The organism is Stenotrophomonas sp. CFBP 13718 (assembly GCF_014842145.1).
GTDB lineage: Bacteria > Pseudomonadota > Gammaproteobacteria > Xanthomonadales > Xanthomonadaceae > Stenotrophomonas.
Map to the genome: position 1 here is coordinate 1 of NZ_JACYVC010000013.1, position 57,084 is coordinate 57,084.

Consider the following 57,084-nt stretch of genomic DNA (forward strand, 5'->3'; position numbering starts at 1 on the left):
GGATGGCGCGAAACGAGGCACGCAGGAGCGGCTTTTGCCGTCCCCCGACCCGCCCCACCGCCCGGCCCCCCCCGATGCAGCAGCAGGCAACCAGTCGCGAGGGTCTCACCCGCTCGACCAGTCCCCCCGCACAGTCAGCACAATCAAGACGCCAGCTCACGCGACATTCGCCCGCCAGTAACCCAGGCAGGCAGAAGGTGGGCCTGCGCCGACCAAGGCGCCATCCCTCAAGTGAGCGCCATCATGGGTACGCAGAACAAAGACGATAAGTCGCAGGACAAATCGCAGCAGGGTCGTCAGCCGCAGCAGCAGCAACAACAGGCGGATGCGCAGAAAACCAAGCAGCCGCAGGACAAGCCGCAGCAGGGATCCAAGCAGCAACGCTGACGCCACACCGTGAAAGCGAGGAAAGGGTGCCGGCCAAGGGCCGGCACTGCCGCATCCAGTCAATCAGGAATCGGCAGGCTCCACGTCTCCTTGACCTCTTCCATCACGATGTAGCTCTTTGATTCGCGCACATGGGGCAGGGTCAGCAAGGTGCTGCCAAGCAGCTTGCGGTACGACGCCATCTCGCTGATGCGTGCCTTCAGCAGATAGTCGAAATCCCCCGACACCAGATGGCATTCCAACACGTTGGGCAGCTTCAGGGCCGCGCGGCGGAACTCCTCGAAGATGTCGCCGGACTTGTACGCCAAGCTGATTTCCACGAAGACCAGCAGGCTTGCCTTCACCGCCGCGGGGTCCAGATGGGCGTGGTACCCGGTGATGACCGCCTCGCGTTCCAGCCTGCGCACCCGGTCCGTACACGGCGTCGTCGACAGTCCGACGCGTTCGCCCAGTTCAGTGAAGGAAATACGGCCCTCCGCCTGCAGGATGCGCAGTATTTTTCGGTCAATTTTGTCGAGGTCGCGGATACGCGTGGCCATCGGGTCACCTGCGGAGTATGGATTTCAGGTGAATATCCTGATCTGCTTTCAAAAAACGCGCAAATTCACTGGTTTGTGCTGACTATACTTCTCCGAATAGGGTCCCAGCGTGCCTGTGCGCAGGGAATGATCGGGTTGGAGAAGTTTCATGCGCGTTCTCATCCTTGGCAGCGGCGTCATCGGCACCACCAGTGCCTGGTACCTGCGCCAGGCCGGTTTCGACGTCACCGTGCTCGACCGTCAGCCGGGGCCGGCGCTGGAGACCAGCTTCGCCAATGCCGGCCAGCTCTCGTTCGGCTACACCTCACCGTGGGCGGCGCCGGGTGTGCCGCGCAAGGCGATCGGTTGGCTGTTTGAAAAACACGCGCCGTTGGCGATCCGCCCCGGCATGGACTTGGCCCAGTACCGCTGGTTGTGGCAGATGCTGCGCAACTGCACGCACGAGCGCTACGCGATCAACAAAGCGCGCATGGTGCGCATGTCCGAGTACAGCCGCGACTGCTTGAACCAGTTGCGCGCGGAAACCGGCATCGACTACGAAGGGCGCGAGCTGGGCACCACGCAGCTGTTCCGCACCCAGCAGCAGCTGGACGCGTCCGCGCAGGACATCGAGGTGTTGGCGCAGTACGGCGTGCCGTATGAGGTGCTGGACCGTGCCGGCATCATCGCGGCCGAGCCCGCGCTGGCGCACGTGGATGGGCTGGTGGGGGCGCTGCGGCTGCCGCGCGACCAGACCGGTGACTGCCAGCTGTTCACCCGTCGGCTGGCGGCAATGGCCGCCGAGGCGGGCGTGGAGTTCCGCTACGACGTGGATATCGCCGGCGTGCAGCACGACGGCGACCGCATCACCGGCGTGCGCGTGGACGGCAAACTGGAAACCGCCGATCACTACGTGGTGGCGCTGGGCAGCTACTCGCCGGCCTTGGTCGCCCCCCTCGGGCTGGACCTGCCGGTGTACCCGTTGAAGGGCTACTCGCTGACCCTGCCGATCACCGACCCGGCCATGGCGCCGACGTCGACGATCCTGGATGAGAGCTACAAGGTGGCGGTCACCCGCTTCGACAACCGCATCCGCGTAGGCGGCATGGCCGAGGTCGCGGGTTTCGACCTGTCCCTGTCGCCGCGCCGCCGCGAGACGCTGGAGTTGGTGGTGCGCGATCTGTATCCCAAGGGCGGTGACCTGTCGCGCGCCGAGTTCTGGACCGGGCTGCGCCCGGCCACGCCGGATGGCACGCCGGTGGTGGGCGCCACGCCGTTCCGCAATCTGTTCCTCAACACCGGCCATGGCACGTTGGGCTGGACGATGGCTTGCGGCTCGGGACGCTACCTGGCTGACCTGATGAGCGCGCGCCAGCCGCAGATCAGCACGGAAGGGTTGGATATTTTCCGCTACGGCAGCAAGGCCGTTCCGGCATCGCACAGGGAGAGCCTGCAATGCGCCCCGCACGTGCGTTGATCGACCTGGAAGCGCTGCGCAGCAACTATCGGCTGGCGCGGGAGCTGGGCGGTGGCAAGGCGTTGGCCGTGGTGAAGGCCGATGCCTACGGCCACGGTGCGGTGCGCTGCGCGCAGGCACTGGAAAGCGAGGCCGATGGCTTTGCGGTCGCCACCATCGAAGAAGCGCTGGAGCTGCGCGGGGCAGGTATCCGCGCGCCCATCCTGCTGCTGGAAGGGTTCTTCGAGGCCAGCGAGCTGCTGTTGATCGCCGAGCATGGCCTGTGGACGGCCGTGGGCGCGCCCTGGCAGGTGGAGGCGCTGGCTGCGTTCGCATCGCCGGTACCGTTGACAGTGTGGTTGAAGCTGGACAGCGGTATGCACCGCCTCGGCCTGGACGTACCGACGTTCCGCGCCGCGCACGCGCGTCTGTCCGCATTGCCGCAGGTGGGCGAGATCGTGCTGATGACGCACTTGGCGCGCGCCGACGAACTCGACAGTGAACGCACGCATGAGCAGGCGGCGCTGTTCGCCGCGGCGATCGACGGCTTGGCGGGCAGGACCAGCGTGTGCAATTCGCCGGCCTTGCTGGGCTGGCCGGATGTGCGCAGTGACTGGGTACGGCCGGGCCTCATGCTGTACGGCGCCAATCCCCTTGCCGTCGGTTCGGACGTCACCGCACGGCTGCGGCCGGTGATGACCATGTGCTCGAAGGTGATCGCCGAGCGGTGGATCGAGGCTGGCGAGCCGGTGGGCTACGGGGCGCGCTTCGTTGCCCCCCAGCGCACCCGGGTCGGGGTGGTGGCGATGGGATACGCCGACGGCTATCCCCAGTTCGCTCCGAATGGCACGCCGGTGGTGATCGACGGGCAGCCCGGTGAAGTCATCGGCCGGGTATCGATGGACATGTTGACCGTGGACCTGACCCGGCACGCAGCGGCGGGCGTGGGTAGCGAGGTGCAGCTGTGGGGTGGGCAGGCGTTGTCACTGTCCGAGCTGGCGCCGCGGTGCGGGGTGAGCGCGTACCAGCTGCCGTGTGCGGTCAAGCGGGTAAGGCGCGAGTACTGCTGAGCCGCGATGGGCTCGGCTCCTTCCACGCCTGGCGTGGAAGGCCCGGGCCCCGGGATCCGCTCAGTTGGCGGCGATCCGCTTGGCCAGGTCGCGGCGCACCCAATCGTCGATGAGCTTCTTTTCGTAGCGCAACGGGTCGCTGCTGCTGTGCAGGCCCACGCTGCCGTGCAGGTAGCCGCTGTCACGCAGCGCGGCTTCGCCCTGGTCGATCACGGTGCCGTCCGCCCCCTTCAGGGTGTAAGCCAGGGTGATCCGGGGTGGATAGATGTCACGCATGATGCGGATGTCGCTGGCCCGCGGCCCCTGCCACGGCTCGAAATCACCGGCACGCTTGATGTCCACGAAGGTGACATCCAGCAGCTGGCCGGGCTGCAGGCTCTTGCTGGCGGTCTTGCGCGTGTACTCGGCCAGTTGCTGTACCCAGTTGCCGCGCTCGGCCTCGAACCGGTTGGTGCTGTTGCGCAGTTCGGTGAATCCGCTGGGGTCGTTCCACTTCACGCTGACCGGGCCGTCGGCTTCCAGTGCGCGCGGCGCCTGGGGATCGGTAACGGTACGCGGCGCCGCCGTGGCGGTGATCGCCGCAGTAGCAAGCAAGGTGGCCAGCAGCAGCCGGGGTGTCGAGAGGCGGGTCATGACCTGGCTCCAGCGCCGCAGGCGGCGCAGTGGGTGTGCGATCCAGTGTGGGCCTGTCGTCGGGGCCGGACAAGGGCCCGGCGGTCGCAGGCGGTCCGCGCTCATGGGCAATTCATCGCCTGATACGTGACCGTTGGCGCTTGACGCTGCGAATACGCAGTCTGGACCATGCTGTGCTGACTGTTCCCAGGCTGACCATGCCCTTGTCCTCTCTCGATACGACCGTGGAAACCCCGTCCCGCCCGGCTGTGCCCAGTGCTGCGGACCACCACCGGCATGTGCTGGAACGCATGTATGCGGGGTTCTGCGTGATCAAGGTGCTGTTCGAGAACGAGCGGCCTGTGGATTACCTGTTCCTTGAAGTGAACGATTCCTTCGCCCGCCATACCGGTCTTATCGATCCGGTGGGCAAGCGCATGTCCGAGCTGGAGCCTGGCCATGAAGCGGACTGGTTCCGCATCTACGGCCGTGTCGCCCGCACGGGCCAGCCCGCCCAGTTCGAGATGGAGGCGCGGGCGCTGGGCCGCTCGTACTCGGTCGATGCGGTGCAGGTCGGGGCAGCGGGGGATGATACGGTCGCGGTGTTGTTCTTCGACGTCAGCGCACGCAAGCAGATCGAGGGCGAGCTGGGCGAGAGCGAAGCGCGCTTCAGTGCACTGGCGGATGGATTGCCGATGCCGGTGTGGGTGCTGGACGAGCTCGGCCATTCGCGGTTCGTCAATAGTGCGTTCACCGAGTTCTTCGGCGGCGACGAAAGCCGCCTGCCGGAAGACGTGTGGCGGGGGCTGGTGCATCCCGACGATGCGTCGGTGTTTGAGTACGAACTGCGCGAAGCGCTGTCGGCGCAGCGCTCGATGCAGACGCTGGTACGGGCGCGCCGCGCCGATGGCGAATGGCGCTGGCTGGAGATGAACGCACGTCCGCGGTTCTCCCGTCAGGGTCACTTCGTCGGCCTCGCGGGCAGCAGCCCGGATGTCACTGAACGCCGGGAGATCGAACTGGCGCGCGAAGAGCTGCTGCAGTCCGAGCGCGCAGCACGCAGCGCGGCAGAGAACACGGCGCGGCTGAAGGACGAGTTCCTGGCCACGTTGTCGCACGAGCTGCGTACGCCGTTGACCACCATCCTGGGCTGGAGCGAGCTGTTGCTGCAGCGGGTCGAGGCGGACAGTCCGCTGCGCAAGGGCCTGGGCGTGATCGCCAGCAGTGCCAATGCGCAGAAGCGCCTGATCTCGGACATGCTGGACCTGAGCAGCATGCTGCTGGGCAAGGTGCAGCTGGAAGTGGAAGTGCTGGATCTGCGCGACCAGCTGAACGAGGCGCTGGGTGCGCAGGAACTGGTGGCAGAGGGCAAGGCGCTGGACGTCAGCATCGAGCTGCCCGATGGTCCCTGCCTGGTGCTGGGCGATGCGACACGCATGCAGCAGGTGTTGTGGAACCTGCTGTCGAACGCGATCAAGTTCACCCCGGCCGAGGGCTTCCTGAAGCTGCGGCTGGAAGACCTGCCCGACGGCTGGCAGGTGACCGTGCAGGACAGCGGCGATGGCATCGCACCGGAATTCATCGGCCATCTGTTCGGACGCTTCCGCCAAGCCGACGGAACCACCACGCGACGCCATGGTGGACTTGGCCTCGGCCTGGCCATCGTGCAGCAGCTGGTGGAGCTGCATGGCGGCACGGTGTCCGCTGCCAGCGAAGGCCACGGCCATGGCGCGACCTTTACCGTGCGGCTGCCGCGCTATGTGCAGGACCAGGGCTCGCGCCCGCTGCGCGAGGTGATCAGCGGCGGCCCCATCATCGAGCGCGTGGTGGAGCCCTATCCACTGCGCGGCCTGCACGTGCTGGCCGTGGAAGATCAGGTGGAAGTGCTGGAATACCTGCGCCGCATGCTGGAAGAGCAGGGTGCAGCGGTAACCGCTGCGGCGTCCGCCGGCGAGGCGCTGGCATTGCTGGACGAGAACCGCCACGAACGCTTTGATGTATTACTGACCGATATCGGCATGCCAGGGATGGACGGCTACGGCTTGATCCGTACGCTGCGCGAGGACATGGCCGTGGACGCGGCGGCGTTGCCGGCCGTGGCAGTGACCGCACTGGCACGCGCGGATGATCGTCGCCGTGCGTTGGCGTCCGGGTTCCAGGAGCATGTCGCAAAGCCGTATTCGGTGGCGCAGTTGGTGGCCGCCGTGCGGCACGTGCAGCTTCCCGCCACGCAGGCCGCGTTGCACTGAGTTTTCACGACCCATGAGCGACGCTGCAGGCAGGAGGTACCTACCCATGTCCAGAACCGCCCCGCGTATCCATACCGACCCGGCGCGCATTGCTGCGCTGGAAGCCTTGATTCCCCGCCTCGATGGCGACTCACGTGTGCAGCTGATGCTCGATGACGGCCGCCGTGTGCTGGGTACCGTCGCGGTACGCCCGACGATCCAGCAGTATCGCGATGAAGCCGGCGATGAAGGCAGCAACGGCCAGCTGCGGCTGGATGATCTCGATACGCCCGCCCAGCAGCACAACGTGTGGTTGGATGAGATCGTCGAGATCCGCGACCTGCCCCCGGTGACGGGGCGCTAGCGCAACCACACAGGGACGGGCCGTTGGACGGCCCGCTCCCGCTGGGGATCAGTGTTCGAACGGTGTTGCGGTTGCTTCGAAGCGGCGCTCGTAGGCGCGCTCGTCTGCGACGCGGCTGATCTCCTCATCGGCCAGGTCCGGTGCCCCATAAACCGCATAGGCAACGCTGCCATCGCCGGTCTTGCCGACCTGATGCAGGCGGTAGCGGGCATGTCCACCGCCGGTATCTTCCGGATAGTGCACGGGCGGCTGACTGCCCTCCAGGTCCATCTCACTGTTGTCGACCACGCCACCGACGAACAAGGCACGCATGCGGTATCTCCAAGGATTGCGGGGGTGCCCCTACCCTGACCGCTGGGGTGTTCGCGTTGCATCAAGGGGATGTTGGGTTTTCGCAAAGCGGGCGGTCAGCAAGCCGGTGGCGCGGAGCCGCTACAATGGTCGCCCCCTGAAGATTCCAAGGCTTACGTGCCCGATGGCCGCCCGCGACGACGCCCCGCTGCAGACCTTGTTCCTGCCCTTGTCCCAAGGCCTGCTGCGCTGGCCGCAGGGGCCGGCGGCCTTCCTGCGCGCGCGCGATGGCTGGCCATTGCGCGAGCAGGCGCAGGGTCGGGAGGTCATCTGCGAGCAGAGCTTCGCCCCCTTCGCACAGGCCCTGGAGGCCGGTGGCTTCGAGGTTGCCGCCGAACTGGGTGCCGAGCAGGCGGGCCGCTATGCGTTGGTGCTGGTCCTGCCGCCGCGCCAGCGCGACGAAGCGCGCGCGCTGTTTGCCCGTGCGCTGACCCTGCTGGCACCAGGCGGGGTGATTGTCGCCTGCCAGCACAACGATGAAGGCGCACGCTCGGGCGAGGGCGACTTCAAGCAGTTGACCGGGCTGGGCGGCAGCCTGACCAAGCACCATTGCCGCGTGTACTGGAGCGCCCCTGCAGCGGGACAGCACGACGAGGCGCTGGCCAAGCGCTGGGCGGCACTGGATACCCCGCGCCCGATCCTGGGCGGGCGCTTCATCAGCCGCCCCGGGGTGTTCGCATGGGACCGTACGGACCCTGCGTCGGTGCTGCTGGCCGAGCATCTGCCCGCCGATCTGGCCGGGCGTGCGGCCGACCTGGGCGCCGGCTACGGCTACCTGTCGCGCGAACTGCTGGAGCGCTGCCCCGCCATCAGTGCGTTGGACCTCTATGAAGCGGAAGGACGCGCGCTGGACCTGGCGCGGTTCAACCTGGCCGAGCCGCCGCGCGCGCTGCCGGTGCAGTTCCTGTGGCGCGACGTCACCGCCGGCATCGAGCCGGGCTACGACGTGATCATCAGCAATCCGCCCTTCCACACGCCCTCGCGCGAGAACCGGCCGGACATCGGCCAGCGGTTCATCGCCGTGGCCGCGCAGGCGTTGAAGCGGGGTGGCCGGTTGTTCGTGGTCGCCAACCGTCACCTGCCCTACGAAAACGTGCTCAACGACAGCTTCGGCACCGTGCGGGTCGTGGCCGAGCGTGATGGGTTCAAGCTGATCGAGGCGGTGCGCGGAGGCAGCCGGTGAAGCTGGTCAAGCTGATTGCAAACCTGGGCTACGGGAGCCGCAAGCAGGTGCAGTGGCTGTTTCGCGAGGGCCGCGTCACCGATGCGGAGGGCGAGGTCCTGTACGCCGACGATCAAGTGGCGCACGAGGCCATCCGCGTGGACGGCGAGCCGCTGGACGCCCCGGTCGGGTTGACCATCGCCCTGCACAAGCCGCGCGGTGTCACCTGTTCGACCAAGGACAAGGGGCGGCTGGTGTATGACCTGCTGCCGCCGCGCTACCGCGATCGTGACCCGGTGTTGTCCACGGTGGGTCGACTGGACCGCGATACCAGTGGCCTGCTGCTGCTGACCGACGACGGTGGGCTGCTGCACCGGATCATCTCGCCGAAGGCCAAGCTGCCGAAGGTGTATGAGGTGGAGCTGGCTGAGGACCTGCGCGGTGACGAGGCAGGACAGTTCGCCAGCGGCGCGCTGATGCTGGAAGCGGAGAAGACCCCGCTGCTGCCGGCCGAGCTGACCGTGCATGGCCCGCGCAGCGCGACGCTGGTGCTGCATGAGGGCCGCTACCACCAGGTGCGGCGGATGTTCGCTGCGGTCGGCAACCACGTCGACGCGCTGCACCGCAGCCGTGTGGGTGGGCTGGGACTGCAAGGGCTGGAAGAGGGGCAGTGGCGTCCGTTGGATGCGACCGATCTGGACACCCTGTTCGCGCCGTGAGCGAGATTGCCGCTTTGCCGTGCCGCCCCGACGCCGTCATCTTCGACATGGACGGTCTGATGATCGACAGCGAGCGGGTGTCGATTGCCTGCTGGAGCGAGGCATCGGCGGCAATGGGCATCGCGCTGCCCGATGGATTCTTCCTGCAGATGGTGGGGCTGGGTGATCGTGACTGCGAGCGGCTTCTGCTGCAGCACGTCGACGAGGCGCGGATCGCCTCCCTGTTTTCGAACTGCCATGACCTGTACGAGGCGCGCACCCAGGCCGGCCTGCCGCTGCGCCCGGGCATCCTGGAACTGCTCGATCTGCTGAAGACGCACGGCGTGCCGCGTGCGGTGGCGACCTCTACCCGGCAACCCCGCGCCAACCGCAAGCTGGGGGCCAGTGGCCTTCTGCCGTACTTCGACGCGGTGGTGACCAGCAGCGATGTGCAACACCCCAAGCCGGCGCCGGATATCTACCTGTTGGCCGCGCAGCGGCTGGGCAAGGACCCGGCGCGCTGCCTGGCGCTGGAGGATTCGCCCGCCGGCACGCGGGCCGCCGTGGCCGCGGGCATGACCGCCATCCAGGTGCCCGATCTGGTGCATCCGGATGACAGCCTGCGTGCGCTGGGCCACCGCATCGTGGACTCACTGCATGACGTGCGGGCCCTGCTGGTGCCCTGGTTGGCGGCTGCACGCTGAGGCACCCTCGCGCGGTGTGGGGTGACGCCGAGCCTGGCTCGGCGCTACCTGGCGCTCCCGTCACGACCGTTATCCGGCTGCGCCCAGCGGATCGGCTCAGACCCGGCCGAACACCAACGCGGCGTTGGTGCCGCCGAAGCCGAAGCTGTTGGACATCACCGTATCCAGCTGCTGCTCGCGGCTCTCGCGCACGATCGGGAATCCTTCCACCTTCGGATCAAGCTCGGTGATGTTCGCCGAACCGGCAATGAACCCATCGCGCATCATCAGCAGGCAGTAGATCGCCTCGTGCACGCTTGCCGCACCCAGCGAATGGCCCGACAGCGCCTTCGTCGACGACAGCGGCGGAATGGCCTCGCCGAATACTTCGCGGATCGCACCCAGCTCGGTGACGTCGCCCAGCGGCGTGGACGTGCCGTGCGTATTGAGGTAATCCAGCGGACGGTCCACGTGTTCCATGGCCATCTTCATGCAGCGCACCGCACCTTCGCCGGACGGAGCGACCATGTCGGCGCCATCGGAGGTCACGCCATAGCCGATCAGCTCGGCATGGATGGTGGCACCGCGCGCAATGGCGTGGTCGTAGTCTTCCAGCACCAGCATGCCACCGCCGCCGGCGATGACGAAGCCGTCGCGGTCCTTGTCATACGGGCGCGAGGCCGTGGCCGGGGTCTCGTTGAAGCCGGTGGACAGCGCGCCCATCGCATCGAACATCACGCTCATCGACCAGTGCAGGTCTTCACCGCCACCGGCGAGCATGATGTCCTGCGCGCCGTGGCGGATCAGGTCGGCGGCCGCGCCGATGCAGTGTGCCGAGGTGGCGCAGGCGGCCGACAACGAATAACTGAGGCCCTTGATCTGGAACGCGGTGGCCAGGCAGGCCGACACCGTGCTGCACATCGTGCGCGGCACCATGTACGGGCCGACCTTGCGCACGCCGCGGCTGCGCAGGATATCGGCCGCTTCCACCTGCCACTCGCTGGAGCCACCGCCGGAACCGGCGATCAGGCCGGTACGCGGGTTGCTCACCTGTTCGGTGGTCAGGCCGGCATCGGCGATGGCATCGCGTGCGGCGATGTAGGCGAACGCCGAGGCATCGCTCATGAAGCGCTTGAGCTTGCGGTCGATCAACGCATCCAGGTCCAGGTCCACGCGACCACCGACCTGGCTGCGCAGGCCGGCTTCGGCATGGTCAGGCAGGGCGGTGATGCCGGGGCGGCTGGCACGCAGGTTCGCCGATACGGTGTCCAGGTCGTTGCCCAGGCACGAGGTGATGCCCATTCCAGTAATGACGACGCGACGCATCAGAAGTTCTCGGTGGAAGTGAAGAGGCCCACGCGCAGATCCTTGGCGACGTAGATTTCGCGGCCATCCACCAGCATGCGGGCGTCGGCCTGGGCCATCACCAGCTTGCGGTTGATGACCCGGGTGATGTCGACTTCATAGCTGACCAGCTTGGCGTCGGGCAGGACCTGGCCGGTGAACTTCACGTCGCCACAGCCAAGCGCACGGCCCCGGCCGGGGGCGCCGAGCCAGGTCAGGAAGAAGCCGGTGAGCTGCCACATGGCATCCAACCCCAGGCAGCCGGGCATGACCGGGTCGCCGGCGAAGTGGCACTTGAAGAACCAGAGGTCCGGACGGATATCCAGTTCTGCGCGTACCATGCCCTTGCCGTGCGGGCCGCGGTCATCGCGGATGTCGGTGATGCGGTCGAACATCAGCATCGGGTCGTTGGGCAGGCGCCCGGCGCTGGCGCCGAACAGTTCACCGCGGGCGCTGGCCAGCAGCTGGTCGCGGTCGAACGCGTGGAGACGAGTCATGGAAAGCACGATCCTGGAAGCGAAGAACGGGTAATCAAGCGCCCGAGGATGCATGACGGGAATGGTTTCAATCAAACATTTCCACCGTACGCACGCGTAGTGTGTACAGCTGAAAACGCGCATCCTGTTGATGTGCAACGACCATACTTCGGCGTGTGGCCCACCAAGGTCGAATGCCCCCTTTCCCTTCATCATGAGCACTATGCGCAAGATCATCCACGTTGACATGGACGCGTTCTACGCGTCGGTGGAGCAGCGCGATGACCCGTCACTGCGCGGAAGGCCGGTGGTGGTGGCGTGGCGTGGGGCGCGTTCGGTGGTCTGCGCGGCCTCCTACGAGGCCCGGGTGTTCGGCATCCGCTCGGCCATGCCGGCACTGCGGGCTGAACGGCTGTGCCCGGATGCCGTGTTCGTGCCGCCGGACTTCGCCCGCTACAAGGCGGTTTCGCGGCAGGTACGCGAGATCTTCCTGCGCCACACCGACCTGGTGGAGCCGCTGTCGCTGGACGAGGCGTACCTGGATGTGACCGTGCCGAAATCCGGCATCGCGCTGGCAACCGACATCGCCCGCGAGATACGCACGCAGATCCGCGATGAGACCGCGCTGACCGCCTCTGCCGGCATCGCGCCGAACAAGTTCCTGGCGAAGATCGCGTCGGACTGGCGCAAGCCGGATGGGCAGTTCGTGGTGACGCCGCAGCGGGTGGATGCGTTTCTGCTGCCGCTACCGGTGAAGAAGGTCCCGGGCGTCGGCGCGGTGATGGAGGGCAAGCTGGCAGCGTTGGGCATCATCACCTGCGGCGACCTGCGCGCCTGGTCGGCGGCGTCGCTGGAGGAAGCCTTCGGCAGCTTCGGCCGCAGCCTGTACAACCGCGCGCGCGGCATCGACGAACGTCCGGTGGAGCCCGACCAGCAGGTGCAGTCGATATCGTCGGAGGACACCTTCGCCGAAGACCTGCCGCTGGATGCACTGGAGCCGGCCATCGTGCAGTTGGCCGAGAAGACCTGGACAGCCACGCGCAAGACCGACCGCATCGGGCATACCGTGGTATTGAAGCTGAAGACCGCGCAGTTCCGCATCCTGACCCGCAGCTACACGCCGGAGCGCGCGCCGGAATCAATGGAAGCGCTGCGTGACATCGCACTGGCCCTGCGGGCCCGCGTGGACCTGCCAGAAGACACCCGCTACCGGCTGGTCGGCGTCGGCCTGGGCGGCTTCCGCGAGCGCGAGCCCGTCCTGCAGGGCGACCTCTTCCAAAACGGGGACGGAGGGAATTAATCGAAATTAATTCCCTCCGTCCCCGTTTTCGTCAGTAGGCGGCGGTGATGATTTCGCGCGGGTGGGCGTTGGTTTCGAGTTCTTCGACAAAGGCGGCGCCATAGTCGGCGTAGCTGATGCGGCTGTGGCCGTCAGCGTCGGTGAGGAAGGTCCTGGCCTGTACGCGGTAGGTTCCGCGTTCTTCACCGGGGCCGATTTCTGCGGCGGGCGAGAAGAACGTCCAGTCGATGTCCTGTACCGGGCGCAGCTGGGTCAGTGCATCGCGTGCGGCGAGTGCGAAGGGTTTGTAAGCGGCCGGGAAATCCGGTGTGTCGACCAGTTGCAGGCCCGGGGCGACCTCCAGGCTGCCCGCACCCCCTACCACCACCAGCCGCGGCACGCTGGCTTCGCGCGCGGCTGCCACCAGTTGCGCGGCCACGACGGGGATCTGGCCGATGTCATCGCCGGGGCGCGGGCCGTAGGCGCTGGCCAGCACATCGTGTCCACGGATGACGGCGGCCAGTGCGGCGGCATCGTCCAACGGGGCGATGGCCAGGGAAGCGCCTGCCAGCTCGGCGGGGAGCGCTTTTTCACTGCGCACGATGGCCGTTACCTGATGGCCCTTGGCCAAGGCGTGGCGGGCGATCTGGCGACCGATGTTGCCGGTGGCACCGACGAGGGCGATCTTCATGGGGGAGCTCCGTAGCGGTTGGGAGCGATCACTGTAGGCGTCGCCACTGGTTCGAAAAACAGCGTATAACGACCGTGTTTGTTGCATGGATCGAACAAGTGGACCGACTTACTGCCATCGACGTGTTCATCGAGGTCGCCGAGCGCGGCAGTCTGACGGCTGCGGCGGAGGCCCTGGACATGTCACGGCCCATGGTGACCCGTTATCTGGCGGAGCTGGAGCAGTGGCTCGGCGCGCGCCTGCTGCACCGGACGACCCGCCGGGTGGGGCTGACGGGGCCGGGCGACGTTGCGCTGTCGCATTTCCAGCAGATGCGTAGCGTGCGTCAGGCGCTGGAAGATGAGCTGGCCAGCCAGGATCCCGAGCCGCACGGTGTGTTGCGCGTAACGGCCAGCGTGTCGTTCGGGCAGCTGCATTTGGCGCCCGCCGTTGCGGACTACGTGAAGCGCCACGCGCAGGCACGGATCGAACTGCTGATGGTGGACCGCATCGTCAATCTGGTGGAAGAGCGCATCGATCTGGCGGTGCGCATTTCACGGAAGATCGATCCGGCGCTGATAGCGCGGCGGTTGGCGGACTGCCGGTCGGTGCTGTGCGTGGCCCCGGCTTACCTGCGGCAGCACGGCACGCCGCAGAGCGCGGAAGAGCTGGCATCGCACAACTGCCTGACCCATCACTACGTGGGCAAGGGGGTATGGCGGCTGCGGCGGGATGGGCGCGAGGTGGCGGTGAGTGTATCGGGCAACATCAGTGCCAACGATTCGTCGTTGCTGCTGGAGGCGGTGCGCAGCGGGACGGGGATCGCCATGCTGCCCGCTTACCAGGTGAATCCGCTGTTGGCCAGCGGCGAACTGGTGGCGCTGCTGCCGGACTACACGCTGGACGTGATGGGGCTGCATGCCGTGTACGCCTCGCGTCGACAGCAATCGACATTGCTGCGCAGTTTCGTCGACTTCCTGGTGGACCGCTTTTCAGGCCCTGCGTTCGCGTCCTATTGCTGAGCCCGTGCGGACGCAGCGGAGAGCAGTCCGCAGAGACCACGCGGTGTTACGGCGCAGGTCCCTACACTGTGCATCCCCCCGCATTGCGCAGCCGCCCCGTGAGCGAAGCAACAACGTATCCCTATCCGCTGGTCGTGTTCGACCTTGATGGCACGCTCGTCGACAGTGCCGCTGATATCGCAGAGGCGCTCAACCGCACCTTGGTGGACTGGCAGCTGCCACGCGTGCCGGAGGCCACCGTGTTGACGTGGATCGGCGATGGCGTGCGCCGGCTCGTGGAGCAGGCCTTCACCGCGGCCGGCAGCACGATCGATCTGGACACGGTGATGCCGGGCTTCATGGTGCATTACCGCGAATGCCTGCTGCGCAGTCCGCGGCTGTTCGATGGCGTCGCTGAGGCGCTGCAGGTGCTGCAGGCGCGTGATGTGCCCATGGCCATCTGCACCAACAAGCCGTCGGCGCTGGTGCAGCCGCTGCTGGATCACCTGGGTATCGGCACTGTGTTCGCGTTGGTACTGGGAGGCGATTCGCTGCCGCAGCGAAAGCCGAGTGGCGAGCCCTTGCGACACATCGCGGCGCAGTTCGGCGAAGACCCGGCCGCGTGCCTGATGGTGGGCGATTCCTTGACGGATTACCGTGCCGCACTGGATGCGGGCATGCCGGTTGCCCTGGTGCGCTATGGCTATCCGCGGGGGCTGGATCTGCAGCACAACGAAGCGGTCACCGTGATCGATGACCTGCGCGATCTGCCTGGGTTGCGCGCCGGGGCGTAACGGTAGCGCCGAGCCGTGCTCGGCGGAATGCTTCCGCACACGGCCCGCTGCGCTCGCCGACCATGGGTATGCCGGTCGTCCTGACCGGCACCCTGCGGGCCGTCGCACGCGACGTTGGCCGCGGCTCCTGCCGCTGCCTTCGGTGCTACCGCTGTCGGACGCTGTGGTAGCGCCGAGCCGTGCTCGGCGGAATGTCTCCGCACACAGCCCGCTGCGCTCGCCGACCATGGGTCGGCGCTACCACTCCCGCTGCGTTACTGCGGCTGGTAGCGCACGCTGAGCTGGTACTCGCGGCCGGGCTGGTTGTACCAGGCGACGGTTTCGTAGCGGCGATCGAATACGTTCGCCGCACGCGCCAGCAACGACCAGTCTGGACCCAGCGCGTACTCAAGGCGCACGTCCAGCGTGCCGTAGCCGCCCAGCTTCACGGTGTTGGCGGCATCGTCGTAACGCTTGCCGGCACCGAAGCCGGTGACGCCCACACGCACGTCACCAAAGCGGCGGTCCAGATCGATGCGCGCGGTCTGCTGCGCGCGACGCGCCAGCCAGTTGTCGTACTGGGTGCCGACGGTGTGGTTGCGCGGATCGGTGTAGCTCAGCTGCGCGTTGACGTCGATACCGGCCACGCGGGTGGTGCCGGTCAGCTCGGCTCCGCGGATGCGGGCCTTTTCTACCTGCGTCATGCGGAAGGTTGCCGCGTCATACGTGATCAGGTCGTCCACGCGCGTCTCGTAAACATCCAGGCCCCAGCGCCAGCCTTGGCCCTGCTGAGCGACGCCGACATTGGTGCTGCGCGCCTTCTCCGGATCAAGGGCGGCAACACCGCTCCACGGATCGTACAGATCGCTGAAAGTAGGTGCCTTGAACGCGGTGCCATGGCTGGCGGTCAGCTTCCAGCCGCTGCCCAGTTCCATGCCCCACGCCAGCGAACCGGTGGTGTGGTTACCGAACTGCTCGTTGTCATCGTTGCGCACGCTGGCCTGCAGTTGGTGCTGACCGAAGCGTCCCTGGTACTGCAGGAACACGCCGGTGTTGTCACGGCTGTCGACCAGATAGCCAGCGCTGCTGCCGTCCAGGCTGTCATCGCTCCAGTCCACGCCGCCGCTCAGCAGCTGGCCGTCGGCAAGGCCGATGTCAGCCTGCGCCGAGGCACTGTCACGCTGTGTCTGCGCACGGCCGAACGCACCGAAAGGGCCGCTGTTGTCGGACTCGTTGTCGCTGCGGCCGATGTTGGCGGTCACGGTCAACCGCTCAGAGGGGGCATAGCGGACCTTGCCAGCCAGTACCTGCTGCAGGGTCTCGGAATAGTTGTAATAGCCGTCGTAGTGGTTCTCCGCTTCGGCGCGCAACGCGCTGCCCTCTACGGTCCACTGGTCGTTGACGTGGTAGCCGCCGCGCGCGCTCTTGGACAGGTTGCGGTAGCCGTCGCGGTCTGGCTCATCCGCGCCGCAGCCTTGGAAGGTGGCCGCCGAGCCGCGGCAGGCATCGATGCCATCGCTGTGCTGGTAGGCGATATCGATGCCGAACCAGCCCCGTTCCGTGCCCCCGCCGATACCGCCGCTGGCCTGGCGAAGTCCGTTGCTGCCGCCGCCCAGCTCCAGGTGCGGTGCGAATCCGCCTGTGTTGCGGCGGGTGAATATCTGCACGACGCCGCCAATGGCATCCGCGCCATACAGGCTGGACTGTGGCCCGCGCACGATCTCCACGCGCTCGATCTGCGCCAGCGGCAGGTCCTGCAGCATGGCCAGGCCGAAGTCGGCGGTATTGATCCGCACGCCGTCCACCAGCACCACGGTGTGCGAGGAGTTGGTGCCGCGCAGGAACAGCGAGCTCTGCTTGCCGAGTCCGCCGGTGTTGGTCAGGTTGATGCCGGCGCGGCCACGCAGCAGGTCCTGCAGCGAGGTCGCCTGGCTGGATTCGATTGCGGCGCGGTCGATCACCTGCGCCGGGCTGAGGCTGTCGGTCAGCGCGATCGGGGTGCGCGTGGCGGTGACCAGCACTTCGTCGAGCGCGGTCGCTGCGTTCTGCGCGTGGGCAACGCCCGGCAGTGCGGCAAGCACGGCCAGGGAAAGGATTCGGGACTGCACTGACATGAGGGAACTCCGGCTGCCGCGCACGCCCGCGCGGACATAAAGGGAGCTGCGGCACGTGGGGCAGGGCGATGCGCACCGCGAATGGTCGCGATGGCCGTCGCCGATGCCCTCCGCATCGCAACCTGGTGCTTCCTGGCCGGTCTCCGGGCTTGCCGTCGGTGGGAACCCACCGGGCGGACGCCTTCCCATGCTGGGCACAGTGGCGTGATGTCCGCTTGTGACGCGCTTACCGTTGCGGGGGCAGCGCCGGAGTGGCATCTCACGATGTGTCACCGGCTTCCCGTTTCAACCTGCCAGCTCGCGCCGCAGGTCACCTTGAAGTGCGCGCAGTCTAAGCGATCACACGCGGCAATGCAGGGCGGTGCGGCCGGTGCACTAGAATGGCCTCTGTTTCGTTCCAGATCTGCCGATGACGTCCATGCCGTGTTGTGTTGTTCCCCTGTTCGAACGCCCGGGCGTGCGCCCGCTGATGCACGACAGGCACACCGGGGGCGGGCGATGATCCTGGACCTGGTGCGCCACGCCAGTACCGGACGCGATACCCACCTGGACGGACGCACCGATCCACCGTTGTTGGCTGGTGCGCATGACGGTCTGTGTGCCGCCTATGACCTGCACGAATGGGAGCGTGTGATCTGCTCGCCCCGCCTGCGTGCACTACACACCGCCGTGGCGCTGGCCGTACCGCGAGGGCTGGAGGTGCAGCCGGACGCGGAGTGGGAAGAGCTGGACTTCGGCGACTGGGATGGTGTGGCCATCGACACGCTGCCCGAGCAGGCACTGCTGGGCTTTCATCGTGATCCGCACGCGTTGCCACCGCCGAACGGCGAAAGCTGGGGACACTTCGAGCGACGGATCGCGCGCGCGCTGGATCGGCTGTTCGATGCAGAGGAAGCCGACGATGCGGCGCCAACGCTGATCGTCAGCCACGGCGGTCCGCTGCGGATGGTGCTGTCGCAGGTATGCGGGCTGCCGGTGGCCCTGTGCTGGGCGTTGCGTATCGATCACGGCACGCGGCTGCGGCTGCGGGTAGAGCGGGGCGACGGTGGGCTGTGGGGCGAGCTGCTGGAGCTGCAACAGCCGTGATGCCGCCGTTGTGGCGCTGAGCCATGCTCGGCCGGGGCTGACGCGCCGCTGCGCTCGCCGACCATGGGTCGGCGCTACGGATGTCGGATGCTGCGATTGTTGTAGCGCCGAGCCGTGCTCGGCGGAATGTGTCCGCGGACGGCCCGCTGCGCTCGCCGACCATGGGTCGGCGCTACCGATGTCGGACGCTGCGGTCGTTGTAGCGCCGAGCCGTGCTCGGCGGAATGTGTCCGCGGACGGCCCGCTGCGCTCGCCGACCATGGGTATGCCGGTCGTCCTGACCGGCACCCTANTCGTTGTAGCGCCGAGCCGTGCTCGGCGGGATGTCTCCGCGTACGGCCCGCTGCGCTCGCCGACCATGGGTCGGCGCTACCGGGTAGCAGCGCGTCGTGCTCGGCGGAATGTGTCCGCGTACGGCCCGCTGCGCTCGCCGACCTTGGGTCCGCGCTACCGTCAGTCCTGCGTGTCGGCGTCGTCGAAGCGTCGTTCGTGCACGGGGCCGGAGGCCGGTCCCGGCGCTTTCAACGGCTGCAGGGCGATGCGGGCTTCGTAGTCCTGCACCAACGCACCGCGTTGTGCTTCGGACAGGTCCTGCCAGTGGCAGTCCAGCAACGCGCCTTCCAATGAATAAAGCAGGTTGAGGCTGGGCTTGAAGCCTGCGCGCCTGATCTTGACGAAGGCGCCGACCGAGCCGATCGCGAGCAGTTCTTCGCGGCTGCGCAGCCCCACCTGGCGCAGCCAGGCAGCGCTCTTCGGACCGATGTTGCGCAGCTGCAGGGTGCTCATTGCAGGGCGTCGACGAATACCGCAGCGATGGCTTCCAGGCCGGCCTGGTCATCGGCATCGAAGCGCGCCGGCTCCGGGCTGTCCAGGTCGAGCACGCCGATCAGCGTATCGCCCTTCACCAGCGGCACTACCAGCTCCGAGCGGGAGGCGGAATCGCAGGCGATATGGCCCGGGAAGGCGTCTACATCGTCGATGCGCTGGGTCACGCGCTGGGTGGCGGCAGCACCACAGACGCCCTTGTGCAGGGGGATGCGTACGCACGCAGGCAGGCCCTGGAACGGGCCGACAACCAGCTCGGTACCGTCGAACAGGTAGAAGCCGGCCCAGTTGAGCTGCGGCACGGCGTGGTAGATCAGCGCGGAGAGGTTGGCCGCATTGGCGATGCGGTCGCTCTCGCCATGGACCAGGGCACGGGCCTGTTCCAGCAGCTGGGCGTATTGTTCCGGCTTGCTGCCGGTCAGCGAAGAGGTGGCGAACATGGCGTCAGTCTAGCAAGGCACGGCGTCGCGGGCGGCAAGGCCGCGCGCCAGCGCGCCGATCCGCGCTATGCCGGCCACGTAGTGCTCATCCAGCGCCTGGCAGCAGGAAAGCCGCAGGCAGTGCCGGTAGCGTGCGCCCCGCGAATACACCTGGCCGGGCATGAACACGATGTCCTCTGCCAGCGCCTGCTCGAACAGCTGGCCGGTGTCCACGCCCGGTATTTCCAGCCACAGCAGGAAACCGCCGGTCGGCTCGGTCGCCAGCGTGCCGGGCGGAAAGTGCTGGGCGACCAGCTGGCGGACGCGTCCGGTCTGTTCGCGGTACAGCCGGCGCATGCGCCGGAGATGGTGCTCGTAGTTGCCCGCCTCAAGGAACGCCGCGACCGCATCACCGAGCAACCGCGACTCGGCACCGCTGGAGTGGAACTTGAGCAATGCGATGCGCTCGCTGAAGCGGCCGCCCTCGAGCCAGCCGATGCGGTAATCCGGTGCCAGTGTCTTGGAGAAGCCGGCGCAGACCATGACCCAGCCCTCGCGGTCGAATGCCTTGAGCAAGGGTTCCAGCGGTTCGGTGTGCTGCAGCTCGGCGTACACGATGTCTTCGATCACCGGCAGCCGCCGGGCGCTGGCCAGCGCGGCCAGGCGTTGCTTGGCGGCGACCGGCATGGTGCAGCCCAATGGATTGTGCACGGTGGGCATCACCACCAGCGCGGCCAACGTCGTGGTATCGAGCAGGGTGGCCAACGCGTCCACGTCCAGCCCGTGTTGCGGGTGGGTGGGCAGTTCGATCGCCTGCAACCCGAGGCTGGCAAGCAGCGGATACAGGTTGAAGTAGGACGGGGCCTCCAGCCCCACGGCGTCGCCGGGCTGGGTGACCGCGCGCAGCGCAAGCTGCAAGGCCTCCATCGCCCCATGGGTCAGCACGATGCGTTCCGGCACGGTGTGCAGCCCCATGCGCGGGCCGCGCTGCACGATCTGCCGGATCAGCGCCTGCGAACCATTCTGTCGCGCGTAGGTTTCCACCGTGGCCATGCCCCGGCGCAGCACCTGCGCCGTCGCGCGCTGCAGGTGGGGGCCGGGATAGAAGGCCGCGCCCCGCGGCCCGGCGAAGGCAAGGTCCAGCACCTGCGGGCGCTGCTGTGCGGCAAGGACGCGTGCCATCATCGCCTGCTGGCCGGCGGCGGTGGGGGCCGACGGGACATCGCGCAACGAGCGCTGCGGCACCTGCAGGCGCTGCGCGACTTCGAACCCCGAACGCGGCAGCGGAATCACCAGACCGGCATCTTCGAGTTGCCGGTAGGCCCCGATCACGGTGTTCAGGCTGACCTTGCGCTGGTCGGCCATCTGCCGCAGCGAAGGCAGACGCGCCCCGCTGGGCAGGCGTCCGGCGTGGATCGCCGCCGCCAGTTCATCAGCAAGGAGCTGGTAGCGAGGGGATGTGGTGAGCTCATCCATCTGTACCCATCCCGCTGACCATCCGCCGTGCCTGTAACCGTGGGATGGCCAGCCTAGCATGGGCCTGCTGCGCGCCGCTTCGTAGCGGGTCAGCGCGTTTTTGTGCCTGCGAGCGCGGTCCAGCGCACCCACTCAGCCGTGCGGCGTCACCGCATCGGCACCAGCATCGGATCCTTGCGGTACAACTGCGGAAAGCGCTGCTGCAACGCGACCAGCTTGGGCGCATCGTAGTAGCGGATATAGGCGGCCTGCGGATTCCGCTCCAGGTAATTCTGGTGATACGCCTCGGCGGGATAGAAGCGCTTGCCCGTGCCCAGCTCGGTCACCACCGGCGAGGTGAACGAGGCGCCGATCTGTCCTACGTAGGCGCGGTTGGCTGCCTGTTGGCGCGCGTCGTCGCTGAAGATGGCGGAGCGATACTGCGTGCCGCGATCCGGGCCCTGCCGATTGAGCTGGGTCGGATCATGCGCAACCGAAAAGAACACCTGCAGCAGCTGGCCATAGCTGACCTGGCGCGGATCGTAGTCCACCCGCACCGCCTCGGCGTGGCCGGTGCGACCGCCGCTGATGGTTTCATAGCGCGCGGTCGATGCTTCGCCCCCGATGTAGCCGGACACCGCGTTGCTGACGCCCTTGACGTGCTGGAACACGCCCTGCACGCCCCAGAAGCAGCCGCCGGCGAACACCACGCTGGCCTGCGTGCGGTCATCCTTGAAGGCAGCGGTTCCGGTGGGAGCGGGCAGCGCACGGCTTTCTTCGCTGATGCGAGCCGCCCCGGCAGCAGCGCCGAGGGCCGGCCCCGCATCCACCGCAAAGGCGACAAGCGAGCCCACGACCAGCGTCGCGACGGCGGCGGCAATACCCTGTTCCAGTGAGAGTTTCATACGACCTCCTCAACCAAACGTAAATGCGTAGGCCTGGACACCGGGGTCCAGGAATTCGATTTCGAACAGGTGCTCGCCGATGGTGTCGCGCTGGCGTACCAACTGGTAAAGACGGTGCTCATCGACCACGCCGGTGCCATCGGGATGGACGTCGCCGCCTGCATCGGCAGACGGAAGCGGCTTGCCATCCATCAACAGGCGGAAACGAACCGGCGTGCCGTTCTCTGCCGGTGCCAACACCAGGTGCAGGTCGCGGGCATGGAAACGGAAGGCGATGCGGCCACCGGCCTGCTGCAGTTCCGCAGCCTCTTCGCTCACGGTCCAAGGGCCCCGCAATGCCCACTGGTTCAGCGTGAAGCGATCCGGCAGCGTGTAGTCGGCCCGTTGCCCGTTGCGGATGCCACCGGGAGACGCGAAGTTCTCCGCGCGGGCATGGCCCAGATAGGTCTCCGGCGAGCGCAGGTTGCCCATGTCGGCCTGCTCGGCAACGCCCTGCAGGCTGGTGGCGGCCGCGGGGTCGGCAGGCGGGGGCAGGTCGGTCTGGCCCGCCTCCTGCAGCAGCCGACGGATCACCTGCTCGGAGTGCGCATAGTTGCCCTCGCCGAACTGGTGCGCGCGGATGCGCCCCTTCGCATCGACGAAGTAGTGGGCCGGCCAATAGCGGTTTTCGAATGCGCGCCAGATGGCATAGTTGTTGTCCAGCGCGACCGGGTATTCGACCTTCAGTTGTTCAACGGCGCGCATCACATTGCGCGGATTTCGCTCGAAGGCGAACTCGGGCGTATGTACGCCGATCACCACCAGGCCATGGTCACGGTAGCGCTCCTGCCACTCGTGCACGAAGGGCATCGCGCGCAGGCAGTTGATGCAGGAATAGGTCCAGAAATCGATCAACACGACCTTGCCGCGCAGCTGCTCGCGGGTCAGCGGTGGGCTGTTGAGCCAGCCGGTGCTGCCGTCCAGGGCCGGCAGTTCGCCTTCGACCGGCAACGGCGTATCGGCCGCCCCGGCTGCGCCCGTGCTGGACAGCGTGGAGGCGGCGGGCTGCACGCCAGGAACCGCGTTGAGCAGCCCCTGCTCCAGTCGCGCCGTGCTCACCGCGGAGAGGCGCGTCAACACACCGGTGTCCCAGCCCATGGCGATGGCAACCACCGCCAGCAGCGCAGCAACGCCCAACAGGCGGCGCAGCGTATTGCCCAGGCCCAGCCGTGCCTTCAAGGCATTGAAGACGCGCCCGCCGATCCATACCGCCAGCGCGAGGGCCGTCACTGCGCCCAGAGCGTAAGCCAGCAGCAGGCTGCTGGTGCTGGCACTGGCGCCATTCAATGCCGCGCCGGTCAGTACCAGACCGAGGATCGGGCCAGCACATGGCGCCCACAGCAGGCCGGTGGCGATACCCACGAGCAGGGAGGTGCCCGCTCCGCCCCGTCCGGCTTCATCGGCCGCATCGGCCCGCGCACTGAGTCGTGCGCCGGCCCGCTGGAACGGTGCCAGCAAGCGGTCGGAAAAGCGTGGCCACAACAACGCCAGAGCGAAAACCGCCATCACGACCAGCGCGATCCAGCGACCGATCTGGTTGGCCTGCGCCACCCAGGCGCTGCCCACGGCCGCCAGGCTGGCCACCACGGTGAAGGTGATCGCCATGCCCAGCAGCAGCGGCAGGGTGCTGCGCAGGAAGGAGCGGCCTGCGCGTGCAAACACGAACGGCAGCACCGGCAGGATGCAGGGACTGAGCAGGGTCAACACACCCCCCAGGTAGGCCAGCAGCAACAGCATCATCGACGCTCCATCAAGGGGATCAGCAGGAAGAAGGACATCACACCGGCACGCGCCAGCGTTCGCCGCTGTCGTTGGCATCGGCGGCGGCAGACGGCTCAAACGTCATCGCTGCACCGTTCATGCAATAGCGCAGGCCCGTCGGGCGGGGACCGTCGTTGAACACATGGCCCAGATGGCCACCACAGCGGCGGCAGTGGATTTCCACCCGTACCATGCCGAACAGCGTATCGCGCTGCTCGCCCACCGCGTCCTTCAGCGGCTGCCAGAAGCTCGGCCAGCCGGTGCCACTCTCGAACTTGGTGGCCGACGAAAACAGCGGCAGCGCGCAGCCCGCGCAATGGAACGTGCCCCGGCGCTTTTCCCGGTCCAGCGGACTGCTGCCCGCGCGCTCGGTGGCCTGCTGACGCAGCACGGCGTACTGCGCAGGGGTCAGGCGCTGCTTCCATTCGGCATCGCTGCGCATGATGTCGAAGCGGCGGGCCGGCGCGGCCTCGGCGGCTGCAGGGGCGGCGCGGCTGCAGGCCCCCACGCCCAGCACGCTGGCGGCGGCTGCCATGCCGCCCAGGCCAAGCAGGTGACGACGGGTAAGCGACATGGGCGATCTCCAGCGAAGGTCGATGTGGCCATGCTGCGCCCACGCGCATCAACGAATCCTCACGGAGAGTTAAATTTTCCGTGATACATCCACGGACCGGCCGACGGACAATGACGGCACGTCTTCCTGCCGCCACCCTGCCTCCATGACTGCTGCCCAGCGCGTCCTGATCGTCGAAGACGATGTCCACATCGCCGACCTGCTGCGCCTGCATCTGGCCGATGAAGGCTACACGGTGGTGCATGCGGCCGACGGTGACGTCGGCATGCGGCTGCTGGAGCAGGAGGGGCCCTGGGATGCGCTGGTGCTGGATGTGATGTTGCCCGGCGTGGATGGCCTGCAGATATGCCGGCGCGCGAGGGCGATGGCGCGCTATGTCCCGATCATCATCATCAGCGCCCGTGGCAGCGAGACCCAACGGATCGTCGGGCTGGAACTCGGCGCGGATGACTACCTTGCCAAGCCGTTTTCGATGCCGGAACTGGTGGCGCGAGTACGCGCGCTGCTGCGCCGTGCAGACGCGATGGCACAGAACGCGCGGCTGGATGCGGGGGCGATCGAACTGGGCCCGCTGCGCCTTGACCCGCTGGCGCGGGTGGCTGCCCATTCCGGCAAGGAGCTGGAGCTGACGCCGCGTGAGTTCGACCTGCTGCTGTTCTTTGCCCGCCATCCGGGGCAGGTATTCACCCGCGCCGAGCTGCTGGACCAGGTCTGGGGTTACGGCCACGATGGCTACGAGCACACCGTCAACACGCACATCAACCGCCTGCGCAACAAGATCGAAGTGGACCCGGCCAATCCGAAGCAGATCCTTACGGTATGGGGCCGCGGCTACAAGCTGGTGGGCACCGCCGGAGGTGACGCGTGACGCTTCGGCTGCGCCTATGGCAGAAACTGGCGGCGGTGTTCGCCGCGCTGCTGGTGCTGTGCAGCCTGGCGCTGCTGGGCATGCAGATGCGCATGGCGCTGCGGCATGAGCAGGAAGTGGTGCAGCGCCTGTCGCTGGGACTGGCCGCGCACATCGCCCAGCGCAGCGAGCTGATGGATCAGGCGGGCATGCGCGAACCGGAAGTGCGCGCGCTGTTCGGCCAGCTGATGGCGGTCAATCCCAGCGTCGAGGTGTATCTGCTGGACGAGCAGGGCCGCGTGCTGGGCCATGACGCACCGAGTGGCCATCTGCATCGCGACAAGGTGGACCTGGCGCCGCTGAAGGCGCTGCTGGCCGGTGGGGCACTGCCGATCCTCGGCGACGACCCGCGCAGTGCCAGCGGACGCAAGGTCTTCAGCGTGGCGCCGCTGGTGGTGCAGGGCAAACCAGCAGGCTATGTCTACGTGGTGCTGGTGGGTGAGCAGCGGCAGATGCTGGCGGATGACCTGGCCAGCAGCAGCCAGTGGCGCACCACGCTGTGGTCGGTGGTGCTGGTCGCGGTGCTGGGCATGCTGGCCGGACTGGTGGCGTTTTATTGGGTGACGCGGCCGCTGCGTGAGTTGACCCGGCGCATTCAATCGTTCGACATCGATGCCCCCACGGAGCTGCCTGCGCTGCCCGCGCTGCGCGATGACGAGCGCGACGAACTGCTGATTCTGGAGCACGCACACGCACAGATGGCCCACCGACTGGGTGAGCAGTGGCAGCAACTGCGTCAGCAGGACCTGCAGCGACGCGAGATGGTTGCCAACATTTCCCATGACCTGCGCACGCCGCTGGCGTCGCTGCATGGCTATCTGGAAACGCTGGCGATGAAGGAAGCGACGTTGAGCGTTGAAGAACGCCGTCGTTATCTGGCGATCGCGCTTTCGCAGAGTGCCAAGGTCGGCGGACTGGCGCGCGCGCTGTTCGAGCTGGCACGGCTGGAGCACGGCCAGGTGCAACTGCAGTGGGAAGTGTTCGCGCTGCCGGAACTGCTGCAGGATGTGCTGCAGAAGTTCGAATTGTCCGCTGAAGCCAAGCAACAGCGGCTGGATGCATCGTTCCCGCAGGGGCTGCCGCTGGTGCGTGCCGACGTGGGGCTGGTGGAACGGGTACTGACCAACCTGATCGACAATGCGCTGCGGCATACGCCGGAGGGCGGTCACGTGCAGGTTCGGCTCTTCGCAGCGCCGGACCACGTGCGCGTGCAGGTAGGCGACAACGGCCCGGGCGTGGATCCGGCCCTGCGCGCGACGCTGTTCCATGCGCCGGCCGCGCTCGGTCCGCGTCGCGGCGAGAATGGCGGGCTCGGGCTGCTGATCGTGCAGCGCGTGGTGCAACTGCATGGCCACGACATCCGGCTGCTGGATACCGAGCAGGGCGCGACCTTCGAGTTTGCGTTGCCGCGGGCGAAGCCTGCGGCGTAATGCTTGATCTGCGGGCGATCGATCCGCGAGGGTTGTTGCATTGCCGCGGGGATGATCCGCGGCAGACCATCGCTGGGACGCTTTCTGGATGATCGGGGTCATCCAGAAAGGCCGCCGCTGCAGCGAGATCAGTCCAGGATTGGTATCACCTCACGGATGACCTTCATGCCCCATGGACACCACGCGAAGGTCGGTAGCATGGGAGGTGTCCCTATCTGTTCGATATGGTCCTCCACCCCCACGGCCGGCACATCGCACTCAAGCGGTCCTGCAATGCTGGCGGTCACTGTCTCCGGAACGAGATGAAAATTCCAGGACGGGTTATAGGATTTCCGACCGCGTTTTATGATCCCGCCAATCACATCGGCCCCTTGGCCGCCATTTCCCAGTCCTTCGGTCCTGATGCGCTGTATGACCGCAGGATCTGTGACCCCGAAAATGAATTCCTGCTGCGAAATCGCACGACTTCGGTCAATCATTGCGAAGTAGACGATGCTTTGAGGCTGCGATTGGGCCAATGCAGAAAACGGACCTGTGGCAATCAAGACCAGCAGCAGCGTTGCACGTTTCATGGAAGCACCCTTGAGTCATTTGAAGAGTGCCAGCGCTGACAGGAAGATGTCCGGCCGGAACTGGCAGACTCATTCAACATGAGGCGCTTCAGCGCATGGGATTATCGACGATGCTGTTTGCAGAATTTCGCCCACGCTCGAGCTCCATGCCGGATGTCTATCACTTCAGGTGATCAACGCGCCCGGAGGTGTCAGCAACGTACAGATCGACGCGTGTTGCCCAAGCCGCCCGTATGACGGACACGACATCCATTGGGAGAGGATGAGCCAAAAAAAAGGACCCGACAGAGGGAGGGATCTGTCGGGTCCTGCGACTGCACGGGGGGAGGGACCCATGCAGTGTTCTGGTGGTCTGCGGAACCGGGAAGATTCGCGACCTGTTGCAATGCAGCATACGCCTTTCGTGCTGCATTGCAACAGGATCGTCTACTGTGTCCTGAACGAGGCTGAATGTCTTTCAGTATCAACCACTTGCTCAGCGGGTCGCGGGCCCACGATAGCGGCATCCGGACGTGCAGGTCTCATGCACGGTGATCTCGCTGAGGGCAGGCAGCACCGGCTTGAGCTCCTGCCAGATCCAGACCGCCAGATTCTCGCTGGTCGGGTTTTCCAGCCCCGGGATGTCATTGAGGTAGTGGTGGTCCAGGCGGTCGTAGATCGGCTGGAATGCGGCTTTGACGTCGCCGAAATCCATGATCCAGCCCGTCTGTGCACCGGGTTCGCCCTCGACTTTCAGTTCCACCCGGAACGAATGGCCGTGCAGGCGCGAACACTTGTGGCCCGGCGGCACGTTGGGCAGCCGATGCGCTGCTTCGATCATGAAGATTTTGAAGATTTCCATGATGCGGATTGTACCGGTCCGCAGTGCTAGGCCCGTTACAACGGCAACTGAATCCTTTTCATCGCGATGAAGAGATGTTAGCTTCTCTTATATCCGTATGAAGAGATGTTATTGGCTGCACAGCAGCCCTTCATGTGCTACTGCGGAACTGCCACCACCACCCCACGAAGACCACATGCCCCAGCACACCTTGCTCGTGGCGGCCTTGGCCGCTGCCTTGGCCGCGCCTTTGCCTGCCGCAGCCGACACCTCCGCCGACACCTCCGCCAGTGGCGATGCCAGCACGCTGGCCGCCGTGCGGGTCACCGGGTCCAACATCAAACGCACTGACACGGAGACCGCCAACCCGGTCCAGGTGATCGGCCGCGAACAGCTGGACGCCACGGGCAAGGCGTCGGTCGCCGATGTACTGCGCTCGATCTCGGCCAACACCGGCAATGCAGCGAATGAGACCTCCAACAGTGGCTGGGCCTCTGGCTCGGCAGGTATCGGCCTGCGTGGCCTGTCGCAGAAAAACACGCTGGTGCTGCTCAACGGCCGGCGCTTGGCCAACTATGGTTTCCCGGCCAATGGCCTGTCCGACACCTTCGTCAACCTCAATGCGCTGCCGCTGGTCGCCGTGGAACGGATCGAAGTGCTCAAGGACGGCGCGTCGGCGGTGTATGGCTCGGATGCCGTGGCCGGCGTGGTCAACATCATCACCCGACAGAACTACCAGGGCGCGGAGATCGGCGGCAGCGTCGGCACGGCGGACCAGGGCGGGCTGGACGAAACCAAGCTGAAGTTCGTCGGCGGGCTGGGTGACCTGGAGAGCGATGGCTACAACATCCTCTTCAGCCTGGAAGCCTACAACCGCGATCGCCTGGACCAGGACGAGCGCGACCTGACCCAGAGCGGCATCTACAGCGACAAGCCCGGTGGCCGCTGGAACGGCTGGTCGGCGAAAGGCGCGCGGTACCTGATCAATGGGGCGTCGGTGCCCATGCTCGATGCCAATGGCCAGTGCCCGGACGGCACCACCCTGGTCGCCAGCGCGCCGATCGATGGACTGGCCGGCAACACCTGCGGCTTCAACCAGGCACCGTTCACCACGTTGATTCCGTCTACCAAACGCTGGCAGGCCTATGCGAACGGCACGTTCCGCGTCAGTGACAACGTCGAAGCCTTCGGCGAAGTCCTGTACAGCGAGGTAAAAGGCGTTTCGTGGTTCGGCAGCAGCCCCTTCTTTACCCTGGAGAGTGGTCGCTTCGCGCTGAACGCGGATACCGGACTGGCCGAGCCGGTGTCTTCGAACCTGCCCGCCAACAACCCCTACAACCCGTACGGGCGCGCGGTGCCGATCGAATACACGTTCTTCAACCTCGGCGGCACGGTGAAGACCAACCGCTCGCAGTCCTACCGCGGACTGGTCGGCTTGCGTGGCAGCAGCGAGCGCTGGGATTGGGAGGTGGGCGCGTTCGGTGCCCGCAGCAGCGAGCGTGAGACCGTGTCCGGTGGTTTCGCGAACCGCTGGGCGCTGGCCGACGCGTTGGCCACCGGCAGCTACAACCTGTTGGATCCGTCGGCCACGCCTCAGTCGGTGCTTGATGGCATCAACATCGCCACCTTGCGCCCGGCCGAATCCAAGCTGCAGGGCATCGATGCGAAAGTGTCCGGCACGCTGGGCCGTACCTGGGCCGGCGACATCGGCTTCGCCTCGGGGCTGGAGTGGCGCCGCGAGAAACTGGACTCCAACAATCCCTGGCAGATCGATGCCGGCCTGCAGGTGCGCCCCGCCATCGCCGAAGTGCACGGCGAGCGGACCGTGACCGCAGCGTATGCCGAAGCGATCGTGCCGCTGGCCTCCAGGCTGGAGCTGTCGGTCGCCGCGCGTGCGGATCATTACGACGACTTCGGCGATGCGTTCTCGCCCAAGCTGGGCCTGCGCTGGCAGCCGCTGGACTTCCTGCTGGTGCGCGCGGCCGCGTCGAAGGGCTTCCGTGCACCGTCGCTTTCGGAGAACTCGGACAGCACCAGCATTTCCTACGGCAGCGTGGTGGACCCGCGTGACCCGGACCTGCCCGGATCGCGGCAGAACCCCACGTTCTTCACCGTCGGCAATACCGACCTGAAGCCGGAACGCACGCGCAGCTACAACTTCGGCGTGGTGCTGTCGCCGTGGGCGAACACCAACCTGAGTGTCGACTACTACAAGATCGAGCTGGAAAACCTGGTCGGCACCAACAACACCCAGACCCTGGTCACCAACGATGTGCCCGGCGCGGTGCAGCGCGATGAGCGCGGCAAGATCCAGGCCGTGTACAACCGCTACCAGAACCTGAGTGACCTGAAGACCTCCGGCATCGATGTCGAGCTGCGCCAGCGCGTGCCCACCGATCGCTTCGGCACCTTCAACCTGAGCTCGGCGTACACCCATGTGCGCGACTACCGCCGACCCACGGTGATCGGCGGTCCGCTGGTGGACTACGCCGGCAGCAACCTCGGCGCGACCTTGCCGAAGAACAAAGCGACGACGTCGTTGGACTGGGCGTACGGTGATGTACGCACGGCGCTCACCTGGTACTACACCAGTGGTTATGACCAGAAGGCCAGCACGACGGCGCAAGCCGTGCAGGACCGGGTCGACTCGTACAGCCAGTTCGATCTGTACGTGGGGTACACCGGGTTCGAGCAGCTGACCCTGTACGCGAAGATCCAGAACCTGGGCGATGAGGCACCGCCGTACGACGCGTCGTTCCCGGGCATCCGCGCGCCCTACGATTTCAGCCAGTACGACCTGCGCGGACGCTACTTCACGGTCGGGTTCGACTACCGGTTCTGACCGAGCCTGCTTCGTTGCACCGCACTGTCCACCTGGTCACCGCGTGCGGCCAGGTGGCTGCCCTCGGCGCTCCAGCGCCAACCTTCATGGGGAATCGTTGTGTCCTTCCATCGCAGTGTGTTGTTGTCCTTGTTCGTTGCCGCCATCGCGGTTGCCGCTCCGGTTCTCCCGGCGCAGGCCCAGAGTGCTTACTTCTTCCCGCAGGGCCAATCCACCGATTTCGATCCGGCCGTGCCGACGCCGCAGCAGTTCCTCGGCTACGAAGTCGGCAGCCGCTACACACGGCATGACCAACTGGTGGGCTACTTCAACGAACTGGCCAAGCACTCCGACAAGATCACGGTGCAGGAAATCGGCCGCAGCTACGAAGGGCGTCCGCTGCTGATCGCCACGGTGACCGCGGCACAGAACCACGCGCGGCTGGACACGCTGCGCCAGCAGCACGCCACCCTGGCTGATCCCGCGCAGCCGCGCACCGCTGCCGGCGACAGCCCCGTGGTGGTGTGGCTGGGCTACAGCGTGCACGGCAACGAGACCTCCAGCGGCGAGGCGGCGATGCTGACGGCGTACTACCTGGTGGCCAACCGCAGCGCCGAGACGCAGCAGTGGTTGCAGAACGCCGTGGTGCTGTTCGATCCGGCGCAGAACCCGGACGGCCGTGACCGAGCTGCGAACTGGCACAACGCTTACGCGTCCAGTCCGGCATCGGCCGACCCGGCCGACAAGGAGCACGTTGAACCGTTCCCGCAGGGTCGCACCAACCACTACTTCACCGACCTCAACCGCGACTGGCTGGCCCTGACGCAACAGGAAAGTCGACCGAAAATCGAGGTCTTCCACCAGTGGTACCCGAACGTGCAGATCGACTTCCACGAAATGGGGAAGGACAGCACGTACTACTTCGAGCCGTCGCCGAAGAGCATGCACAGTCCGCTGCTGCCTGCCTCGTCGTACGAATTCAACAAGACCCTGGCGAAGTACCACGCTGCCTCGCTGGATGCGTTGGGCTCGCTGTATTACACGGGCGAGAACTACGACAACTTCTCCCCGGTGTACGGCTCGACGTACCCTGATTTCCACGGTGCCGTGGGTGTCACCGTCGAACAGGCCAGCTCGCGGGGACGCGTGCAGGAGTCGGTCAATGGTCCGTTGACCTTCCCGTTCACCATCCGCAATCAGGTCGCGACCGGGCTGGGCACCGTGCGCGGTGCGGTGGCTGAGCGGGAAGGCCTGTTCACCCTGCAGAAAACGTTCTTCCAGTCCGCGCTCAAGCAGGCGGGGCAGCAGCCCTTGAAGAGCTTCGTGTTCGGCGATGCGCACGATCCTGCGCTCACCCGCAAACTGCTTGGGTTGTTGTTGCTGCACCGGATCGAGGTGCATGCGCTGCCATCGACCGTCACCATGGAGGGGCGCCGCTTTGAACCTGGCAATGCCTACGTGGTGCCCGCTGCGCAGGCGCAGTTCCGGCTGGTGCATTCGATCTTCGCCGACACCCCGCCGATCAAGGGCGATGTGTTCTACGGCAGTACGTCTTACGCTATCGCACCGGCCTACGGGGTTGCTTTCGCCGCCAGCAAGGGGCGCATCGCGGAGGGCACGCAGGTAACCGCGTTGCCGCCGGTGCAGGCGGGGGTACAGGGTGGCCAGGCCGGCTACGCGTATGTGATCGATTGGCGCGACTACAACGCGGGCCGTGCGCTGTACGCGCTGCAGTCCAAGGGTCTGTCCACGCGCGCGGCGTTCCAGTCTTTCACCGCCAGCACGGTGGGCGGCGATGTGGCGTTCGCGCCCGGCAGCATCGTGGTGCCGGTGGCAGGACAGCCCCTGCAGGGCGCGGCGCTGCGGGATGCCGTGCAGGCGGCCGCAACGGATGCAGGCGTGCAGGCCCATGCACTGGCCAGCGGCCAGAGCCGGGGCGGCGTCGATCTGGGCAGCGATGGGGTGAAAGCATTGCGCAAGCCCACCGTCGCGCTGGTGATGGGCGAGGGCGTGAACGCCACCGAGATCGGCTCGGCCTGGTTCCTGCTGGACCAGCAGTTGCAGCTGCCCGCCAGCAAGATCGACCCGACCCAGCTGGGCAAGGTGGCGTTGGACCGCTACACCACGATCGTGTTGTCCGGTGGCAAGTACGAGGCAGTGGACGACGTCGCAGTGGGCGCGCTGAAGCGCTGGATCCAGGCAGGCGGTTCGCTGGTGACGTATGGCACCGCCTCGCGCTGGGCAATCGACAAGAAGTTGGCCGACGGTGAGAAGCTCGGCCAGGACGAAGAGACCGCTGCGGGCGAACGCAAGGCGTTTGGCGATCAGCGCGATATCGCGGCGATCGAGCGGGTGAGCGGCAACATCCTCAGTGCGGATATCGACACGAGCCATCCACTGGGCTTCGGCGCACCGGGTCGCGCGCTGGCGGTGAACAAGGAAAACGCGGTGGTGCTGCAGCCGAGCGCCAATCCGTTCTCCACGGTGGTGCGGGTGGACGAGCGGCCGCGCGTCAACGGCTATCTGTCCGAGCGCAACCGGGCGCGGGTGAAGGGCTCGGCGTGGTTGCTGGTGTCGCCGCAGGGGCAGGGCAACGTGGTGTTGTTCGCCGATGACCCGGCGCACCGGAAGTACTGGCACGGGACGGACCGGTTGCTGGTCAATGCGGTGTTCTTCGGCAATCTGTTGAACCCGGCGAAGCCGAGGGGGTAGGTGGGTTGCCCGGGCTTGCAGCCCAGCACCTGCAGAAGCAACGGCAACGGCAACGTCAACTGCAACGGCAACAGCTGCGGGGCTGCTTGGAGGTAGGGCGGGGTGGGTTGGCGGGGGACGGCAAGGGCCGCATCCATGCGGGCCTCGTTTCGCGCCATCCATGGCGGGGTCCACGTCATCGCATTCGCGCTGCCGCCCCCACGCTTTGCTGCGCAAACCGTGGGCCCCGTCTCACCAGCACCCACACCCCGCCGCTTCGCGGCCGCCCCTGACTCAGGGCTCCCTCCACCAGAGGGGTCAATGCGGCCTCTGGTAGCGCCGACCCATGGTCGGCGGAATGTCCCCGCCAACGGCCCGCTGCGCTCGCCGACCATGGGTCGGCGCTACCGATTTTTTCTTTTTTCTTACGCGGCTGGCGGCGCAAGGAACCTGTCAGAGGGCTGGGCGGTGGGGCTGGGCGGGGGCGTTGAGCGCCATGGATGGCGCGAAACGAGGCACGCATGGACGCAGTTTTTGCCGGCCCCCGCCCAGCCCCACCGCCCAGCCCCAAGCACGCAGCCTGCTGTAAGAGTCAGCCGCGAGGGGCTCAGCCGCTCGCCGCATCAAAATCGTATTGCGAATCATTCGCAATAGGCATAGAGTGTGCGCCGCCGGACTGGGGCCGGTGCCTTCCACGAGATATGCCGATGAAAACCTGCTTGCTGGCTGGCCTGATGCTGGCCGCCGTCGTGTTGCCTGCCCGTGCGCATACGCCGTATCTGGCGCCGGCGACGTTCCAGATCCAGCCGACCAGCCTGGTCACGCTCGATGCCAGTTTCGCTGAAACCTTCTTCGTTCCCGAGGTGGTGTTCGACAACAGCACCTTCGTGGTGACCGATCCCGATGGTGTGACCCATGCACCCGATACCGTGCATCTGTTGAAGACCCGGGCCGTGGTCGAGCAGCGGCTGCCGGGCAAGAAGGGTACCTACCGCTTCAGCACCGGTAATCGCCTTGGCGCGGTGTTCCGTACGTTCGAGGTCAACGGCAAGACTGAAAGCAGCCGTGACCCGTCCACGCCGCTGCCGGCCGGGGCGAAGATCGTGTCGCACTACCAGAGTCTGTCGCGATCGGAGGTCTTTCTGACGGCCGGGGAACCGACCACCGACGCCATGAAGCCTTACGGCAAGGGCCTTGAGCTGGTTCCCGTCACCCATCCAAGTGATCTGTACGTGGGCGAGTCTTTCGTCTTCGAAGTGCGCTACGACGGCAAGCCGCTGCCGGCGCAGAAGGTGGAGATCAACCGCGCGCTCGGCGATGGCCACAGCCAGCCGGCCGCCCTGGAACTCACCACCGACGCCGTAGGCAAAGCCACCTTGCCGTTGCAGCAGGCAGGCAGCTACCTGGCGTTGATCCGCTATCGCGGCGCTGCCCCGGCAGGTGCTGCCGCACCGCAGTACGGCAACAACTACACGCTCAGCTTCCACGTGCTGGAACCGTAAGCCACTCCCCTGAAGGATTTCCTCGTATGACCAAGATCATGATCGCGCTGGCGCTGCTTGCGACTACATCCGCCCCCACGGCATCTGCGCAACAGGCCACTGCACCTGGCCTGTCTTCTGCCGCAGCAGATTTCCTGGAGCAGTTCGATCCGCAGGACACCGGCGCGGTCAGCTGGGCACAGTTCGAGACCTTCCGTCGCGCACGCTACGCCGCGACCGACCGCAACGGCGATGGCAGCGTGGACAAGCAGGAGTACATCGACGAGTACCTGCAGCGTTTCGACGAACGCTTGGCCAAGGCCCACGAAGGGCACCTGCGGCAGACCGGCACACGCTTCAAGGCGCTGGACCAGGACAAGGACGGGCGCATCAGCCGCGACGAATTCGACGCAGCGGGCGAGCGCACCTGGGACGGCTACGAGAAGAGCCAGGACGCGACGCGGGAAAGCGCGGCGGCGACCAACCGCGATCCCTTGAAGATGCCGACCTCGCATACCGCCAACGGCATGCTGGACCTGTACGACCGCAACGGTGACGGGGTGGTCGATCGCGCCGAGTTCGATGCTGCACGCGCCGCCACGTTCGCCGCGACCGACACCAATGCCGATGGTCAGCTGGACCTGGCCGAGTACACCGCCGAATTCACCGGTCGCCTGGATGCGCAGCGCACCAAGGTGCGAGAGGCGGGCGGGCGTCAAGCGGCGGTGCGCTTCGGGGCACTGGACACCGACAAGGACGGTCGGATGACCTTCGCCGAGTACCAGGTGTCGGGCAAGCGCCTGTTTGATCGCGCTGATACCAACGGTGACCGCATCGTCGATGCGCGTGATCCGGAACCGACCGCTACGCCGTGACTCATCGGGTGCCGGCATGCCGTCGGCGCCCCATCACCCGATCTCCCACGACCTCCCAGCCCGCACCGCCGCCACGCGCGTCGGCAGCCAGGAATGGCGTTAGCCCAGCCTTTCTCCCTGCGGAGCTTTCCCGATGAACCTGCCCCTCTCCCTGCTTTCACTGGCGGTGCTCGCCAGCCTGTCCGCGATACCCGCCGCCCATGCGGACGCACCGGCCGATGCCGGCACCCTCGATACCGTGCGGGTGGAAGCCGAGCGCGCCAAGAAGAGCACGTCGCGCAACCAGAACGTCACCGTGCTTACCGCTGCCGACCTGGACGCGGACATGGCCAACACCATGGAAGAGGCCATCCGCTACATCCCCGGTGTCAGCGTGGTGGACATGGGCCGCTTCGGTGACAACGGCTTCAACATCCGCGGCCTGGAAAGTGACCGCGTGGCGATCACTGTCGATGGACTCAGCCTCGGCGAGTCCGTGGAAACGGCGCGTTCGTATGAGTTCTTCCGGGGCGGCCGCGGCGACGTGGACATCGACACGCTGAAGAGCCTGCAGGTGATCAAGGGGGCGGACTCCATCACCGCTGGCAGTGGTGCGCTCGGTGGTGCGGTGGTGTTCACCACCAAGGACCCGGCCGACTACCTGAAGGCCGTTGGCAACGACACGCACGTGGGGGTCAAGTTCGGCTACAGCGGCGCCAACGACGAGACCATGGGTACGCTCACTTTCGCCAACCGCACCGGCATCGCCGAATCGATGCTGGTCTATACGCGCCGCGAAGGCCATGAATCAGAGAGCTGGTACGACACGACCGTGGACCGCATCGGCATCGGCCGGCGCACCCCCGATCCGGTGGACAGCACGCGTGACAACCTGTTGGGCAAGCTGGACCTGCAGCTGGATGAACGCAACACACTCGGTTTCATGATCGAGCGTGGCCGTGCGCGCAACGAAGTGGACAACCTGTCGCGCGTGTACGCGCCCGGCTATCTGGAGCGGCGCGGTGATGACCGCAATGATCGGGATCGCTATGGCGTGCGCTGGCAGTACCGCCCGCAGAATGCGCTGTTCGACAGCGTGGAAGCGCAGCTGGATCGCCAGGTCACCGAGAGCCGGGGCCTGACCACCATCCTCGCCGGTAGCGGCTGCCCGGGGCGCACCGTGCCGTGCCTGCGCAGCGAGAACCGTGCGACCGAACAGACGCTGGATCGCGCGGCGCTGGATTTCAGCAAGGTGCTGGAAGCGTCCGGCGCGCGCCACGACATTGCGTACGGACTGGCCTGGCAGACCCGCGACGTGGACTTCACCGCCGTGGATACGCGATGGACGGCGGCGGGCACCGTCGCCAGCGTCGATCAGGATCCGCGCCAGGTCCCCAGGACCGACGCGCGCAACTGGAACCTGTATCTGCGTGACAGCGTGTCGTTGCTGGACGACCGACTGATCCTGAGCGGCGGTGCACGCTATGACCGTTATGACTATTCGCCCACGGTGGATGCCACCTTCGTCGACCCGACGGGCAGCGTGCGTGACCTGCAGTTCTCCGCGCCGAGCTGGCAAGCGGGTGCCGAGTTCCGTTTCCTGCCCGACCACGCGCTATGGGCGCAGTTGGGACGAGGGTTCCGTGCACCCAGCGTGGCCGACCTGTACTCGCCGACGGGATCCACTGTCGCCTTTGATGCGCTGACCGGCGCGCAGGTGCAGTTCGATACCTCATCATCGAATCCAGACCTGGATGCCGAAAAGAGCTTGAATGTAGAGCTGGGTTACCGCTGGACGACGGACCGTGGATTGCTGGGCGTCTCGCTGTTCCGCGACCGCTACAGCAACTTCATCGAGACGGTGACCACGGCGCAGGCTTACGCCAACGGCTACCGCACCACCGCGACGTCGCCCGTGTTGTACCGCTACAACGCAACGATGCCGATGAACGCCGGCAAGGTGATCGTCAAGGGTGCCGAGCTGGAAGGTCGCTGGCAGTTCAACGATGCGTGGTCGTCGCGCATCGCGGCCGCCTACAGCGAAGGCGAGAAGGCCAACGGTGATCCGCTGGAGAGCATCGTCCCGGCCAGCGTGGTGGTCGGGCTGCGCTATGCGCCATCGCCCGTGTGGAATGTCACGGCCAACGTGACCCATGCCTGGGGAAAGAACGCCGACGATGCTTACACCACGTTGGCCAACGGCACCCGCGAGACCCCGGATTGGGTCGGCAAGGCCGATGGCTACACGGTGCTGGACCTGGTGGGCAGCTGGAACATCACCGACCAGTTGCGGCTGAGTGCCGGGGTATACAACCTGACCAACCGCGAGTACTACCTGTGGCAGCGGGTGCGCGGTGTGTTCGAGGGCTCGACCACGTTGTATGGCTACGTCAACGAGGAGGGCATCGGTCGTTACAGCGAACCGGGCCGCAATGCACGGGTGACCGTGGCGTACACCTTCTGAGGGGCAGATCCGCCAGCGCCGAGGCATGATCGGCGAGCGCGCAGCGCGGCCGCCTTGTGCCATCAACAACGAAAAAGGGACGGAGCTCGCGCTCCGTCCCTTTTGTCATTGCGGGGTTACAGCCGCCGAGCAGGGCCCGGCGCCATCTCCCTTAGACCGCGCGGCTGGTGCTCGCGCTGCGGCCACGACCGGCACCGGCGCCGGCGGCACCACCGCCACCACGACGCTGGCCCTGGCCCTGCGCGGCACGCGCCTGGCCCGCACCGTTGCCGCCGCCTTCGCGACGACCGCCACCCGGCTTCTTCGGACCGGCATGCGCGTGACGCGGCGCATCGCCGTGCGGACGACGGGCATGCGAGGTCTTGCGCACGGCACGGTCACCCATATCGCTGTCAGCCTTGCCCGGTGCACTGTTGCCCCAGCGGATCGGCACCTGCAGCTCGAAGCCCGGTACGTCGCGGATATCCATGTCGCGGCCCAGCAGGCGCACGATCTGGCGCAGCAGCTTCACCTCATCCTGGGCGACCAGCGAAATCGCTTCACCGGTGGCGCCATTACGGCCGGTACGGCCGATGCGGTGCACGTAGTCTTCGGCCACCATCGGCAGATCGAAGTTGATCACCTTCGGCAGCTCGTTGATGTCGATACCGCGTGCCGCGATGTCGGTCGCGACCAGCACGGTGACACGGCCGGCCTTGAAGTCCGCCAGTGCGCGCAGGCGCTGGCCCTGGCTCTTGTTGCCGTGGATCGCGGCGGTCTTGATGCCGGACTTGTCCAGGAACGCGGCCAGCTTGTCGCTGCCGTGCTTGGTGCGGGCGAAGACCAGGGTCTGCTCGCGGCTGTCCTGCGCCAGCAGGTGCAGCAGCAGGTCGCGCTTGCGACTGCCGTCGACCGGGTGGACGCGGTGGGTGATCAGCTCGGCGACGGTGTTCTTCGGCGTGACCTGGATCTGCTCCGGGTTGCGCATGAACTCCATGGCCAGCTGCTTGATGCTCTCTTCGAAGGTCGCCGAGAACAGCAGGGTCTGGCGGTTCTGCTTGGGCAGCTTGGCCAGGATGCGCTTGATCGACGGCAGGAAGCCCATGTCGAGCATGCGGTCGGCTTCGTCCAGCACCAGCACTTCAATGCCGGACAGGTCGATGCTGCGACGCTCGATATGGTCGATCAGGCGGCCCGGGCAGGCCACCAGCAGGTCCACGCCACGGCGCAGGATGTCCAGCTGGTTGCCCATGCCGACGCCGCCGTAGATGCAGGCGCTCGGAATGCGCAGGTACTTGCTGTAGCCGCGCAGGCTGTCGTGCACCTGGGTGGCGAGTTCGCGGGTCGGGGTCAGGATCAGCGCGCGCGGCTTGCGCGGGCCGCCGTTGGACACTTCCTGCGAACTGGTGGCCAGGTGCTGCAGCAGCGGCAGGCCGAAGGCGGCGGTCTTGCCGGTGCCGGTCTGTGCGCCGGCCAGCAGGTCACGGCCGGCCAGGGCGAGCGGGATCGCCTGCTCCTGGATCGGGGTCGGGGTTTCATAGCCCTGCTCGGAAAGCGCACGCAGCAGGAAGGGCGCAAGGCCCAGGGATTCAAAGGACATTCGAGAAAGCTCCAAAAACAGAGAACGCCTGACCGAATGGCCAAGCGGGGGCAGATCGATGAGATCGGCTGACTCGGAGCGTTCCCGTGAACCGCGCTGCGAGAATTGGGGGCAACCGGCGCGAAGCACAGGCTGGAATGCGTGACGTACGGCGTCGGAGTTGGGGCGGGCGAGGGGTCTATGACCTGACTCGCCGGCGGTCCCGGAGGGAAACGGACGGCCGTTGCAGACCGGCGAAGTCTACCCGAAGTTTGAGACTTGGCGCAAAGGGGCGTGTTCAGGTTGGGCGTCGAACGGGTGAAACCCCCTCGCGGGTGGCGGGGTATCAGGGTGGAACGCCGCGCGGGTGGGGCTGTGGGGGACCCGGCGCAAGTACGTCCATGTAGCCTTGTTTCCGCCCATCCATGGGCTCCAACAGTCCCCCACAACCCCACCCGCGCGGCGTCCTGACAGATTCCTTGCTCGCCAGCCGCGCATGTAAAGGAAGAAGAGCGGTAGCGCCGAGCCGTGCTCGGCGGCAGGGACGCCTCCGGTCATCCGCGGGACCGGCATACACTCGGGGATGCGGCGGCGCAGCTTTCCGTGGTTGCGGGGCTTTGATTACACTTGAAACTTGTTGTCCACCTCTGCCGGATATCCCCATGAAGCTTGGTTCGTTGAAGGAAGGGGGCCGCGACGGCACCTTGATCGTGGTCTCGCGTGATCTTGCGCACGGGGTGCGTGCCACCGGTATCGCGGCGACGCTGCAGGTGGCGCTGGAAGACTGGGCGCGCGTGGCGCCGCGGCTGGATGCGCTCTATCAGTCGCTCAATGCCGGCGATGCCGATGGCGTGTTCGACATGGACATGCAGGCGCTGGCAGCCCCGCTGCCGCGCGCTTACGAATTCCTGGACGGCAGCGCGTACCTGCCGCACGTGGCGCGGGTGCGCCGTGCGCGCGGTGCCGAGGTGCCGGAGAGCTTCTATACCGATCCGCTCATGTACCAGGCCACCAGTGCCGGTTTCCATGGTCCGCGCGATCCGGTGAAGGTGGTCAGCGAGGACTACGGCATCGACCTGGAGGCGGAGATCGTGGTGATCACCGACGATGTGCCGATGGCGGTCACCCCGAAGCAGGCAGCGGGCCACATTCAGTTGATCGGGTTGGTCAATGACGTGTCGCTGCGCAACCTGATACCGGGCGAGCTGGCGAAGGGGTTCGGGTTCCTGCAGTCCAAGCCGCGTTCCGCGCTGTCGCCGGTGTTCGTCACCCCGGACGAACTGGGCGCTGCCTGGCAGGACAGCACGCTGCACCTGCCGCTGCTGACGCATATCAATGGCGCCTGGTTCGGCGCGCCGGAAGCCGGCGTCGACATGCAGTTCAATTTCGCCCAGCTGGTGGCCCATGCGGCCAAGACCCGCCCGTTGGGTGCGGCAACCATCGTCGGTTCGGGCACCATCGCCAACGAAGACACCAGCAAGGGCGCATCCTGCTTTGCCGAGCAGCGGACGGTGGAAACCCTGCGCGACGGCAAGCCCAGCACGCCGTTCATGTCCTTCGGTGACGTGGTGCGTATTGAAATGCTGGATGCCGCCGGCAACAGTATTTTCGGCGCCATCGAGCAGCGCATCGAACAGGCCTCCGCGCCGTGAATGACGAGGCGGCGCAGTGGCCGGGCGGGCAGGGACGTATCGTCCTGCACACCTATTGGCGCTCCAGTGCCGCCTACCGCGTGCGTATCGGGTTGAACCTGAAGGGTCTGTCGTGGGAGCCGCAGCCGGTCCATCTGGTGCGCGATGGCGGCGAACAGCACCATGACGGTTACCGTGCGCTCAACCCACAGCAACTGGTACCGACGCTGCTGCACCGCGGGCAGGTGCTGACGCAGTCCATGGCCATCCTGGAGTACCTGGATGAGCTGTTCCCGGCCAAGCCGCTGCTGCCGGCAGACCCGGCCGGGCGTGCGCGGGTGCGCGGCTTGGCCCAGCTGGTGTCCTGCGATATCCACCCGCTGAACAACCTGCGGGTGATGCAGTATCTGGAGCGCCAACTGCAGGTGCCGGTCGATGCGCGCACGCAGTGGACCCTGCACTGGATGGCCGAAGGCCTGGCGGCGATGGAGTCCCTGCTGGCGGCCAGCACCGCGAACGGCAGGTTCTGCCACGGCGACCACCCCGGCCTGGCCGACGCCTGCCTGATTCCGCAGCTCTACAACGCCCATCGCTTCGGCCTGGAGCTGACCCCTTATCCGACCTTGCGGCGGATCGAGGCGGCGTGCCTGGACCTGGAGGCGTTCGACGCTGCGCGGCCAGAGAATCAGCCCGACGCCGCGTGAAAAAAAAAGGGGACGGAGGGGATTAAGTCGTTTTCGGCTCCATGGCCGAAAACGACTTAATCCCCTCCGTCCCCTTTTTCAGAAGCCGTGGGTGATGCTGGGTTGGCCTTCGGAGAAGTCGGCGTAGGGGTCGTGTTCGCCGTCGCTGCCTTCGGACAGGCGGAACTTCAAGGCCAGGCCGTCGCGGGAGTCGGCGGCGCGCAGTGCTTCCTCGATCTCGATGGTGCCGTCCTTCGCCATGCGGAACAGGCACTGGTCGAAGCTTTCCATGCCTTCTTCCAGCGACGCTTCCATCGCGGCCTTGATCTCGTGCACCTGGCCGCGGCGCAGCAGGTCTCGGATCATCGGCGTGTTGATCAGGACCTCGGTAGCGGGCAGGCGGCGGCCGTCCTTGCCCTTCACCAGGCGTTGGCTGATGACGCCGCGCAGGTTCAGCGACAGGTTCATCAGCACGTTGCGGTGGGCGCTTTCCGGGAAGAAGTTCAGGATGCGCTCGATCGTCTGGTCGGCATTGTTGGAGTGCAGGGTGGCCAGGCACAGGTGGCCGGTCTCGGCGAAGGCAATGGCCGCCTCCATCGTTTCCGAATCCAGGATTTCGCCGATCAGGATCACGTCGGGTGCTTCACGCATGGCGTTCTTCAAGGCGCTGTTGAAGGCATGCGTGTCCAGCCCCACCTCGCGCTGGTTGACGATCGACATCTTGTGCTTGTGCAGGTACTCGATCGGGTCCTCGATGGTGAGGATGTGCCCGGTGGTCGTGCTGTTGCGGTGGTCGATCATCGAGGCCAGCGAGGTGGACTTGCCCGACCCGGTGGACCCCACCACCAGGACCAGGCCGCGCGGGGTCATGATGACGTCCTTCAGCACCTGCGGCAGGTTCAGCTCTTCGATGCTGGGTATCCGGCTACGGATGGCGCGGATGACCATGCCGACTTCGCCGCGCTGCTTGAACACGTTCACGCGGAAGCGCCCGGTGTCCGCCAGGGCAATCGCCATGTTGAGTTCCAGCTCGCGTTCGAACTGAGGCACCTGGCCTTCGTCCATCAGCGAGTAGGCGATTTTCTTTACCATGCCGGGCGGCAGGCCGGTGTTGCCGAGCGGGTACAGCTTGCCCTCGATCTTGATGTAGACCGGCGCACCGGTAGTCAAGAACATGTCCGAAGCATTCTTTTCGGTCATCAGCTTCAGGAAGTAGCCGATATCCATACGCGTTTTTCCCCAAAAACGAGTCGCCGACGGCCTAAGTTGCAAGCATGCCGTCGGCTTGACGACAATGGCCGTGCACAATCATCGGCACGGCCTCCCCAAATGAATCGACGTAGCTTCGCACAAATGCGCCACGCCCTGTATGTGACGGCGTTGGCATTCGCACTCTCTGCCCCGGCCATTGCGCTGGCTCAGGACGGCGCGCTGGAACTGGCGCAGGCACGGCAAGCGGTGGAAAAGGCCACCCAGGCTGACGCCGACCAATACGCCCCCGATCTGATCAACCTGGCGAGACAGGGCCTGGAGCAGGCCCAACGTGCGGCAGGCGACCGTCGGGAGCGCAAGAACGCGCCCGCCATGGCCCTGCGTGTGGCCGCGGATGCCGACCTGGCCCGCGTCCGCAGCGAGGAAGCCACCGCCACCGCGCAGCTGCAGTTGCGCCGCAATGAAGTCACCCAGCTGCAACGCCAGCTGGAAACCGGGGATGACCGCTGATGCGCGCACGTTCGATGTACTTGGCTGCGGGGCTGTTGGCCCTGCCCCTGTCGGCCGTTGCTGCCGACGATCCGGCGGTACTGCAGCTCAACCAGCGCCTGATGGCGATCTCGGCCAATCCGGACACGGCCAATCTGGGCGCGTTCGAGCGCATGCAGGCGCAACAGGCGATCAGCACCCTCGATACCGCCAAGCGCCGCGACCAGGAGCTTGCCCGGTATCTGGCCGAGCGGCGGGTAGAGATCGCCGAGACTTCGGTGCGTGCGGCCTTGGCCCAGCGCGAAGTGGATCGGCTGGAACGCACCCGCAGCGACATGCTGATCGAAGCGAGCCGCCGGGAAGCGGCACGTGCGCGGCAGGAAGCCGAGCGTCTGCGCGTGCAGGCGCAGATCCAAGCGGAGGAGGCCGAACGGCTGCGACTCGCTGCTGAGAGTGAGGTGCTGGCCCGGCAGGATGCGGAGAACGCGCTGACCAGCGTGGCCGGCAAGCAGCAGCAGCGCCTCAGCGCGGCGCAGCAGAACGCGGCCAAGCTGGCACGCGAGGAAGCGGAGCTGGTGTCCGGCCAGAAGCTGCCGGGCAGCAAGTTCGACAGCCGGGGTGAGATCTTCACGCTGACCGGCGACGCATTTGCCAGCGGTCAGGCCAGTCTGTCCAACGGGGCGAAGAACCAAGCCAAGGCACTCGCCGAGTACCTGAACATCGGCAAGAAGGGCCGCGTGCGCATCGAGGCCTACGACAGTGCCAACGGCGTTGGTCAGCGACGTGCCGACGCGGTGCGCGACGCACTGGTTGCCGCAGGCGTCGCCGGCAATCGCATCCAGTCCGTCGGCAAGAAGGCTGCATCCACGCGAGCGCGTTCCGTCGAGGTGATTGTTTCACCTTAAAGTATTGTTTTCGTTAATAAATGCGAGCGGGTTCACTACATCCTGAACCGCTCGTCGCCCCGACCCGGCTATTTGTCGCGAGGGGCTTGAAGGCCCCCTTCGGCAAGCGTAGGGTCAATTGTCCGGGACGCATTCGGCGGACCGGACAGAAAGGAGGGCCGGGCCGATGCAATCGTGGCACGAACCAGCGCAGGCAGACTTCCACGGGCCAGTGTGGAACGCCTTGCAGGACGTGGCCTTGCACGCGCCCGCCTTCCTTCCCTCAATCGACGCCCTGTGCCGAAAGGCCGGGGCGTTCGTGTTCCAGCTGAAGGAGGTACATCATGTTTGAAGATCAGTCCCAGAGCGAGATCGAAGCCCGCCGCGCGCGCGATCCGGAGTTCCGGACCCTGCATGACGAACACCGGAAGTTGAATCGCCAATGCATGGATGCCGAGCTCGGCGTTATGGCAGTCAGTGATATCACCCTGGGCCGGATGAAGCGGGAAAAGCTGCTGGCCAAGCAACGTCTGCAGCGCATGCTGGAGACCCCCGTGCAATCACAGACCTCCCCCGCGCATTGAGTTGACCCACAGCAAGCAGGCAGGCCACGGGCCCGCCATGTAAGAACATCGCCGTTCCCTGTCGCGGGCGGCCTGGGCCTCCTCGTCGGCCCATGTCGTCCGCGTCACTTGGGGCTTGGTGCATTCCCCCTGACATTCGCGGTCAACCAGCGGATAATCCAGTATCCGGCCCTGCGCGGCGCGAACTGAAGTCCCCCGAATGCCCATCCATGCTTCCGTCCTCGATCTCATCGGCCATACCCCCATCGTCAAGGCCCAGCGTCTGGATACCGGTGTCTGCGAGCTGTTCCTGAAGCTCGAAAGCGCCAACCCGGGCGGCTCGATCAAGGACCGCATCGGCCTGTCGATGATCGAGGCGGCTGAACAGCGCGGTGACCTGAAGCCGGGCGCGACGCTGGTGGAGGGCACGGCGGGCAATACCGGTCTGGGCTTGGCGCTGGTGGCGCAGCAGAAGGGCTACAAGCTGGTGCTGGTGGTGCCGGACAAGATGAGCCGGGAAAAGATCTTCAACCTGAAGGCCATGGGCGCTGAAGTGCGCCTGACCCGTTCGGACGTGGCCAAGGGCCATCCGGAGTACTACCAGGACCTGGCCAAGACCATCGCTGACCAGATTCCGGGCGCGTACTTCATCAATCAGTTCGGCAATCCCGACAACCCGGCGGCCCATGAGTTCGGTACCGGCCCGGAAATCCTCGAGCAGATGGACGGCGACCTGGACGCGATCGTGTTCGGCTGTGGCAGCTCGGGCACCATGACCGGTCTGTCGCGCGCGTTTTCCACGCTGTCGCCGAAGACCGAGCTGGTGCTCGCCGACCCGGTCGGCTCGATCCTGGCGGAATACATCAATGATGGCGTGCTCAACGACAAGTCCGGCAGCTGGCTTGTCGAAGGTATCGGCGAGGACTTCCTGCCGTCGATCGCTGATTTCAGCCGCGTCACCAAGGCCTATGCCATCACCGATGCGGAAAGCTTCCACACCGCACGCGAGCTGCTGGGCAAGGAGGGCATCCTGGGCGGCTCGTCCACCGGCACTCTGCTGGCGGCAGCGCTGAAGTACTGCCAGGAGCAGACCACGCCGAAGCGGGTTCTCGTGCTGGTCTGCGACACCGGCAACAAATATCTGTCGAAGATGTACAACGACTATTGGATGCTGGACAACGGCTTCCTCGAGCGCCCGCAGCATGGCGACCTGCGCGACCTGATCCTGCGCCCGTATGGCCAGCGCGATACCGTAGTGATCGGTCCGAATGATCTGCTGACCACCGCCTACCAGCGCATGAAGTTGTATGACGTGTCGCAGCTGCCGGTCGTCGACGGTGACACGCTGGTGGGCATCGTCGATGAAAGTGATGTCCTGCTGCATGTGTACGGTGACGAAGCGCGCTTCCGCGATACCGTTTCCACCGCGATGGTCAGCAAGCTGGACCGGCTGGATGTGAAGTCGCCTATCGAGGCCCTGCTGCCGGTATTCGACCGCGGCCAGGTGGCGATCATCATGGACGGTGACAGCTTCCTTGGCCTGATCACCCGCATCGATCTGCTGAATTACCTGCGCCGTCGCGTTCAGTAACGCGACGTTTGCTGGAATTGGCCTCTGAATCCGCGTTTATCCGTGTCAATGGGCGTTAAGCCCACGCTGGTAGACTCCCGACCCCTTGATGGCGACCGTGTTGGGCGCCCTGCAGGAATCAACTTAATGTCCGATTCGTCCAAGCCCGCCCACGCGCGTGCGTTGTCACTGGCCACGCTGGCCATCCATGGCGGCCAGTCGCCGGACCCCAGCACGGGCGCGGTGATGCCGCCGATCTATGCGACGTCCACCTATGCGCAGAGCAGCCCCGGCGAGCACCAGGGTTTCGAGTACTCGCGCACCCACAACCCGACGCGCTTTGCGTACGAGCGGTGCGTAGCCTCGCTGGAAGGCGGCTCGCGTGGTTTCGCGTTTGCGTCGGGCATGGCGGCCACGTCCACGGTGATGGAACTGCTGGATGCCAACAGCCATGTCGTGGCGATGGATGACATCTATGGCGGCACGTTCCGCCTGTTCGAACGCGTGCGTCGTCGCACCGCCGGGCTGGATTTCAGCTTCGTCGACCTGACCGACGTGGCGGCCTTCGAGGCAGCGATCACGCCGGCCACGAAGATGGTGTGGATCGAAACCCCCACCAACCCGATGCTGAAGATCGTCGACATCGCGGCGGTTGCCGCCGTGGCGAAAAAGCACGGGCTGATCGTGGTGGTCGACAACACCTTCGCCTCGCCGATGCTGCAGCGCCCGCTGGAACTCGGCGCGGACCTGGTGCTGCACTCGGCCACCAAGTACCTCAATGGCCATTCGGACATGGTGGGCGGCATGGTGGTGGTCGGTGACAACACCGAGCTGGCCGAGCAGATGGCCTTCCTGCAGAACTCCATTGGAGCGGTGCAGGGGCCGTTCGACAGCTTCCTGGCCCTGCGTGGCCTGAAGACCCTGCCGCTGCGTATGAAGGCGCATTGCGCAAACGCGATGGCTCTGGCGCAGTGGCTGGAAACCCAGCCGGCGGTGGAGAAAGTGATCTATCCGGGGCTGAAGAGTCATCCGCAGCACGAACTGGCTACTGCACAGATGAACGGTTACGGCGGCATCGTATCGATCGTGCTGAAGGGCGGGTTCGACGCGGCGAAGCGGTTCTGCGAGCGCACCGAGCTGTTTACGCTGGCCGAGTCGCTGGGGGGTGTGGAGAGTTTGGTGAACCATCCTGCGGTGATGACGCATGCCTCGATTCCGGTTGAACGGCGGGAAACGCTGGGAATCAGTGCGGGGCTGGTGCGGCTGAGTGTTGGTGTTGAGGATCTGGGGGATCTGATGGTAGATCTGGAGCAGGCGCTGACGCAGAAGGTTGGTTGATGGGGATTTTCTCTGTATTCGGCAAGCACCGCTTGCTGACCTTTGAACTGAGCCAGCGTGAAGTCCTGGGCCGCTACCGCGGCGCCAGCTTTGGCCTGCTGTGGTCGCTGATCAGCCCCTTCCTGATGTTGCTGGTCTATACCTTGGCATTCGGCTTCGTCATGAAAGGGCGTTGGCCGGGTTCCAGCGGCTCGACCACCGATTTCGCGTTGATTCTGTTCGCGGGTCTGACGGTGCACGGTTTCTTCGCGGAGTGCTTCACCCGCGCGCCGCAGCTGATCATTTCCAATACCGGCTATGTGAAGCGGGTGGTGTTCCCGTTGGACATCCTCGTCTGGAGCATGACTTTCTCGGCGTTGTTCCACCTGCTGATGAACATGGTGGTGCTGCTCCTGCTGCACCTTTTCATCAAGGGCAGTGTCCCAGCCACTGCGGCACTGCTTCCGCTGGTGGTGATGCCGCTGGTGATCCTGACGGTCGGCGTCGGCTGGATCGTCTCGTCGTTGGGTGTGTACCTGCGTGACATCGGCCAGATTGCCGGCGTGATAGCAGCAGCCATGCTGTTCCTGTCATCCGCCATCGTGCCGGTCGAATCCGTGCCTGAGAGTTACCGCATCGTGTTCGAACTCAACCCGCTGACATTCATCATCGATCAGGTTCGCGAGGTAGTGATCTGGGGCCGGATGCCCAATTGGGCTGGACTCGGCATCTACTCTGTCATTGCGTGCGTTGTCGCCCTGCTGGGCCATCGTCTGTTCAACAAACTGCGGGTGGGTTTTGCCGATGTCCTCTGAGCAAATCGACACCGACGTCGTCATAGACGTGGAGGGCGTTGGCAAGTCGTATCATATGTACGAACGTCCTTCGCATCGCCTGCTGCAAGCCTTGGCCGGCAAGCGTAAATCCTATTACAAGGATTTCTGGGCGTTACGCGGGGTCAGCTTCTCGATTCGTCGGGGGCAGACCGTGGGCATCGTCGGCCGCAACGGCTCGGGCAAGTCCACGTTGCTGCAGATGATCGCTGGAACCCTCAATCCGACCGAAGGCCACATTACGGTCAAGGGCCGTGTGGCCGCACTGCTGGAGCTTGGCAGTGGCTTCAACCCGGAGTTCACCGGGCGTGAAAATGTGTACCTCAACGCCACGATCCTGGGCCTGACCCGGTCCCAGATCGAAGCGCGCATGGACAGCATCCTTGCTTTCGCCGACATCGGCGAATTCATTGACCAGCCCGTGCGCAGCTACTCCAGCGGCATGTCGGTGCGCCTGGCGTTCGCGGTGATCGCCCACGTCGATGCCGATATCCTGATCATCGATGAAGCCCTCGCCGTCGGCGATGCCTTTTTCTCGCAGAAGTGCATGCGTTTCCTGCGCGAGTTCCAGAAGAACGGCACGCTCCTGTTCGTCAGCCATGACGCGGCGGCGGTCACCAACCTCTGCGAGTGCGCGATATGGCTGCAGAATGGCCAGATGCGCCTGTCCGGTACGTCGCAGGAAGTGATCGAGGCGTACATGACCGAACAACACGTCGTCGGCCGCCGCGAAGCCGGTGCCGAGGACGTGAAGATCGAAAAGAAGGTGCGCAGGCTGGCAGTGGACCTTCCTGATTTCCGCCATGACGCGCTGCGCGAAGCGGGCGTCAGCAACCGGATCGCACTTTTCGAATTCGACCCGGAGAACGTGGGGCAGGAATTCGGTGCGCAGGGGGCGCGCATCGTCGATGTATCGCTCACCGACGAGCAGGGCGCCCCGCTGGGGATGGCCGAGGGCGGCGAGCTGGTGCGCCTGCGCATCCGGGTTGAGCTCGTGCAGTCGCTGGACAGCGTCATCGTCGGTTTCTACGTAAAGGACCGGCTCGGCCAACGGCTGTTCGGGGACAACAGCTATTTCGCCTGCAAGGGCGCGCCGGTGGGCGGGCGCGCCGGCGAGTCGGTCGTTGCATCTTTCCTCTTCCGCATGCCGGTAATGCCCTCCGGCTCTTACATGATCGATGCAGCGGTGGCTTCCGGCGACCAGCACGACCATACCCAACAGCACTGGATTCATGACGCGCTGGAGTTCCGCGCGATCGACGAGACCATGCGTTTCGGCCTCGTGGGGCTTCCCATGCTTGCCATCGATGTCAAAAAGGAACCCTGATGATCGAGTTCACCGGCGAACGATTCGTCCCTACAGAACATGGTGTCATCCGCCAGGAGCACCTGCACCGGTATGCCTGGTGCCTGCCACTGGTGGAAGGGAAGGACGTGCTGGATGTGGCCAGTGGCGAGGGCTACGGCAGCGCCATGCTTGCCAGCCGCGCACGGTCGGTGCGCGGCGTCGATATCTCGCATGATGCGGTTGCCCATGCCAGCGAGCGCTATGCCGACGTAGCGAACCTCGAATACCTGCAGGGGTCTGCAGCCGCTATTCCGCTTCCCAATGACAGCGTTGATGTGGTGGTGTCGTTCGAGACGATCGAACACCTTTACGAGCAGGAAGAAATGATGTCCGAGATCCGCCGCGTTCTGCGGCCGGATGGCGTGATGGTCATGTCCTCGCCCAACAAGGAGGTCTATTCCGATCGTGCGGGTTACCACAACGAGTACCACGTAAAGGAACTCTATCTGGAGGAGTTCCATTCACTGGTCGGGCGGCATTTCCCGGCACTGCGCATGTGCGGCCACCGAATGTCGGTCTGTTCCACGATCACTGAACTGGAGGCGGGCCCGCCGCAGGCCGTCTACCAGGCGCTCACCGATACCGGGGAAGGGATCCAGGAGCGCACTGCGCAGATTCCCGATGCCGTCTATTTCGTGGTGGTGGCTGCGGCCGATGCTTCGCTGCTGCCGCAGCTGGCGGCGTCGGTGCTGTATGCCGAAGAGGAAGACCTCTATGCGCACCATCATGAAGTCGCACGCTGGGCCCAGGCCCAGAATGCCGAGATCGACTCGTTACGTGGCCATGTCGTGCGCGAACAGGGCATGGTGGCTGAACTGCATCACCAGCTGGAGCAGGCTGGATTGGCCGCTACCGAGCGGCTGCAACAGCAGGAGCGCGAGCAGCATGACGTCGTAACGCGGTTGCAGCAGCAGGAGCATGAGCAACGCGCCGCTGTCGCACGACTGCAGCACCAGGAGCAGGAGCAGCAGGCTGTCATCGCAGGACTGCAGCAGCATGAGCGGGAGCAGCAGGCCGTCATCGCAGGACTGCAGCAGCATGAGCGGGAGCAGCGGGCCGTCATCGCAGGACTACAACAGCGGCTGGACAATGAGAAGGCGCGGGCCGCACGCCTGGAGTCGGCCATGGCTGAAGTCTGGGACGTTCGCAACCATCTGCAGGCACAGATGACGGCTGTTTCCGGCCTGACCAATGCGGCGCGTGCTGAACTGCGGCAACGCTACAATCACATCGATCAGCTGCTCCAGCAGTCAGGCGTCAACCTCGCGGGGCGGCGCCAGGTCGATGAAAGTGGTGGTACAGATGTGTCGAGTCTGCTGTCGTCGTATCGCGAGGAGCTGCAGGCACTCCAGGATCTCACCGGTTCGCTGCTCAGCTCGCGTTCCTGGCGTATCACCAAGCCCCTGCGCTTCAGCGGGCGCGTGCTGCGCGGCGAGTGGGGCATGGTGCTGCAATCATTGCGTGAATCCGGATTGGCGCAGCATCCGTTGCTGAAGCCGCTGGTGCCGATGGCAAAGCGCATGCTTCTCAAGCAAAGCGAAACTGGCCCCACACCGATTGAAGGGCTGTTGCTGGAGGATATCAAGCATGACCCTCAGGACGTCCTGGAGAGCATAAGCTTCGCCGATGTGGCCGATCCGCTGGTCAGCATCGTCATACCGACCTACGGCAATTTTGAGCAGAGTCTTGCCTGCGTGGCATCCATTGCCAAGGCTGGCGCGCGCGTGTCGTTCGAAGTCCTTGTGCTGGAGGACGCGTCGGGCGATACGCGGATCGCCGGACTGGGGACAATCCCGGGGCTGCGCTATCACGCCAACCCAAAGAACCTCGGCTTCCTGCGGTCCTGCAATCAGGCATTGACGTTGGCCAAGGGGCGCTACGTCTATTTTCTCAATAATGACACCGAAGTCCTTCCGGGCTGGCTCGATTCTCTCGTCGATGTGTTCCAGTCGCACCCTGATGCCGGCCTTGTCGGCTCGAAGCTGGTCTACCCCGATGGCCGGTTGCAGGAAGCGGGGGGCATCGTGTGGGCCGATGGCAGTGCCTGGAACTTCGGGCGCCTCGAGGATCCCTCGCGCCCGGCGTACAGCTACCTCAAGGAAGCCGACTATGTGTCCGGTGCATCGATAATGCTGCCACTGGATCTGTTCCGCGAACTTGGTGGTTTCGATGAGCATTTCGCGCCTGCGTACTACGAAGACACCGACATTGCATTCCGTGTGCGTGCACACGGCCTGAAGGTTTACATGCAGCCGGACTCGGTGGTGGTGCATTACGAGGGCGTCTCCAGCGGCACCGACGAGGCCAGCGGTGTCAAGGCTTGGCAGGCGATCAACCGCGACAAGTTCCTTGAGCGCTGGGGTCCGACGCTGCAGGAGACGCAGTTCCCGAATGCCGAGAACGTCTTCCTTGCCCGTGATCGTTCGCGCACCAAGCGACATGTATTGGTGGTCGATCATTACATTCCGCAGCCGGACCGCGATGCCGGATCACGCGCGACCTGCCAGGTGCTGCACACACTGGTGCAGGAAGGATGCCAGGTCACTTTCTGGCCAGCGAACGCTTACCACGATGCCGAGTACGCCTTGCCGTTGCAGCGTTTGGGTATCGAAGTAATGCATGGTGCCGAGTGTGTGGGCGTGGCCGGGTTCGATGCCTGGATGGAGGCCAATGGGCACTATCTGGATGTAGTGATCCTCAACCGTCCGCACATTTCCATTGAACTGGTGGAGAGTGTCCGGCGGCGCAGCACGGCCACGTTGGTTTACTACGGGCACGACATCCATCACCTGCGCATGCAGCAGCACCTGCGGTTGAAACCCGACGAGGAACTGGAACGGGAAACCGAGCGCTATCGCGGTTTCGAGCATGCACTCTGGCAGCAGGCCGACGTCGTTCTTTATCCGTCGGATGATGAAACACGTCACGTGCGCCAATGGCTGGCCGAGCAGGCGCCGGCTTCGACCAGCCGTGCTGAAACCATTCCTCTGTATGCCTTTGAACATTCCGGTGTGGTGCCATCACCGCAGGGCCGGCAGGACGTCCTGCTGGTAGCCGGCTTTGCACATGCGCCCAATGTCGATGCCGCGCTGTGGTTCGTCAACGACGTCCTGCCGTTGGTCGTGCGCGAGATTCCGGCAGTGAGAGTAAGCCTGGTGGGTTCCAATCCACGCCCTGAAGTGCAGGCGTTGGCCTCCGAGCAGATCGAGGTCACCGGCTATGTCAGTGATGCCCGTCTGGAAACTTTCTATGCCAACGCGCGCGTGGCCGTTGCTCCGCTCCGATTCGGCGGTGGCGTGAAAGGCAAAGTGTTGGAGGCATTGCGCCATGGCGTGCCCTGCGTAACCACGTCGGTGGGCATGCAGGGCCTCGCCGGCGCCGGGGCCTTCATGCCGGTCGCGGACGAGCCGGCGGCGATGGCCGCACATATCGTCGCGCTGCTGCGCGATGACGGACTCTGGCAGCGGGTTTCGACAGCGGAACAGGCATTCATCGAGAAGGAATACTCGCGTGAGGCGTTGTGGCGGGTGCTGTCATCATCGATGCAACGCGACGGGCTGGCAGAGTGAGGCCTTCGATGAGCGGAACCTCCGCGCAGCGCATGCAACCGGGGGCAGGCGATACCCGGGGACGACAGTGGCGTAGCGTCGCCTTGGTGATGGCCGTGGTGGCCGTGTTCGCGGCCATCCATCAGGTCATCCTCAACCGGGCGCATCCCGATGCGCTTTACATGGACTCGCTGCGTCTGCTGTTCCAGCTTGACCAATGGCAGGCGGGACGGCTTTCGACATTCGACTTCTGGGGAGGGTCCTCGCACCGCGGATTCGTGAACCAATTGTTCCTATGGGCGAACGTCAGCCTTTTTGATCTTGACGTACTGCTTGCCAATCGCTTGACCGGCGTTGTGATCTCTGCCGTCGCGGCGTGCCTGTGCATGTCTTGGATGGCTGACATGCGACACCAGCCCGGCCCGCAGCGTCCGGCGCTGAATGTGATCGTGATGGTGATCGTGGCGGCGCTGTGCTTCAGCTGGGCCGGCTACGAATTGCTGACCCTCGATCTCGGCCTGCCGCTATGGACGAAAAATCTTGCGTTCGTTGGATTCTTCTGTGGCCACGCCCACCTGCTTTCCGGGCGCTCGCGCCGTCCAGCGGTGTGGTTGGTGGCTCTCGTGCTGGCTGCACCAGTGATCGTCCTGGTGTGTGGCATGGGCTGGAACTATGCCTTCGTAGGGGCCGTGCTGATCGTTCAGGTGTTCTCGTTCCTGCCAGCGTGGAGGGCTGAAGGACGCTGGACCGGGGTTCTTCCGAGCGCGGCGGTGGTGATCTCGATGGTGGTTTACCTGCTCAGCGGATCGGTCACCGATGCGTCCACCCGTAATGGTCTCAACGTCGGCATGGATACGCCGGTGCTGCTTCTGTATGCGATGGGCTCCACGCTGGGATACCGCGAAGCGGTCCTGCTGGGAGGAAAGCTGCCTTTAGTGACCATCGCCGTGCTGGGCGGCATCCTGCTGGTGGTCGGCACGGTCGCAGCCGTTTCCTGGCTGCGCCGGGGTGCGCCGGGATCGCGATTGCCGCTGCTGCTGGTCCTTTACGGTGTGCTGATTGCCGCTTCGCTGACATTGGCGCGTGGTGTTGAAGGCCCGTTCGGGGTGATGGCGTCGCGTTACTACATGGACCTGGTGCTGGGCCTCGTGGGGGTAATCTGGCTCGCCGCACGCGAACTGCAGGCTGCACCCCGGCGCGCAGTCGGATGGAACGTGCTGGTGGGGGCCTTGTTGTCGGGCGTCCTGGTAACCCAGATGCTCACCTATGCCCAGGAGTGGAAAGCCAGTCCCTTCCGCGAAAGCATCTTCGCGGCCATGAACAAGGCGTTGTTGCGGGGCGTTCCCGACGATGCCGCCGCCAGCCTGCTGCAGGCGCAGCTGGAGTACGGGCGAAAGGGCGCCAACGTCATGCGTGAGCGTCATCTGGCGCTTTACGCCGACGGCGCTGTGACCGAGTGCTCCACGCGCAAGATCGAGTACACGCAAGGCTGGCACGCGGCTGAAGGCGCCGCGCGCTGGAGTGGCGCGAACGCGTCGCTTGCGCTTCCGCCCTGCGGCTGCGCCTATTTCGCGGAACTGTATGTGCCCGAGGGTCAATCCGAACGTCGTGTGCGTATCAGCACGGCAGCGGGCAGCGAAGATGTTCTGACCATACAGCCAGGCCAGGCGGCGCGCGCTCGCGTGGGCAATGAGCGTGCCCAGCTTGCGGTCGACCCGGTCATCATTCCCATCCGCGATCAGCCGGGAAGCAGCGACAGTCGCGAGTTGGGCGTGCTTCTGACCGGCTTCTCGGTCAGCTGCGAGGTGCCGTGACCGTGGCCGGGAAAAAGAAGGGTGCGTTACCGTTCGCAACGGGCGCGCCGGGGCCGCTGCAGCGTCTGATCAAGGACCAGCGGGTGTTGTTTCTTCTGGTGGGAGGTGGCAACACCGCGTTCAGCACGGCGCTGTTTGCCTGCTTGGTGCTCCTTCTGGGGCCGGACGTGCCGTCAGTGGTCAGCTTGGGCATTGCCTGGGTGGTGTCCCTGGTGCTGGTGTTCTTCGTGTACCGGCGGCTGGTCTTCCGGGTCACCGGCAATGGCTGGGGTGACTTCCTGCGCTTCAGCAGCGTCAATGTCGGCAGCCTGCTGCTGAACATCGGAGCATTGGCTTTGCTTGCCGATGTTCTCGGGTTGCCGGCCATCCCCACCCAGATCGGGATCACGGTATTGGTGGTGGTCTTCAACTATATCGGCCACAAGCATTTCTCGTTCCGGCGACGATCCGAACCACCCACTGCGGAGAAAAAGGAATGAACCCACGTGTTTCTGTCGTCGTGCCGGCATACCGGAACGTCGAATACCTGGCGCAGACGCTGGACTCGATCCTTGCGCAGGACTATGACAATTTCGAGCTTGTCGTGGCTGATCATTCCTCCAACGACGGTACCGACACGTTGCTGGAACGCTATGCCGATCATCCAAAGGTTCGCATTCTGACGCCCACACCCACCGGCGGCGGTGCCAAAGCCAACTGGGACCGGGTCAGCATGGCGGCGCGCGGCGAGCTGATGAAGCTGGTCTGCGGCGACGACCTGATTGCTCCCAATGCCCTCAGCCGCCAAGTCGCGGCGCTTGATGCGTACCCGTCAGCGGTGCTGGTCGCCAGCAAGCGCGACCTTGTGGACGCGCAAGGCAGGATAGTGATCGCCGCGCGTGGCCTCGGTTCACTTCAGGGACTGGTGCGTGGGCGTGACGCAGTGCGCGCGTCGGTGCTTGCCGGCACCAACCTCTTCGGTGAGCCCGGCTGCGTGATGTTTCGGCGGGAACTGCTTGTCCAGGCCGGAGGCTGGGACAACGCACATCCTTACCTGATCGACCAGGCGAGCTATTCGGCGATCATGCTGCAGGGCGATATGGTGGCATTGCGCGAAAGCCTGGCCAGTTTCCGCATCAATGCAGGACAGTGGAGCGTGAGACTGATGAATGATCAGGCGCAGCAGGCAATTGAATTCCACAACGCGCTTGCTGCGGCTGATCCGAAGCTGCTGTCGCCCATGACGCTGCGCGTGGGGAACCTGAAAGCGCGGCTGATGGCGCACGCAAGGCGCCTGACCTACCTGTGGCTGGGACGCCGGATGGGCACGGCCTGAGGTTACGGCCATGCCGTCGGTTCAGGGGC

General features: G+C 65.6%; 50 protein-coding genes and 1 riboswitch (1 of these 51 only partly in view). Of the genes, 32 read left to right on the top strand and 18 right to left on the bottom strand.

What is annotated here, in order from left to right:
• Positions 1–243: 243 nt before the first annotated feature.
• A complete protein-coding gene (locus IFT58_RS16625) occupies positions 244–387 on the top strand; it encodes a lana protein (protein WP_188325942.1) in 144 nt (47 codons plus the stop codon).
• A gap of 59 nt (positions 388–446) precedes the next feature.
• Here IFT58_RS16625 and IFT58_RS16630 read toward each other — a convergent pair whose 3' ends face one another.
• Positions 447–926: an Lrp/AsnC ligand binding domain-containing protein gene (locus IFT58_RS16630; protein WP_188325943.1), complete on the bottom strand. Its 480-nt coding sequence runs from the start codon at positions 924–926 to the stop codon at positions 447–449.
• A 148-nt stretch (positions 927–1,074) separates the two neighbouring features.
• Between IFT58_RS16630 and IFT58_RS16635 the strand changes: the two genes are divergently transcribed.
• Together IFT58_RS16635 and alr are read left to right on the top strand one after the other, a co-directional pair.
• A complete protein-coding gene (locus IFT58_RS16635; RefSeq protein WP_192096212.1) occupies positions 1,075–2,382 on the top strand; it encodes a D-amino acid dehydrogenase in 1,308 nt (435 codons plus the stop codon).
• Positions 2,361–3,431, top strand: a complete 1,071-nt coding sequence (alr, locus tag IFT58_RS16640; protein ID WP_192096213.1) for an alanine racemase — start codon at positions 2,361–2,363, stop codon at positions 3,429–3,431. The genes IFT58_RS16635 and alr overlap by 22 nt, the downstream gene beginning before the upstream one ends.
• A gap of 60 nt (positions 3,432–3,491) precedes the next feature.
• Here alr and IFT58_RS16645 read toward each other — a convergent pair whose 3' ends face one another.
• Positions 3,492–4,064 (bottom strand): DUF3016 domain-containing protein, encoded by a 573-nt coding sequence (locus IFT58_RS16645; RefSeq protein ID WP_192096214.1) that lies wholly within the window; start codon positions 4,062–4,064, stop codon positions 3,492–3,494.
• A gap of 290 nt (positions 4,065–4,354) precedes the next feature.
• Here IFT58_RS16645 and IFT58_RS16650 point away from each other — a divergent pair, with 290 nt between their 5' ends.
• Together IFT58_RS16650 and IFT58_RS16655 are read left to right on the top strand one after the other, a co-directional pair.
• The gene (locus tag IFT58_RS16650; RefSeq protein ID WP_249405117.1) at positions 4,355–6,292 is read left to right on the top strand and encodes an ATP-binding protein; all 1,938 of its coding nucleotides are present in this window, start codon (positions 4,355–4,357) and stop codon (positions 6,290–6,292) included.
• Positions 6,293–6,338: 46 nt separating this feature from the next.
• Positions 6,339–6,635 carry a DUF3247 family protein gene (locus IFT58_RS16655; RefSeq protein WP_192096215.1) on the top strand — a complete coding sequence of 99 codons (297 nt, stop codon included), beginning with the start codon at positions 6,339–6,341 and terminating at the stop codon, positions 6,633–6,635.
• A 48-nt stretch (positions 6,636–6,683) separates the two neighbouring features.
• On the opposite strand, the gene IFT58_RS16660 is transcribed toward IFT58_RS16655, so the two are convergent.
• Entirely contained in the window at positions 6,684–6,947 is a 264-nt protein-coding gene (locus IFT58_RS16660) for a hypothetical protein (protein ID WP_188325949.1), read from the bottom strand.
• A 163-nt stretch (positions 6,948–7,110) separates the two neighbouring features.
• On the opposite strand from IFT58_RS16660, the gene IFT58_RS16665 reads away from it, so the two are divergent.
• From IFT58_RS16665 to IFT58_RS16675, 3 genes are read left to right on the top strand one after another with little or no spacing between them, the layout of a single operon-like run.
• Positions 7,111–8,169, top strand: coding sequence for a class I SAM-dependent methyltransferase (locus IFT58_RS16665; RefSeq protein ID WP_192081099.1), 1,059 nt, complete (start codon positions 7,111–7,113; stop codon positions 8,167–8,169).
• On the top strand, positions 8,166–8,867 hold the full coding sequence (locus IFT58_RS16670) for a pseudouridine synthase (RefSeq protein WP_188325951.1): 702 nt from the start codon (positions 8,166–8,168) through the stop codon (positions 8,865–8,867). Before IFT58_RS16665 ends, IFT58_RS16670 begins: the two co-directional genes overlap by 4 nt.
• Entirely contained in the window at positions 8,864–9,550 is a 687-nt protein-coding gene (locus IFT58_RS16675; RefSeq protein ID WP_192081101.1) for an HAD-IA family hydrolase, read from the top strand. The genes IFT58_RS16670 and IFT58_RS16675 overlap by 4 nt, the downstream gene beginning before the upstream one ends.
• A gap of 96 nt (positions 9,551–9,646) precedes the next feature.
• Here IFT58_RS16675 and fabB read toward each other — a convergent pair whose 3' ends face one another.
• Positions 9,647–10,855, bottom strand: a complete 1,209-nt coding sequence (gene fabB / locus IFT58_RS16680; protein WP_192096217.1) for a beta-ketoacyl-ACP synthase I — start codon at positions 10,853–10,855, stop codon at positions 9,647–9,649.
• Positions 10,855–11,370 carry a 3-hydroxyacyl-[acyl-carrier-protein] dehydratase FabA gene (fabA, locus tag IFT58_RS16685; protein WP_192096219.1) on the bottom strand — a complete coding sequence of 172 codons (516 nt, stop codon included), beginning with the start codon at positions 11,368–11,370 and terminating at the stop codon, positions 10,855–10,857. Before fabA ends, fabB begins: the two co-directional genes overlap by 1 nt.
• A 193-nt stretch (positions 11,371–11,563) precedes the next feature.
• Here fabA and dinB point away from each other — a divergent pair, with 193 nt between their 5' ends.
• Positions 11,564–12,649, top strand: a complete 1,086-nt coding sequence (gene dinB / locus IFT58_RS16690; protein ID WP_188325955.1) for a DNA polymerase IV — start codon at positions 11,564–11,566, stop codon at positions 12,647–12,649.
• Between the two features lie 31 nt (positions 12,650–12,680).
• On the opposite strand, the gene IFT58_RS16695 is transcribed toward dinB, so the two are convergent.
• Complete coding sequence (locus IFT58_RS16695) at positions 12,681–13,319, bottom strand: NAD(P)H-binding protein (protein ID WP_192096221.1); 639 nt, start codon at positions 13,317–13,319, stop codon at positions 12,681–12,683.
• A gap of 98 nt (positions 13,320–13,417) precedes the next feature.
• On the opposite strand from IFT58_RS16695, the gene IFT58_RS16700 reads away from it, so the two are divergent.
• Positions 13,418–14,320 (top strand): LysR substrate-binding domain-containing protein, encoded by a 903-nt coding sequence (locus IFT58_RS16700; RefSeq protein WP_192096223.1) that lies wholly within the window; start codon positions 13,418–13,420, stop codon positions 14,318–14,320.
• Positions 14,321–14,418: 98 nt separating this feature from the next.
• Complete coding sequence (gene gph / locus IFT58_RS16705) at positions 14,419–15,093, top strand: phosphoglycolate phosphatase (RefSeq protein ID WP_192096226.1); 675 nt, start codon at positions 14,419–14,421, stop codon at positions 15,091–15,093.
• A 254-nt stretch (positions 15,094–15,347) separates the two neighbouring features.
• On the opposite strand, the gene btuB is transcribed toward gph, so the two are convergent.
• Entirely contained in the window at positions 15,348–17,186 is a 1,839-nt protein-coding gene (btuB, locus tag IFT58_RS16710; protein ID WP_192096228.1) for a TonB-dependent vitamin B12 receptor, read from the bottom strand.
• 116 nt (positions 17,187–17,302) lie between these two features.
• Positions 17,303–17,519: riboswitch (cobalamin riboswitch) on the bottom strand.
• A 165-nt stretch (positions 17,520–17,684) separates the two neighbouring features.
• Between btuB and IFT58_RS16715 the strand changes: the two genes are divergently transcribed.
• On the top strand, positions 17,685–18,272 hold the full coding sequence (locus tag IFT58_RS16715; RefSeq protein WP_192096230.1) for a histidine phosphatase family protein: 588 nt from the start codon (positions 17,685–17,687) through the stop codon (positions 18,270–18,272).
• Between the two features lie 453 nt (positions 18,273–18,725).
• Here the strand turns inward: IFT58_RS16715 and IFT58_RS16720 are convergent, their stop codons facing one another.
• From IFT58_RS16720 to msrB, 6 genes are all read right to left on the bottom strand, one after another.
• Entirely contained in the window at positions 18,726–19,058 is a 333-nt protein-coding gene (locus tag IFT58_RS16720; protein ID WP_188325960.1) for a TfoX/Sxy family protein, read from the bottom strand.
• Positions 19,055–19,537 carry a GAF domain-containing protein gene (locus IFT58_RS16725; RefSeq protein ID WP_192081109.1) on the bottom strand — a complete coding sequence of 161 codons (483 nt, stop codon included), beginning with the start codon at positions 19,535–19,537 and terminating at the stop codon, positions 19,055–19,057. The genes IFT58_RS16720 and IFT58_RS16725 overlap by 4 nt, the downstream gene beginning before the upstream one ends.
• A 9-nt stretch (positions 19,538–19,546) precedes the next feature.
• Positions 19,547–20,992 carry a PLP-dependent aminotransferase family protein gene (locus IFT58_RS16730; RefSeq protein ID WP_192096231.1) on the bottom strand — a complete coding sequence of 482 codons (1,446 nt, stop codon included), beginning with the start codon at positions 20,990–20,992 and terminating at the stop codon, positions 19,547–19,549.
• A gap of 146 nt (positions 20,993–21,138) precedes the next feature.
• Positions 21,139–21,876 carry a peptide-methionine (S)-S-oxide reductase MsrA gene (gene msrA / locus IFT58_RS16735; RefSeq protein ID WP_188325963.1) on the bottom strand — a complete coding sequence of 246 codons (738 nt, stop codon included), beginning with the start codon at positions 21,874–21,876 and terminating at the stop codon, positions 21,139–21,141.
• Positions 21,877–21,885: 9 nt separating this feature from the next.
• Entirely contained in the window at positions 21,886–23,655 is a 1,770-nt protein-coding gene (locus IFT58_RS16740; protein ID WP_192096232.1) for a cytochrome c biogenesis protein DipZ, read from the bottom strand.
• Between the two features lie 37 nt (positions 23,656–23,692).
• A complete protein-coding gene (gene msrB, locus IFT58_RS16745; protein ID WP_188325965.1) occupies positions 23,693–24,250 on the bottom strand; it encodes a peptide-methionine (R)-S-oxide reductase MsrB in 558 nt (185 codons plus the stop codon).
• Between the two features lie 145 nt (positions 24,251–24,395).
• Here msrB and IFT58_RS16750 point away from each other — a divergent pair, with 145 nt between their 5' ends.
• A complete protein-coding gene (locus IFT58_RS16750; protein ID WP_192096233.1) occupies positions 24,396–25,118 on the top strand; it encodes a response regulator transcription factor in 723 nt (240 codons plus the stop codon).
• A complete protein-coding gene (locus IFT58_RS16755; RefSeq protein WP_342029578.1) occupies positions 25,115–26,587 on the top strand; it encodes an ATP-binding protein in 1,473 nt (490 codons plus the stop codon). The genes IFT58_RS16750 and IFT58_RS16755 overlap by 4 nt, the downstream gene beginning before the upstream one ends.
• A gap of 128 nt (positions 26,588–26,715) precedes the next feature.
• On the opposite strand, the gene IFT58_RS16760 is transcribed toward IFT58_RS16755, so the two are convergent.
• Both IFT58_RS16760 and queD read right to left on the bottom strand, forming a co-directional pair.
• A complete protein-coding gene (locus IFT58_RS16760) occupies positions 26,716–27,159 on the bottom strand; it encodes a hypothetical protein (protein WP_192096234.1) in 444 nt (147 codons plus the stop codon).
• A gap of 475 nt (positions 27,160–27,634) precedes the next feature.
• Positions 27,635–28,000, bottom strand: coding sequence for a 6-carboxytetrahydropterin synthase QueD (gene queD, locus IFT58_RS16765; protein ID WP_188325967.1), 366 nt, complete (start codon positions 27,998–28,000; stop codon positions 27,635–27,637).
• 175 nt (positions 28,001–28,175) lie between these two features.
• Here queD and IFT58_RS16770 point away from each other — a divergent pair, with 175 nt between their 5' ends.
• The 5 genes from IFT58_RS16770 to IFT58_RS16790 all read left to right on the top strand — a co-directional run bounded on the left by IFT58_RS16770 (position 28,176) and on the right by IFT58_RS16790 (position 38,290).
• The gene (locus tag IFT58_RS16770) at positions 28,176–30,821 is read left to right on the top strand and encodes a TonB-dependent receptor (protein ID WP_192096235.1); all 2,646 of its coding nucleotides are present in this window, start codon (positions 28,176–28,178) and stop codon (positions 30,819–30,821) included.
• A 99-nt stretch (positions 30,822–30,920) separates the two neighbouring features.
• Positions 30,921–33,512, top strand: a complete 2,592-nt coding sequence (locus tag IFT58_RS16775; protein WP_192096236.1) for a M14 family zinc carboxypeptidase — start codon at positions 30,921–30,923, stop codon at positions 33,510–33,512.
• 686 nt (positions 33,513–34,198) lie between these two features.
• Positions 34,199–34,993: a DUF4198 domain-containing protein gene (locus IFT58_RS16780; protein WP_192096238.1), complete on the top strand. Its 795-nt coding sequence runs from the start codon at positions 34,199–34,201 to the stop codon at positions 34,991–34,993.
• 26 nt (positions 34,994–35,019) lie between these two features.
• Positions 35,020–35,847: an EF-hand domain-containing protein gene (locus IFT58_RS16785; protein ID WP_192096240.1), complete on the top strand. Its 828-nt coding sequence runs from the start codon at positions 35,020–35,022 to the stop codon at positions 35,845–35,847.
• A gap of 133 nt (positions 35,848–35,980) precedes the next feature.
• Complete coding sequence (locus tag IFT58_RS16790; protein ID WP_192096241.1) at positions 35,981–38,290, top strand: TonB-dependent hemoglobin/transferrin/lactoferrin family receptor; 2,310 nt, start codon at positions 35,981–35,983, stop codon at positions 38,288–38,290.
• A gap of 151 nt (positions 38,291–38,441) precedes the next feature.
• Here IFT58_RS16790 and IFT58_RS16795 read toward each other — a convergent pair whose 3' ends face one another.
• Positions 38,442–39,869, bottom strand: coding sequence for a DEAD/DEAH box helicase (locus IFT58_RS16795; protein ID WP_192096243.1), 1,428 nt, complete (start codon positions 39,867–39,869; stop codon positions 38,442–38,444).
• A 641-nt stretch (positions 39,870–40,510) separates the two neighbouring features.
• On the opposite strand from IFT58_RS16795, the gene IFT58_RS16800 reads away from it, so the two are divergent.
• Both IFT58_RS16800 and maiA read left to right on the top strand, forming a co-directional pair.
• Positions 40,511–41,500, top strand: a complete 990-nt coding sequence (locus tag IFT58_RS16800) for a fumarylacetoacetate hydrolase family protein (protein WP_192096248.1) — start codon at positions 40,511–40,513, stop codon at positions 41,498–41,500.
• Positions 41,497–42,183 (top strand): maleylacetoacetate isomerase, encoded by a 687-nt coding sequence (gene maiA, locus IFT58_RS16805; protein WP_342029581.1) that lies wholly within the window; start codon positions 41,497–41,499, stop codon positions 42,181–42,183. The genes IFT58_RS16800 and maiA overlap by 4 nt, the downstream gene beginning before the upstream one ends.
• 78 nt (positions 42,184–42,261) lie before the next feature.
• Here the strand turns inward: maiA and IFT58_RS16810 are convergent, their stop codons facing one another.
• Positions 42,262–43,389, bottom strand: coding sequence for a PilT/PilU family type 4a pilus ATPase (locus tag IFT58_RS16810; protein WP_188325975.1), 1,128 nt, complete (start codon positions 43,387–43,389; stop codon positions 42,262–42,264).
• Between the two features lie 126 nt (positions 43,390–43,515).
• Between IFT58_RS16810 and IFT58_RS16815 the strand changes: the two genes are divergently transcribed.
• The 11 genes from IFT58_RS16815 to IFT58_RS16865 all read left to right on the top strand — a co-directional run bounded on the left by IFT58_RS16815 (position 43,516) and on the right by IFT58_RS16865 (position 57,055).
• Entirely contained in the window at positions 43,516–43,884 is a 369-nt protein-coding gene (locus IFT58_RS16815; protein WP_192081121.1) for a DUF4398 domain-containing protein, read from the top strand.
• Positions 43,884–44,768 carry an OmpA family protein gene (locus IFT58_RS16820; RefSeq protein ID WP_192096250.1) on the top strand — a complete coding sequence of 295 codons (885 nt, stop codon included), beginning with the start codon at positions 43,884–43,886 and terminating at the stop codon, positions 44,766–44,768. Before IFT58_RS16815 ends, IFT58_RS16820 begins: the two co-directional genes overlap by 1 nt.
• A 323-nt stretch (positions 44,769–45,091) precedes the next feature.
• Positions 45,092–45,331, top strand: a complete 240-nt coding sequence (locus IFT58_RS16825) for a YdcH family protein (RefSeq protein WP_188325978.1) — start codon at positions 45,092–45,094, stop codon at positions 45,329–45,331.
• A gap of 199 nt (positions 45,332–45,530) precedes the next feature.
• On the top strand, positions 45,531–46,901 hold the full coding sequence (locus tag IFT58_RS16830; protein WP_188325979.1) for a pyridoxal-phosphate dependent enzyme: 1,371 nt from the start codon (positions 45,531–45,533) through the stop codon (positions 46,899–46,901).
• 126 nt (positions 46,902–47,027) lie between these two features.
• Entirely contained in the window at positions 47,028–48,218 is a 1,191-nt protein-coding gene (locus IFT58_RS16835; protein ID WP_192081123.1) for a cystathionine gamma-synthase, read from the top strand.
• On the top strand, positions 48,218–49,012 hold the full coding sequence (locus IFT58_RS16840) for an ABC transporter permease (RefSeq protein WP_192081124.1): 795 nt from the start codon (positions 48,218–48,220) through the stop codon (positions 49,010–49,012). Before IFT58_RS16835 ends, IFT58_RS16840 begins: the two co-directional genes overlap by 1 nt.
• Complete coding sequence (locus IFT58_RS16845; RefSeq protein ID WP_192081344.1) at positions 49,002–50,357, top strand: ABC transporter ATP-binding protein; 1,356 nt, start codon at positions 49,002–49,004, stop codon at positions 50,355–50,357. The genes IFT58_RS16840 and IFT58_RS16845 overlap by 11 nt, the downstream gene beginning before the upstream one ends.
• Positions 50,357–53,947 carry a glycosyltransferase gene (locus tag IFT58_RS16850; RefSeq protein WP_192096252.1) on the top strand — a complete coding sequence of 1,197 codons (3,591 nt, stop codon included), beginning with the start codon at positions 50,357–50,359 and terminating at the stop codon, positions 53,945–53,947. The genes IFT58_RS16845 and IFT58_RS16850 overlap by 1 nt, the downstream gene beginning before the upstream one ends.
• A gap of 8 nt (positions 53,948–53,955) precedes the next feature.
• Positions 53,956–55,740, top strand: coding sequence for a hypothetical protein (locus tag IFT58_RS16855; protein WP_192081126.1), 1,785 nt, complete (start codon positions 53,956–53,958; stop codon positions 55,738–55,740).
• 2 nt (positions 55,741–55,742) lie between these two features.
• On the top strand, positions 55,743–56,219 hold the full coding sequence (locus tag IFT58_RS16860; RefSeq protein WP_197974059.1) for a GtrA family protein: 477 nt from the start codon (positions 55,743–55,745) through the stop codon (positions 56,217–56,219).
• Positions 56,216–57,055: a glycosyltransferase family A protein gene (locus tag IFT58_RS16865; RefSeq protein ID WP_192096254.1), complete on the top strand. Its 840-nt coding sequence runs from the start codon at positions 56,216–56,218 to the stop codon at positions 57,053–57,055. The genes IFT58_RS16860 and IFT58_RS16865 overlap by 4 nt, the downstream gene beginning before the upstream one ends.
• Before the next feature lie 21 nt (positions 57,056–57,076).
• Here the strand turns inward: IFT58_RS16865 and IFT58_RS16870 are convergent, their stop codons facing one another.
• Positions 57,077–57,084, bottom strand: partial view of a glycosyltransferase family 2 protein gene (locus tag IFT58_RS16870; protein WP_192081129.1) — the 3' portion only. 958 nt of this gene lie beyond the right edge of the window; 8 of the gene's 966 nt are visible here — the last part of the coding sequence; its start codon lies beyond the right edge, outside the window; it ends in the stop codon at positions 57,077–57,079.

Excerpts from the sequence above, each read along its gene's own strand:
- IFT58_RS16625 (WP_188325942.1), top strand. The coding sequence starts at position 244 with ATGGGTACGCAGAACAAAGACGATAAGTCGCAGGACAAATCGCAGCAG.
- IFT58_RS16630 (WP_188325943.1), bottom strand. The coding sequence starts at position 926 with ATGGCCACGCGTATCCGCGACCTCGACAAAATTGACCGAAAAATACTG.
- IFT58_RS16635 (WP_192096212.1), top strand. The coding sequence starts at position 1,075 with ATGCGCGTTCTCATCCTTGGCAGCGGCGTCATCGGCACCACCAGTGCC.
- alr (WP_192096213.1), top strand. The coding sequence starts at position 2,361 with ATGCGCCCCGCACGTGCGTTGATCGACCTGGAAGCGCTGCGCAGCAAC.
- IFT58_RS16645 (WP_192096214.1), bottom strand. The coding sequence starts at position 4,064 with ATGACCCGCCTCTCGACACCCCGGCTGCTGCTGGCCACCTTGCTTGCT.
- IFT58_RS16650 (WP_249405117.1), top strand. The coding sequence starts at position 4,355 with ATGTATGCGGGGTTCTGCGTGATCAAGGTGCTGTTCGAGAACGAGCGG.
- IFT58_RS16655 (WP_192096215.1), top strand. The coding sequence starts at position 6,339 with ATGTCCAGAACCGCCCCGCGTATCCATACCGACCCGGCGCGCATTGCT.
- IFT58_RS16660 (WP_188325949.1), bottom strand. The coding sequence starts at position 6,947 with ATGCGTGCCTTGTTCGTCGGTGGCGTGGTCGACAACAGTGAGATGGAC.
- IFT58_RS16665 (WP_192081099.1), top strand. The coding sequence starts at position 7,111 with ATGGCCGCCCGCGACGACGCCCCGCTGCAGACCTTGTTCCTGCCCTTG.
- fabB (WP_192096217.1), bottom strand. The coding sequence starts at position 10,855 with ATGCGTCGCGTCGTCATTACTGGAATGGGCATCACCTCGTGCCTGGGC.
- fabA (WP_192096219.1), bottom strand. The coding sequence starts at position 11,370 with ATGACTCGTCTCCACGCGTTCGACCGCGACCAGCTGCTGGCCAGCGCC.
- dinB (WP_188325955.1), top strand. The coding sequence starts at position 11,564 with ATGAGCACTATGCGCAAGATCATCCACGTTGACATGGACGCGTTCTAC.
- IFT58_RS16695 (WP_192096221.1), bottom strand. The coding sequence starts at position 13,319 with ATGAAGATCGCCCTCGTCGGTGCCACCGGCAACATCGGTCGCCAGATC.
- btuB (WP_192096228.1), bottom strand. The coding sequence starts at position 17,186 with ATGTCAGTGCAGTCCCGAATCCTTTCCCTGGCCGTGCTTGCCGCACTG.
- IFT58_RS16715 (WP_192096230.1), top strand. The coding sequence starts at position 17,685 with ATGATCCTGGACCTGGTGCGCCACGCCAGTACCGGACGCGATACCCAC.
- IFT58_RS16720 (WP_188325960.1), bottom strand. The coding sequence starts at position 19,058 with ATGAGCACCCTGCAGCTGCGCAACATCGGTCCGAAGAGCGCTGCCTGG.
- IFT58_RS16725 (WP_192081109.1), bottom strand. The coding sequence starts at position 19,537 with ATGTTCGCCACCTCTTCGCTGACCGGCAGCAAGCCGGAACAATACGCC.
- IFT58_RS16730 (WP_192096231.1), bottom strand. The coding sequence starts at position 20,992 with ATGGATGAGCTCACCACATCCCCTCGCTACCAGCTCCTTGCTGATGAA.
- msrA (WP_188325963.1), bottom strand. The coding sequence starts at position 21,876 with ATGAAACTCTCACTGGAACAGGGTATTGCCGCCGCCGTCGCGACGCTG.
- IFT58_RS16740 (WP_192096232.1), bottom strand. The coding sequence starts at position 23,655 with ATGATGCTGTTGCTGCTGGCCTACCTGGGGGGTGTGTTGACCCTGCTC.
- msrB (WP_188325965.1), bottom strand. The coding sequence starts at position 24,250 with ATGTCGCTTACCCGTCGTCACCTGCTTGGCCTGGGCGGCATGGCAGCC.
- IFT58_RS16750 (WP_192096233.1), top strand. The coding sequence starts at position 24,396 with ATGACTGCTGCCCAGCGCGTCCTGATCGTCGAAGACGATGTCCACATC.
- IFT58_RS16760 (WP_192096234.1), bottom strand. The coding sequence starts at position 27,159 with ATGAAACGTGCAACGCTGCTGCTGGTCTTGATTGCCACAGGTCCGTTT.
- queD (WP_188325967.1), bottom strand. The coding sequence starts at position 28,000 with ATGGAAATCTTCAAAATCTTCATGATCGAAGCAGCGCATCGGCTGCCC.
- IFT58_RS16770 (WP_192096235.1), top strand. The coding sequence starts at position 28,176 with ATGCCCCAGCACACCTTGCTCGTGGCGGCCTTGGCCGCTGCCTTGGCC.
- IFT58_RS16780 (WP_192096238.1), top strand. The coding sequence starts at position 34,199 with ATGAAAACCTGCTTGCTGGCTGGCCTGATGCTGGCCGCCGTCGTGTTG.
- IFT58_RS16785 (WP_192096240.1), top strand. The coding sequence starts at position 35,020 with ATGACCAAGATCATGATCGCGCTGGCGCTGCTTGCGACTACATCCGCC.
- IFT58_RS16790 (WP_192096241.1), top strand. The coding sequence starts at position 35,981 with ATGAACCTGCCCCTCTCCCTGCTTTCACTGGCGGTGCTCGCCAGCCTG.
- IFT58_RS16795 (WP_192096243.1), bottom strand. The coding sequence starts at position 39,869 with ATGTCCTTTGAATCCCTGGGCCTTGCGCCCTTCCTGCTGCGTGCGCTT.
- IFT58_RS16800 (WP_192096248.1), top strand. The coding sequence starts at position 40,511 with ATGAAGCTTGGTTCGTTGAAGGAAGGGGGCCGCGACGGCACCTTGATC.
- IFT58_RS16810 (WP_188325975.1), bottom strand. The coding sequence starts at position 43,389 with ATGGATATCGGCTACTTCCTGAAGCTGATGACCGAAAAGAATGCTTCG.
- IFT58_RS16815 (WP_192081121.1), top strand. The coding sequence starts at position 43,516 with ATGCGCCACGCCCTGTATGTGACGGCGTTGGCATTCGCACTCTCTGCC.
- IFT58_RS16820 (WP_192096250.1), top strand. The coding sequence starts at position 43,884 with ATGCGCGCACGTTCGATGTACTTGGCTGCGGGGCTGTTGGCCCTGCCC.
- IFT58_RS16825 (WP_188325978.1), top strand. The coding sequence starts at position 45,092 with ATGTTTGAAGATCAGTCCCAGAGCGAGATCGAAGCCCGCCGCGCGCGC.
- IFT58_RS16830 (WP_188325979.1), top strand. The coding sequence starts at position 45,531 with ATGCCCATCCATGCTTCCGTCCTCGATCTCATCGGCCATACCCCCATC.
- IFT58_RS16835 (WP_192081123.1), top strand. The coding sequence starts at position 47,028 with ATGTCCGATTCGTCCAAGCCCGCCCACGCGCGTGCGTTGTCACTGGCC.
- IFT58_RS16840 (WP_192081124.1), top strand. The coding sequence starts at position 48,218 with ATGGGGATTTTCTCTGTATTCGGCAAGCACCGCTTGCTGACCTTTGAA.
- IFT58_RS16845 (WP_192081344.1), top strand. The coding sequence starts at position 49,002 with ATGTCCTCTGAGCAAATCGACACCGACGTCGTCATAGACGTGGAGGGC.
- IFT58_RS16850 (WP_192096252.1), top strand. The coding sequence starts at position 50,357 with ATGATCGAGTTCACCGGCGAACGATTCGTCCCTACAGAACATGGTGTC.
- IFT58_RS16855 (WP_192081126.1), top strand. The coding sequence starts at position 53,956 with ATGAGCGGAACCTCCGCGCAGCGCATGCAACCGGGGGCAGGCGATACC.
- IFT58_RS16865 (WP_192096254.1), top strand. The coding sequence starts at position 56,216 with ATGAACCCACGTGTTTCTGTCGTCGTGCCGGCATACCGGAACGTCGAA.